Raw genomic sequence first — 56,702 nt, 5'->3', positions numbered from 1 at the left:
GCGAAAGATGATCGAGCGCGAGGATTTCGGCACCGGGCCGCTGCCCGACCCGCCGCCGAAAGGTGTAGCTCAATCCTCAGCATCCGTGGAGGCGGTTCGATGACCGACGTCGTTGGTGCCGCGTCGAAACGGCTCGAGGAAAAGCCGCAACGGCGTGTGCCCGGACAGCCCGACATGTGGCTGTTCGTGTTGTTCGAGGCCATGCTGTTCACCGGCTACTTCTCCGTCTATCTGGCACTGCGCACGCAGAACGCCGATCTCTTCCTGCAGTCTCAGGCGGATCTGGACCTGCGGATCGGCGTCTTCAACACCGTTGTGCTGTTGACGAGTTCATGGGCGATCGCCGGGTGTGTCCGCGCCGCGCGCGACGGTTCGTACCGGTCGGCGATGACGTACGCGTATGTGACCGTCGCTCTCGGTGTGACGTTCGTGATCTCGAAAGTGTTCGAATGGATCCTCGAGATCCGGATGGGAAACACGTTCACCAGCGACGAGTTCTTCCAGCACTACTTCTTCCTCACGTCGCTGCACTGCATCCACGTGTTGATCGGCTTCATCGTCTTGGGCGTGATCGTCTACCAGCTGCGCAGCCCTGCGCGACGCTCGCAGGAACTCGTCGAAACCGGGGCAACGTACTGGCATACGGTCGATTTCCTGTGGGTGCTGATTTTCGCAATGCTCTACGTCGTGAGGTGATCGGTGACCAACGCCTTCAACAAGAGACTCGTGATCGCCTGGGCGATCCTGACCCTGCTGACACTGGTCTACGTCTGGATGGACGAAGCGGTCGACCAGAACGGCACGCTGAAGGCCAGCACCGTGGTCACCGTCAGCGCGATCGTGATCGCACTCGTCAAGGTGCGCATCATCTTCCGAGAGTTCATGGAGGTACGCCATGCCCCCGCCTGGCTGTGTCGCCTCACCGACGGCTGGCTAATTCTCGTCGCCGCGTGTCTGTTGGGCAGCTATTTCATCGGAATGGCGGTCGCCTGAGCGGCGGCACACGATGCCGAGTGTGCTGTTTCATACGCGACACGCCGCGATGGGCGTATCAGCTTGCACAGTCGAGCACTGGCGCGCGATCGAACCGCGGGTTACACGGACGCAGAAGCCGCAAGCCCCGCGCGGTAACCGAACACCATTGCGGGACCGATCGTTCCGCCGGCTCCGCCGTACGCCTTGCCGGTGGCGCCCGCCATCGCATTGCCCGCGGCGAACAATCCGGGGATCGTCGACCCGTTGACGTGCATCACGCGACCGTCGGCGTCGGTACGGGGTCCGCCCTTGGTGCCCATCGCGCCGATCGACACCGGCACCGCGTAGTACGGCGGCGTATCGATCGGGCCGAGGGTGCGCCCGGCAGGAGTCGGAGCCTTGTCGTCGCCCCAGTAGCCGTCGTAGGCGCTCGAACCACGCCCGAAATCCGGATCGCGGTCATGGGCGACGCCCTCGTTCCAAGCATGCAGCGTGCGTGCCAGCCCTTCGGGATCGATGCCGGTCTTCTCGCCGAGCTCGGCCAAGTCTTTCGAGGGCGAGAACCATTCCGGGGCAGGGCCTTCCGGCTCGATACCGAGGAAACCGTACTTCTTCAGGTGCAGCGAGTCGAAGACGATCCACGCCGGGTCGTTGGCATAGCCGAGCTTCGGATCAAGGTAGTGGAACGGCCCCGCCATCGAGTTGTATTCGCCGGCCTCGTTGAGGAATCGTTTGCCCGCCCGGTTGACGATGATGCTGCGCGGTCGGGTCCGTTCCAAGCGGACGCTGCGGCTGCGCGGCTGACCCTGGAACGTGTCGCTGGGAAGTTGAACGATCGGCACCCACCACGCCTCGCCCATGTTGGCCAGGTCGGCGCCGTGCGCCATCGCCATCCGCAGTCCGTCGCCGGTGTTGTTGGGCGGAGATACGGGTCCGCGCATCGGGCCGCGCAGGTACGCCTCGACCAGCTTGCGGTCCCACTCGAACCCGCCGGTTCCGAGGATCACGCCTCGACGGGCCCGCACGGTGAAGTCCTTGCCGTCCTGCGAGATTCGCACGCCGGTGATGCCGAGCGGATCGGCCAGCAGTTCGACGGCGCGCGCGTTGGTTCGCGGTGCCACACCGAGGTCCAGCAACCCCTTCAGCAGTCCGGCGATCAGGGCGGTGCCCGCGACGCAGTAGTCGCCGGATTCGTCGTCGACCGAGGCGTGAATGCGCGCACGGGTCTCGGCGTCAATGCCGACGTTGCTGAAATCGGCGGGAAACGACGTGATGCGGTCGCGCCACTCCCCGAGCCGGCCAAGATCGAACGGCTTGGCGTTGAGCGAACGACCTCCCGACGGTCGTCCGCCGGGCAGCTCGGGCTTGTAGTCGGGGAATCCCTCGGCAACCTCGAAACGCAGATCGCTGTGTGCCTCAACGAAATCGAGCATCTCGGGACCGGTGCGCACGAATGTCTCGACGAGGTGGTCGTCCATGTAACCCAGAGACTGAGCGCGCAGGTAGGCCATCGCGTCCTCGACGGTCAGTTCGCCGCCGGCGGCCCGCTTGTGCGCCGGGATCCAGATGATGCCCCCCGACACCGCTGTCGTGCCGCCCACCGTGGCCGCCTTCTCGTACACCTCCACCGAAGCGCCGTTGGCGGCCGCGGTCAGGGCCGAGGTGAGACCGGCCCCGCCGCTACCGAGTACGACCACGTCGACGTCATGATCCCAAGCGGTCACGTGCTGCTCCTTCCGGCTGGAGTGACCCTCTAGTTGAGGATCGCGGACAACTCGTCGGCCGCCCTGATGACCGCGTCTCTGCCGCGTGTCAGGACGTCTTCGCGATGCGAGATGAGATTGATACATGTCGGCGGCGCCGGTGGTCGTCGGCGCACTGGGACCGCGAGGCCGTAGGTGTCCGGCTCGATCTCGCCGTGGGTGATCACCCAGCCCTGCTCCCGCGTCAGCGGCACCAGATCACGTTCACCCGGTCGCGGCGGCATGCTCGCCAGCAACGCGATCCCGGCGGCGCCCCGGTCGAGCGGATAGCGGCTGCCCTCGTGGAACGACAATTGGTAGAAGACATTGGTCGGCACGACGACGGCGATGGCGACCTGCTGATCGCCCTCGGCGACGAGAAGGGACACCGTGCTCGCCAGTTCGTCGGCGAGCGCCCGCAGGGTGGGCAGGCTCAGCTGGCGCACGTTGTTGTCGAACGATGCCCCGAGCACCGCCAGCGCCGCGGCCGAGCGGTAGCGGCCGTCCTCGCCCTTGGCCACCAACCGGAACTGCGACAGCGTCGACAACACCCGGTAGGCGATGGTCCGGTGGACACCGATGTCGTCGGCGACCTGCTGGGCGGTGAGGCCGGTGCGGGAGCTGGCCACCAGTTGCAAGGCGGCCAAGCCTCTGGCCAGCGTCTGGGAGCCCGGTGCCCCATTGGGCACGGCGATAGGCTCCGTTCCCTGCCGGGCTCCGCCCTCTGAAGGCATGGCGTCCCTTTCCTCGACTTCCCTTGACATCAAGCTGCCGCGAGAGTGATGCTCTGACTATAGTGCACGTGGGTGTGCGATAAATGAGCAGAGTGCTTACAAAATACGAGAATTCGATTCTCGCGGTCAAGAGAGGGTAGGCGTGTCTGAGTCGGATTCGCTGGTGGCGTCCGCGGCGGCCGATTGGCGTTCGGAGGCAACCGAATTCGAAAGCGTCTGGAGCGATCTGCAGGGCTTCCCGTTCTCTCAGGGCTACCTCGACGCCGGGGGAATTCGCACGCGCTATCTGCACGCCGGTGACCCCGACAAGCCGGTGCTCGTCTTCCTGCACGGCTCCGGCGGGCATGCGGAAGCCTACGTGCGCAACCTGGAATCGCACGCCGAACACTTCTCGGTCTGGTCGATCGACATGCTCGGCCACGGCTATACCGAGAAACCCGGCCACCCGCTGGAAGTCCGCCACTACGTGAACCACCTGCTGGCGTTCCTCGACGCCGTCGGCGCCGACCGCGCCCACATCAGCGGCGAGTCGCTCGGCGGCTGGGTCGCGGCCCGATTCGCGGTCGACCACCCCGATCGGTTGGACCGGCTGGTGCTCAACACCGCCGGCGGTTCGCAGGCCGATCCCGAGGTGATGAAGCGGATCGTCACCTTGTCCATGGCCGCCGCCGAGAACCCGACGTGGGAGACGGTGCAGGCGCGCATCAAGTGGTTGATGGCCGACAAGACCAAGGATTACGACGACATCGTCGCCAGCAGGCAGCGGGTGTACCGCCAGCCCGACTTCGTGTCGGCGATGCGCGACATCATGGCGCTGCAGGACCCGGAGATCCGTGCACGCAATCTCCTCGGGCCGGACGAATACGGATCGATCACCGCGCCCACCTTGGTGGTGTGGACCAGCGACGATCCCACCGCCGACGTCGCCGAGGGGCGGCGCATCGCCTCGATGATCCCCGGCGCCCGCTTCGAGGTGATGCCCGGCTGCGGTCACTGGCCGCAGTACGAGGATCCCAAGACGTTCAATCGCCTGCACGTGGATTTCCTGCTGGGGCGGCTATGACGGCGACGACCGATGTCGACGTCGTCATCGTCGGTGCGGGCCCGTCGGGCCTGACGCTGGCCAACATCCTTGGGCTGCACGAGGTTCGGACGCTGGTCGTCGAGGAGCGCGACACGCTGATCGACTACCCCCGGGGTGTCGGTCTCGACGACGAGGCGCTGCGGACATTTCAGTCGATCGGCCTGGTCGACCGGATCCTGCCGCACACCGTGCCGAACCAGATCCTGCGGTTCTTCGATGCCAACCGGCGGTTGCTCGCCGAGATGGCGCCGCCGGACGCCCGGTTCGGCTGGCCCAAACGCAACGGCTTCGTGCAGCCCATGGTCGACGCCGAATTGTTCGGCGGCCTGGACCGATTCGACCACGTGGAGGTCCGGTTCGGGCACCGCATGGTGTCCTGCGTCGAGACCGACGACGCGGTGACGGTTCAGTTCGCCGACGACAAGCCGGCGGTCACGGCGCGATACGTGGTCGGGTGCGACGGCGGCCGCAGCGCCACCCGCAGGCTGATGGGTGTGTCGTTCGACGGCACGACGTCATCCACCCGCTGGCTGGTGGTCGACGTCGCCAACGACCCGCTGGGTCATCCGAATAGTGAGGTAGGCGCCGACCCGGCGCGTCCCTATGTGTCGATCTCGATCGCCCACGGCATCCGCCGTTTCGAGTTCCTGATCCATCCGCACGAGACCGACGCGGAAGCCGACGATCCGGCGTTCGTCAGAAGGATGTTGGCACAACGTGTTCCGTATCCCGAGCAGGTCGACATGATCCGGCACCGGGTGTACACGCATCACTCGCGCATCGCCGGTTCGTTTCGCGAGGGCCGAATGCTGTTGGCCGGTGACGCCGCTCATCTGATGCCGGTGTGGCAGGGGCAGGGATACAACAGCGGTATCCGCGACGCGGCCAACCTCGGCTGGAAGCTCGCCGCGGTGGTGAACGGGCAGGCCGAGGACGCCCTGCTGGACACCTACGACGTCGAGCGACGCAAACACGCCCGCGCCATGATCGACCTGTCGACGATGGTCGGCCGCGTGATCTCACCGACCAACCGCAGGGTTGCGGCGTTGCGGGACAGACTCATTCACGCCGCGTCCGTGGTGCCGTCGCTGAAGCGCTACGTCCTCGAGATGCGTTTCAAGCCGATGCCGCGCTACCAGCAGGGCGCGGTGTTCCATTCCCCCCCCGGTGCCGGTACGGCGGGTGCGGTGTCCCCGACGGGCACGCTGTTCATCCAGCCGCGCGTGGACACCCGCACCGAGCAGAACCTGTTGCTCGACGACGTGCTCGGACCGGGCTTCGCGGTGCTGTGCTGGAGCAACAACCTGCGAGCCATCCTCGGCGACAACGCGTTCAACCGGTGGAAGGCGTTGGGTGCGGAGTTCATCGAGGCGCGTCCGATGACACAGCTGCACTGGCCGGGCCATGACGACGACGATGTGGTGGTCATCGGCGACAGGACCGGCGCGCTCAAGGCGTGGTTCGACACCTACACCGACTCGGTGCTGTTTGTGCGTCCCGACCGCTGCATCGCCGGTGCATGCATCGCCCAGCGCGCCGTCGAAGTCAGCGAAGCGCTCTTCGACGTTCTTTGTCTGACCCAGGGAGGAGGCTCCGGTTCTCATGGGCACACTGGCCCTGTGCTGCATGTCGCACAGCCCGCTACTGAACCTTCCGGGACCGTCGCGGGAACTCCTTGACGACATCGAGGCGGCGATATCCGATGCCCGCCGGTTCGTCGCGGATTACGCTCCCGAGCTCGTGGTCATCTTCTCCCCGGACCACTACAACGGTTTCTTCTACCGGACGATGCCGCCGTTCTGCATCGGGACGGCCGCCCAGGGCGTCGGCGACTACGGCTCGCACGCCGGACCATTGGACGTGCCCCAGGATGTCGCGACCGATTGCGCGCGAGCGCTTCTCGAGTCGGGGATCGACGTCGCGATCTCGGCGAGCATGGACGTCGACCACGGAACGGTCCAGCCGCTGCAGAACCTATTCGGCGATGCGACGTCAGTGCCGGTGATCCCCGTCTTCATCAACTCGGTGGCCACCCCGCTCGGCCCGGTGCGCCGGGTGCGGGCGCTCGGAGCGGCACTCGGCACACATCTCGCGGCGCTCGACAAACGTGTCCTCGTCGTGGGATCCGGTGGGCTGTCCCATGATCCGCCGGTGCCCACGCTGGCGACCGCGCCACCCGCCGCACTGGAACGGATCGTGCACGGCGTGCCCATGACAGCCGAACAGCGGCAGGCCCGGCAGGTGGCGGTGATGGAGGCCGCGCAGGCGTTCGCCCACGGCGAGAGCCCGTTGCAGCCGCTGAACCCGGACTGGGACGCGGCCTTCCTCGAACTGATCGACACCAATCGTCTCGCCGAGGTCGACGGCTGGTCCAACGAGTGGATCGAACGCGAAGCCGGCCACTCCGCCCACGAAGTTCGCACGTGGATCGCGGCGTTCGCCGCACTCGCCGCACACGGCCCGTACCGAATCGAGCAGCGGTTCTACCAGGCGGCACCGGAATTGATCGCAGGCTTTGCAATCAGGACGGCGGTTCTGGATGTCTGACAAGTTCGACCACACCGTCGATGTGCTCGTCGTCGGCTCCGGCGGCGGCGGGATGACCGCGGCGCTGACCGCCGACGCGTTCGGCCTCGACACGCTCATCGTCGAGAAGTCGTCGCACTTCGGCGGGTCTACCGCGTTGTCCGGTGGCGGCATCTGGGTACCCGGCGCTCCGGCGCAGCGCAAGGCCGGTTACGTGCCGAATCCCGACGGCGTCGTGGAGTATCTGCGCCAGATCACCGGCGGCCTGGTCAGCGACGCCCGGTTGCGCCAGTACGTCGATGCCGCGCCGGAGATGATGGAGTTCCTCGAAAAGCTCAGCCCGTGGTTCGAATTCGTGTGGAAGCCGGGCTACGCGGACTACTATCCGGAACTGCCGGGCGGGTCCGCGCAGGGCAGCACCATCAACGTGCCCGCCATCGACCTGCGCCAGCTGGGCGACGAGGAGCAGAATCTGCTGCAGCCTCTCGCGCTGGCACCGAAGGGAATCTGGTTCGCGCCCAAGGACCTTCGGCTGTTCTACCAAGTGCGCCAGAACTGGCGCGGCAAGGCCGTTCTCGTCAAGTTGATCTGGCGGATGTTCCGTGCCCGCGTCTTCGGCGACCGGATGGCGGCCATCGGCCAGTCGCTGGCGGCCCGCATGCGGCTGGCGCTCAAACAGCAGAACGTCCCGGTCTGGCTCGACACGCCGATGACCGAATTGATCACCGACGTCGACGGAGCGGTGATCGGCGCGGTCGTCGAGCGCGACGGCCGCCCGCACCGGATCAGGGCCCGGCGCGGCGTGATCCTGGCCGCGGGCGGATTCGACCATGACATGGAGTGGCGCCGCCAGCACCTTCCGGTGCTCGAAAAGGACTGGAGCTTCGGTAATCCGGCGTCGATGGGTGATGCCATCCGGGCAGGGGAGAAGGTGGGCGGCTCGACCGATCTGCTCGACGAGGCCTGGTGGTTTCCCGCGATCTGCTGGCCCGACGGGCGGTTGCAGTTCATGCTCAACGAACGCATGATGCCGTCTCAGTTCGTGGTGAACGGCGAAGGTAGGCGGTTCATCAACGAAGCCGCGCCCTACATGGACTTCGCGCACGCGATGATCGAGGGCCACAACAGCGGGGTCACCCACATTCCGTGTTGGCTGATCACAGATATCCGGTCGTTCCACCGGTACGTGGTCGCCGGGCATCTGCCGATTCCCAAGATCCCGTTCGCGCCCGTGCCGACCGGCTGGAAGGTGCCCAGGGCGTGGCTGGAATCCGGTGTCGTCCACGAGGGAAGCAGTTTCGAGGAACTGGCGAGCAAGATCGGCGTTCCGCCCGCACAACTACGGCAGACCGCCGAGCGGTTCAACGAACTGGCGCGCAACGGCCACGACGACGACTTCAACCGCGGCGACTCCGCCTATGACAATTACTACGGCGATCCGACGCTGCCGAACCCGAACCTGCACCCGCTGGGTAAGCCGCCGTATTACGCGTTCCAGATCATCCTCGGCGACCTGGGCACCTCCGGGGGACTGCGCACAGACGAATACGCCAGGGTTCTGCGTGCCGACGATGGCGTCATCGAGGGCCTCTACGCGGTCGGCAACACGTCGGCCGCGGTGATGGGCCGCAGTTACGCGGGCGCCGGCGCCACCATCGGCCCGGCGATGACCTTCGGCTATGTCGCGGCCAAGCACATCGCCGAACAGCTGTCCGGGTCTGGAGTTCGGGCCGGCACTAGTACCGATTCGACACTCGATACACATCGAAAGGTAACGAAATGAAGATCTCGCTGTTCTACGAATTCCCACTGCCGCGGCCGTGGAGCGAAGACGACGAGCACAAGCTCTTCCAGGACGGTCTCGACGAGGTGGAACTCGCGGACAAGGCGGGTTTCTCGACGGTGTGGCTGACCGAGCACCACTTCCTCGAGGAGTACTGCCATTCCACCGCGCCCGAGATCTTCCTGTCCGCGGCCAGTCAGCGGACCCAGAACATCCGTCTGGGCTTCGGCATCATGCATCTGCCGCCGGTCGTCAACCACCCGGCCCGCGTCGCCGAGCGGGTCGCGACCCTGGATTTGATCTCCAACGGGCGGGTCGAGTTCGGTACCGGGGAGTCGTCGTCGGTCGGCGAGTTGGGCGGCTTCGGCGTCGACCCCGCCGACAAGCGCGCGATGTGGGAAGAGGCGCTGGAGGTTTCGATCCGCTGTATGACCGAGGAGCCGTTCACCGGGTTCAAGGGTCAGCACATCGAGATGCCGCCGCGCAACGTCGTGCCCAAACCACTGCAGAAGCCGCACCCGCCCGTGTGGGTGGCATGCACCAGGCCCGCATCGGTGGCCATGGCAGCCCAAAAGGGCCTCGGCGCATTGAGTTTCGCCTACACCGGTCCGGGACCGCTGACCGAGCGGGTGAACGGCTACTACAAGGAGTTCGAGGAGAACGCTGCGCCTGTCACCCCGCAGATGAACCCGAACATCCTCGCCATCGGCGGTGACCTGTCGATGATGGTGGCCCCCACCGACGAACAGGCCATCGAACGGCTCGGCAAGGGCGGCGGCTTCTTCGCGTTCGGCATCATGCACTACTACATGACCGGCATGCACACACCGGGCCGGACCGGCGTGTGGAAGCGGCACCTCGAGGAGATCGAGAAGGATCCGACCATCGTCTACGGACCCGACCGCGGACCGATCGGAAGCCCGGACACGGTTCGCAAGTTTCTGCGCGGCTACGAGGAAAGCGGTGTCGACGAGTTGATCCTGCTGCTGACGCCGCGCAGGCACGAGGAGACGATGGAGTCCATCGAGTTGATGGGCAAGGAGGTCCTGCCGGAGTTCATCGAACGCGACGAAAAGGCGGTGGCGGAGAAGGCCAGACGCCTGGAGCCCATCCTGGAGAAGGCGGAGGCGCGCCGCGCGCCGTCGCAGGCACCCGTCTTCGACGAGAGCTACGCATTCGGCGGACTGCCCACGGGCCGACAGAACTACACCGCCAACGAGGTGTCGTTGGCGATGGACGAGATGAACGCCGGCATCGAGGCGGCGGCCGCGAAACTCAAGTCCGGAGAAGGGTGGGCGAGCCGCAACCCCGAAGCGGATGCCAAGACCGCCAAGTGACGGATGTCGGCCGAAGATGAGCCATGGGCCGATCTGACGATCTATGGCGCTACGACGGGCGCCGTGTGGTGGTCACCGGATGCGCCTCGGGCATCGGTGCCCACGTCGCCCGTCAGGTCGCCGACCTTGGCGCCGAGGTGATCGGGCTCGACATCAAGGCGCCGACCGAATGTGTCGGTGAGTTCGTCGAACTCGATCTGTCGGATCAGGGGTCGATCGACCGGGCCGCCGACGCCGTCGGAGGCCCGGTCGACGCGCTGTTCAACATCGCCGGGGTGTCGTCGGGGATCAAGGACCCGCTTCGGGTCGTGAGGATCAACTTCCTGGGCACCCGGCGCTTCACCGAGGCGCTAATGCCCCGGATGCAGACGGGGTCCGCGATCGCGAACGTGTCATCGCTGGCAGCCTCGGCATACCGGGAGAATGCACCGGTCACCGCCGGCCTGGTCGACACCGACTCGGTCGAGGCGGGCATCGAGTGGTGTGAGCGCCATCCCGAGGCCCTGGCCGACGGCGGCGGTTACCGGTTGTCCAAGGAGGCGATCATCCTCTACGGCATGGCACAGGTGAGCGCATTGGGCGCCAAGGGAATTCGGATCAACTGCACCGCACCCGGGGTGACCGACACGCCGATCCTCGACCAGTTGCGCAGCGCGTACGGCCAAGAGTTCCTCGACTCGTTCCGTACCCCGCTGGGCCGAGCTGCGGAACCGGAGGAGCAGGCCAGCGTGCTGACCTTCCTCAACAGCCGGGCCGCCAGTTACATCACCGGACAGGTGATCTGGGTCGACGGCGGCACCATCGGGGAGACCGACCTCGCCGGATCGGTGCCCCGGCGATGACGACGATGAGAGGCGAGCGATGGCCAGCAGCATGAGCGAGTTCCGCCGCGTCGCCGACGACGTGCGCAACTGGGGCCGCTGGGGTGACGACGACGAGTTGGGCACGCTGAACTTCATCACTCCCGAGAAGGTGGCCGAGGCGGCGTCGCTGGTCAAGAAGGGCAAGGTCATCTCCCTCGGCGGCGACTTCAGCTCGGGTGGCCCGCAGGGGGCGTTCAAATTCCGGCCCAATCCGACTCATGTGATGACCGTCGACGGCGGTGATGCCTCGACGCTGGTGCGGTACGGCCCCGAGTGGTTGCGCAACGCGGTAGCCGCCGACGTCAGCGCGTTCTTCGCCGACAATCCGTTTCGGTTCAACGACGACATGATCGTGATGCCGCTGCAGGCCGCCACGCAGTGGGACGCGATTTCGCACGTCTACTACGAGGACATGCTCTACAACGGCTTCCCCGCGGATTCCGTGACGAGTTTCGGGGCATTTCATCTGGGGATCGAGAAGGTCGACGTCAAGGGCATCACCTCTCGCGGTGTGCTGCTCGACGTGGTCAAGCACCGCGGCGCCGACGTCTTCCTCGAACCCGGAAAGCCGGTCACGCCAGCCGAACTCGACGACATCGCCAGGGACCAGGGCGTGACCGTCTCCTCTGGCGACGTCGTGGTCATACACACCGGCTGGTGGACGAGGTTCCTGTCGACCGGTGACGGTGCCGAGCCGGGGTCCGGGCTTCACTGGACGTGCGCACGGTGGCTGCACGACCACGACGTCGCCGCGGTGGCCGCCGACAATCTCATGGTCGAGGATCCCGATCCGGCCAACGGGGTGGAGGGCACGTTCCTGCCCATGCACATGATCTGCCTGCGCGACATGGGCCTGATGTTCGGCGAGTACTGGGACCTCACCGGTCTGGCGGCCGACTGCGCCGCCGACGGTGTCTACGAATTCCAGTTGGTCGCACCGCCGTTGAAAGTCGTTGGCGCGGTGGGCGCACCCGTCAGCCCGATCGCAATCAAGTAGTAGTGGGTGAGGAAATGACTGCAAGCACCACAACCGGCGGTGCGCCGTTCGTCGTCGGACTCGGCGGCACCCTACGGGCGAATTCGTCGACCGAGCGCGCGCTGCGTTACTGTCTGGCCTCGGTCGAGCAGCAGGGTGGGCGGACGAGGCTGTTCGCGGGGCCCGATCTGGACTTACCGATGTACGCCCCGCATTCGCTGGAGCGCACGCCCCAAGCCCTCGAACTGGTCAGCGCGCTGCGTGATGCGGATGCCGTGGTCGTCGGCTCGCCCGGCTACCACGGGGCGATTTCAGGACTGGTGAAGAACGCGCTGGACTACATCGAGGACCTGCGGGAGGATCCCCGCGTCTACCTGGACAACACGCCGTGGGGCTGCATCAGCTGCGCGTACGGCTGGCAGGCGGCGGTCAACACGCTTGGGCAGTTGCGGTCCATCGGGCACGCGCTGCGGGCGTGGCCGACTCCGCTCGGCGTGGCCATCAACTCGGCCGACGAGATCTGGGACGCGGCAGGGGAGTTGATGCATGACGCCACCCAGAACCAGCTGGACATGCTCGCCACGCAGGTGCTGTTCTTCGCCAAGACCGCCCGGGAGACGGCGTGACACAGCCCCAACGCAGATCGGTGCTGGTCGACGGGCTCGTGACCGGCTATCTCGAAGCCGGACAGGGCGATCCGGTCGTCCTGCTGCACGGCGGGGAGTTCGGCGCCGGCGCCGAGATCGGTTGGGAACACAACATCGCCGCGCTGGCCACACGCCACCGCGTGCTCGCGCTCGACATGCTCGGGTTCGGCGAATCGGCGAAGGTCATCGACTTCAACGACGGCCGCGGTATGCGGATCCGCCACATCGCGCGGTTCTGCGAGGTGGTCGGTGTCGAAACCGCCCATTTCGTGGGCAATTCGATGGGCGCGGTGAACCTCTTCGTCGACGCCACCTCCGAGGCGCCGGTGCTGCCCGTGCGCAGCCTGGTGGCCATCTGCGGCGGCGGGGAGATCCAGCGCAACGAGCATTCGGCCGCGCTGTACGACTACGACGCGACACTTGCGGGGATGCGCCGGATCGTGAGGGCCCTCTTCTACGACGCGTCGTATCCCGCCGACGAGGCTTACGTCCGCCGCCGCTACGAGGCGAGCATCGCACCCGGTGCCTGGGAAGCGTTGGCGGCGGCGCGGTTTCGGCGACCCGGCCTGGAGCCGCCGCCGCTGCCGTCGAGCGCCCGCGCGTACGACCGGATCACGATGCCGACTCTGGTCATCGAGGGTGGCGGCGACAAGCTGCTGCCACCGGGATGGGCGGCCGAGATCGCGGGGCAGATCCGCGGCGGCCGCTCCGCGGTGATCGACGCGGCCGGGCACTGCCCGCAGATCGAGCAACCGGACGCGATCAACGAACTACTGCTCGGCTTCCTGGCCGACTTACACGAAGGGGCAGCATGACCGGCGAACTCGAGGGCAAGGTCGCGGTTGTGACCGGTGGCTCTTCCGGGCTCGGTGAAGGGCTGGTGCGGCGGTTCTGCGCCGAAGGCGCCAAGGTGGTCGTCGGCGACGTCGACCGCGAGGGTGGCGCTCAACTCGTGTCCGATCTCGGCGACTCGGTCCTCTTCCTCGAAACCGATGTGGCCGAGATCGATCAGGTGACCCGATTGGTGACGACGGCGGTCGAGCAGTTCGGCGGCCTGCATGTGATGGTCAACAATGCCGGCGTGTCGGGCAAGATGTTCCCCAAGTTCCTCGACGACGACCTGGCCGACTTCCACCGGGTGATGGCCATCAATGTGCTTGCCGTCATGGCCGGTACGCGCGACGCGGCCCGGCACATGTCGAAACACGGCGGCGGGTCGATCATCAACCTGACGTCGATCGGCGGCATCCAGGCCGGCGGCGGGGTGATGACGTACCGAGCGTCGAAGGCGGCGGTCATCCAGTTCACCAAGTCGGCGGCGATCGACCTGGCGCATTACGAGATCCGCGTCAATGCGCTCGCCCCGGGCAACATCCGGACCGCGATCGTGCGCAAGTCGGCGGCGGGGGAGGATCTCGAGCGCCTCGAGGAGTTCGAGGCCAAGATCCGTGAACAGATGCGCAACGACCGGCCCTTGAAGCGGGAGGGCACCGTCGACGACGTCGCCGAGGCCGCGCTGTACCTCGCCGGGGAACGTTCGCGGTACGTCACCGGAACCGTCCTGCCCATCGACGGCGGCACCACCGCGGGGAAGGTGATCGTCCGCAAACCCAAACCATGACGACTTTAAATCAGTCACTTGACTTAACGGCTCCACGGCGGTTGACTGTGACGGTGACCACTGCCAGAAGCGTGCGCACCGAACGGGCCAGCACCACGCGCGAAGCGATATTGGCCGCCGCCGAGCGGCTGTTCGCCGAACACGGTGTCTATGCGGTGTCGAACCGCCAGGTCAGCGAGGCCGCGGGTCAGGGCAATAACGCCGCCGTCGGTTACCACTTCGGCACGAAGGCCGATTTGGTCCGGGCCATCGAGCAGAAGCACCGCGTGTCGACCGAGCGCCTGCTGTCACGGATGGTCGCCGAGATCGGCGACTCGGCAGACCTGCGCGACTGGGTCGGGTGCCTGGTGCGCTCGCTCACCGAACACCTGGCCCAGATCGGGACCCCGACGTGGTACGCGCGCTTCGCCGCCCAGGCGCTGGCCGACCCCGAGTACCACAAGATCGTGGTCAAGGGCGCGCTCGAGTCGCCGTCGGTGCAGCGCGTCGTCGACGGCATCACCCGATGCCTGCCGGACCTTCCGCCCGCGGTGGTCACCGAGCGCAACATCATGGCCCGCAACCTGATGATGCACACCTGCGCCGACTTCGAGCGCGGCTTCGCCGAGGGGGCCGACTTGCCGCGCACCAGCTGGAACTCGGCGGCGTCCGGGCTCATCGACGCCATCGTCGGGCTGTGGCAGGCGCCGATCACGGAGCACCCGGCATCATGAAATTGAGTGTCGACCAAGACAAGTGCGTGTCGTCGGGTCAGTGCGTGCTCAACGCGGGCGACATCTTCGACCAGCGCGATGACGATGGTGTCGTGGTCCTGCTCAACGACAGCCCGCCCGACGACCAGGTCGAGAACGCCCGCAAGGCCGCCGCCGCCTGTCCCGCACTCGCCATCCACATCGAGGAATGAGAACGACTGTATGTCCGAAACTCTGACCGGAACCCCCGACGTGTCCGCGGATATCCCCGAATACCCGATGGAGCGCGATGTCCGCTGCCCGTTCGCCCCACCCCCGCGGGTGCTCGAGTTGGGGGCAACGAAAACGCTGTCGCGCGTGCGGATTTGGGATGGCAGCACGCCTTGGCTGATCACGGGATATGAGACCGCGAGATCACTCTTCGCGGACGCACGCGTAAGCGTCGACGACCGTCGCCCCGGCTTCCCGCACTGGAACGAGCTGATGCTCTCCACCGTCGAAAGACGGCCACGGTCGGTGTTCACCTCCGACGCCGAGGAGCACACCCGGTTCCGCCGGATGCTGTCCAAGCCGTTCACGTTCAAGCGGGTGGAGGGGTTACGACCGGTGATTCAGAAGATCACCGACGAGCACATCGATGCGATGTTGGCTGGCCCGAAGCCGGCTGACGTCGTCGCAGCACTCGCGCTACCGATCCCGTCCCTGGTGATCAGCGAGATGCTCGGCGTCCCGTACGAAGACCATGAGATGTTCCAACGCAACGCCGCCGTCGCGTTAGGTCGCTATGCCACCGCCGACGATGTCTTCAAGGGCGCCGCCGGCAACGCCAAGTACCTCGCAAACCTGGTCCGCGAGAAGATGGAGAATCCGGCCGAGGACGCCATCTCCGACCTTGCCGAACGCGTTAAAGCGGGCGAGCTGGATATCCGGGAAGCCGCCCAACTGGGCAGCGGATTGCTTAGCGCGGGGCATGAGACGTCGGCGAACATGATCGGACTGGGCGTGCTCGCGCTGCTCGAGCATCCCGATCAGTTGGCCATCCTGCGAAACACCGAGGACCCGAGGGTGATCGCCACCGCCGTCGAGGAATTGATGCGCTACCTGTCGATCATCCAGAACGGACAGCGTCGAATCGCCATCGAGGACATCGAGATCGATGGCCAGGTGATTCGTTCTGGCGAGGGCATCATCATCGACCTTGCACCGGCCAACTGGGACGCCACAGCGTTTCCCGAGCCCGACCACTTGGACCTCACCCGCGAGGGCCAAGCGCATCTCGGATTCGGGTACGGGCGACATCAGTGTGTGGGGCAACAGCTGGCACGGGCAGAATTGCAGATCGTGTTCTCGACGTTGCTGCGGCGAGTACCCACACTGCGACTCGCCGTCCCGATCGACGAAGTTCCCTTCAAGCACGACCATCTCGCCTACGGCGTCTACGAACTTCCGGTGACCTGGTAGTCAGGTCCATTCCCAGCCCGATTGGAGTGTCAACGATGTCAGCACCAAGTACCGCCACCCTGTATCCCCCCGAGGGATTCGGCGCACCCAAACACCGCAAGGGCCACGCCACAGGTGATTTCGGGCTGCCGGCAGGTACCGAGATCTTCTCGGCGGACAACCACATCTCGGTGGCCGACGACATCTTCTACGACCGCTTTCCCGAGGAGCTCAAGGGCGCCGCGCCGCGCATCTGGTACGAGGACGGCGCCTATATGGTCGGCATGAAGGGCAAGGCCTGGACTGGCGGCGATTTCGGCCGGGTGCTCATGCAGTACGACGACCTCGCCGGTGCGGCGTCGAACAACATCGAAGCCCGGGTCCGTGAGCTCAAAGAGGACGGCATCGACAAAGAGCTGGCCTTCCCGAACGCGGTGCTGGCGTTGTTCCACTACCCGGACAAGGCGCTGCGCGAGCGGGTTTTCCGGATCTACAACGAGCACATCGCCGATCTGCAGGAGCGCAGCAAGGGCCACTTCTACGGCGTCGGGCTCATCAACTGGTGGGACCCCAAGGGCACCCGCAGCACGCTCGAAGAGCTGAAGTCGCTGGGGCTGCGGACATTCCTGCTGCCGTTGAACCCCGGCAAGGACGACGACGGCAACATCTACGACTACGGCGCGGCCTCGATGGACGCGGTGTGGGACGAGATCGAGGCCGCCGGTGTGCCGGTCAGCCACCACATCGGTGAGACGCCGCCCAAGACGCCGTGCGAGTTCAACAGCGTCGTGGTCGGCATGATGGTCAACGTCGACTCGTTCCGCGAACAGTTCGCCAAGTACGTGTTCTCCGGCATCCTCGATCGCCACCCGTCGCTGAAGATCGGCTGGTTCGAAGGTGGTATCGCCTGGGTGCCAACGGCTTTGCAGGACGCCGAGCACATGCTCGCGTCGTACCGGCACATGTTCAACCATCAGCTCGAGCATCCGGTCCGGCACTACTGGGACAACCACATGCGCGCGTCGTTCATGGTCGATCCGCTCGGCCTGGAGCTCATCGACAAGATCGGCGTCGACAACATGATGTGGTCGTCGGACTATCCGCACAACGAATCGACGTTCGGATACTCGGAGAAGTCGCTGAAGACGGTCGTCGACGCGGTCGGACCCGAGAACGCGGTGAAGATCGTGAGCACCAACATCAAGAACTTCCTGGGGGTCTCGTGACCACAATCGCACCACAGTCGACGCAGTTCGACATCCCCGAGGTTCCCGATCTCGCCCGGATGTACCGAGAATGCGGTGCCCGGCTCCGTGACTCGATGCGGGACAAGGGTGTCGACGCCCTGGTTCTGCTCGGCAACGGCAACGTCGTCTACGCGACTGGCGTCAGCTGGCCTCTGCTCGACGCCGGGCTCTCGCACGTGGAACGCCCGGTGGCGATCGTGGTCGCCGACGACCCTCATCCGCACCTGTTCATGCCGTGGCGGGAGGGGTCGTCATCGCAGTGCGAGGTGCCCGACGATCATGTGCACGGGCCGTTGTACCTCGAATTCGACGAGGGCGTCGAACAATTCGCCAAGGTGCTGGCCGATCTCGTTCCTGCCGGAGGCAAGGTCGCGGTCGACGAGCTCACCGGTGCCATGCGCCGCGCGTCGGCAACGTTGTTCCCGTCGGGTGCTCCGTCGGACGCCGCGCAGGTCGTCGGACCGGCCAAGCTGGTCAAGACGCCCGACCAGGTTTCGTGCGTCCGCAACGCCTGCCGCATCACCGAAGAGGCGATGGTGGACGTGCAGAAGGCCCTCGCCCCCGGCGTTCGGCAGGTCGACCTCTCGGCAGCCTTCGTCCGGCGCGCGTTCGAACTCGGCGCGACCGCCAACATGCTCGAGGCCATCTGGCAGGTGATGCCCACGTCGAGGACCAGCGGTTCGGTCTGGACCACCACCGGAGACCTGGCGCTGCCCTTGCTGACCACCGAACGCGAACTCGAACGCGGCGACGTGTTGTGGACCGACGTCAGCATCACCTACAAGGGCTACTGCTCCGATTTCGGCCGCACCTGGTTGGTCGGCGATCAACCGAACGACCGCCAGCAGGCGCAGTTCGACAAATGGCGGGAGATTCTGTCCGCCGTGCTGTCGGTCACCAAGGCCGGCGCCACGAGCGGCGACCTCGCTCGCGCGGCGATCGCGGCCAACGGTGGTACCAAACCGTGGCTGCCACACTTCTACCTCGGTCACGGCATCGGCACCAACCCCGCCGAAATGCCGATGATCGGAACCGATCTGGGCGAGGAGTTCGACGACAACTTCGTGTTCCCGGCCGGGATGCTGCTGGTGCTGGAACCCGTGGTGTGGGAGGACGGCACCGGCGGCTACCGAAGTGAGGAGATCGTGGTCATCACCGACGACGGTTGCCAGTCCATCACCGATTACCCCTACGCTCCCTACGGACGGAACTGAACTGAATGGCACTCGAGATTCTGCCTGATGCAGGCGATCTGAGGCGGGGGCGCCGTGAGCGAGCACTGGCCCAGATGGAAGAACGCGACATCGACATCCTGGTGCTGGGTCGCCAGGCCAACGTACGGTACGTGACCGGCGCTCCGCAGTTGTGGGTGGCGGGCACCCGGCCGTTCGGACCGATCTGCGAGGTCATCAGGTCAACCGGCGAGATCCACCTCAACAGCACCTGGGACGAGGGCATCCCCGACGAGATCCCCCACGACCACCTGTATGGGCTGGCCTGGAACCCGATGACGCTCGTCGACGTGCTCAAGGCGCTGCCCGGGGCCGCCACCGCAAAGCGCGTTGGAACCGATTCGCTGACACCGACATTCGCGCAACTGCTGCCGATGGCCTTTCCCAACGCCGAACTCGTCGACGCCGAACCGGCGCTGCGGGCGGCGCACCGGATCAAGACCCCCGACGAGATCGCGGTGCTGCGCGGTGCGCTGGGCGTCGCGGAGACCGCACTGGAAGCGGCGCGGGCCGAGTTGGCGGCCGGGACGACCGAGAAGTCGCTGACCGGCGCGCTGATGGAGGCCATGGCGGCAGGCGGTGTCTGTACCCCCGCCACCCAGGACGGTGCGTGGGTGACCGGCAGGGAACACCCGTGGCGGCGTGCCCGCAGCGACGGCCGCATCGAAGACGGTGACCTGGTGGCGTTCTCCGCCGGCGCGCTGGCCGACGGTTACGTCGGCGAGGTCGGCCGCACATGGCCGGTCGGCGAGGTCGAAGGGGCCGCGGTCCCCGAACTCTACGATCGCTGGAACCGCCTGTGGGACAGACTGTTAGGCGCTTGCCAGCCGGGTCGGCCCGCCAGTGGCCTGCTCGCTGCCTACGAGGCGGCCGGTGAGCCGCTGCCCGCGATGCCCGTCGCGCACGGTCTCGGCCTGGGCTACGACTCGCCCGTCGTCACCCCGGCCCTGCGGGCCACCCTCGCCGACGAGGTGCTCGAACCCGGCATGGTGCTCGCGGTCAGCGGTTACGTCTGGCAACAGGGCGTCGGGGCGGTCTTCAGCCGCGACGCGGTGCACGTCACCGCCGACGGAGCCGAGGTGCTGACCTCCAGCCCGCTCTGGAGTGGTGCGGGCGTCGGAATCGGTTGACATGTCAGACCCCGGGAGTCGGCCCGCCCCTGAGGAAATCGTCCTCTACGAGAAGGATCCGGCGACCAAGATCGCGACCATCACGTTCAACCGGCCGGAGTACCTGAACGCGCCGACGTCGGCTGCGCGGTTGCGTTACGCCGATCTGTTGCGCGGCGCCACCGTCGACGACGACGTGAAGGTCGTGGTGATCCGCGGTGTCGGAGAGAATCTCGGCAGCGGTGCGGACCTACCGGAGTTCATGGACGGCGACGACGCCGCGCGGCTGGCCGAGTTACGCGTCGACGATCCGAGCGTCGTCTATCCGCCGAAAGGGTCGTTTCGGCACGGCGCGACGATGGGGCAGTGGTACGCCAACGTCGCGGCGGGCAACCGCGCGTTGCAGGAACTCAAGAAGATCAGCATCGTCGAGGCCAAGGGATACTGCTACGGCTGGCATTTCTACCAGTGCGCCGACGCGGACCTGGTGATCTCCAGCGACGACGCGCTGTTCGGTCATCCGTCGTTCCGGTACTTCGGCTGGGGACCGCGTATGTGGACATGGGTGATGACCATGGGGCTGCGGCCATTCCAGGAGATGGTGTACACCGGTCGCCCGTTCACCGCCGACGAGATGTTGGCGTGCAACTTCCTCAACAAGGTCGTGCCGCGCGACCAGCTCGAGGCCGAGGTCGCCAAGTATGCCCACGCGTGTGCGCGGAACCGGCCGGTGGACAGCGTCTTTCAGCAGAAGATGTTCTTCGAGGTGGTCAAGCAGTTCCAGGGTGAATACCTCGGCAGCCTGTTGTCGGCGATGTTCGAGTCGATGGGCGGCGCGGCACGACCGGACGGCGACGACTTCATGCTCGCCGATGCGATCGACGTGGGCCTCGCCGACGCCGTCAACGACAACGACGACAAGTTCCCGCCCGAGTTCCGGTTGAGCAAGGCCAACCGCAGAAAGAAGGATTAGTGCCGGCGCTGGAGGAGTACACCGTCGTTGACCTGTCGAGCGGCATCGCGGGCGGCTACGCCACCAAGCTGCTCGCCGACGGCGGCGCCACGGTGATCAAGGTCGAGCCGCCGCAGGGCGATCCACTGCGGACCTGGTCCGCCTCGTGTGCCCGCATCGAGCCCGGCAGTGACGGGGCCCTGTTCAGCTTCCTGGCCTGCTCGAAACACAGCGTCGTCGTCGATCCGCAGAACGCCGACGACCTGGACCTGCTGCGCGGGCTGATGCAGTCGGCCGATGCGGTGGTGTGGTCCCGCGGATCGGCGCTCGCCGAGCTCGAGGAGTTCGCGCCGGCAGCGTTGGTGGACGCCTACGGTCATCTGACCGTCACCGCAATCACCCCGTTCGGCCTCGAGGGACTGTGGGCGGACAAACCCGCCACCGAGTTCACCCTGCAGGCGTGGTCGGGCGGCGTGATCGGGCTGGGCCGGGGCGCGCCGGATCGCGCGCCGGTGTTCGTCGCGGGCCAGATCGGGGAGTGGCTCACGGGCGCGTACGCGGCTGCGGGCACCATGGCGACGGCGTCGGGTCTGGTCGATGTGTCGATGCTCGAAGCCCAGATACTCTGCCTGACTTACTATTCGGTGTCGTTTCACGATGCGCTCGGGCGCCCGTTCCGGGACCGCCGCCGGTTGACCGTCCCCGGTGTCGCCTCCGCGGCCGACGGGCTGGTCGCGCTGGGATGCGGCACCGCGCAACAGTGGTTCGACCTGTGCGCCATGGTCGGCCACGACGAGTGGATCGACGAGGGGGGCGACCTGTCGATCACCGAACAGGCCAACATCCACGCCGAGCAGATCTACGGGTGGGTGCGGGAGAACCGCGTCGAGGACATCGTCGAGCTGTCCAGCGCGTTCCGGATTCCGAACGCACCGGTCGGAAACGGCGCCACCGTTACGGGTTTCGACCAGTTCGTCGAACGCGGCACGTTCGTCACCAATCCGCGCGACGGGTTCACCCAGCCCGGGCCGCCGTACCGCACCACCCCGTCGCTGCTGCGCCTGCCCGAACCGGCGCCGACGCTCGGCGAGCACACCGGCCTGTATCGTTCGCGAACGGTACAACAGGGTCGCGATTCCGCCGAGGATACGACCCTGGGGTTAGTTTCGCGAACGGTACAACAGGGTCGCGATTCCGCCGAGGACGCGACCCTGGGGTTAGTTTCGCGAACACCGTTCGAGGGGCTACGGGTGCTCGATATGACGAGTTTCTGGGCCGGCCCGTCGTGCACCCATATGCTGGCGTTACTTGGCGCCGAGGTGATCCACGTCGAGTCGACGGCGCGTCCCGATGGCACGCGGCTCATCGCCGGGGTGCCGATCACCGAGGAGCAGTGGTGGGAACGCTCGCCGATCTTCTCTGGCCTGAACACCAACAAGAAGAGTGTCACGCTCGACATCCGTTCCGAGCGCGGCGTCGAATTGCTGCGTGAGTTGATCACGACCTGCGACGTCGTCGTCGAGAACTACACGCCGCGGGTGCTCGATCAGATCGGTCTGAACTTCGATGCCGTGCACCGGCTGCGCCCGGACGCGATCGTGATGCGCATGCCGGGTTTCGGGCTCGACGGCCCGTGGCGCGACAAGCCGGCGTTCGCCTACGTGATCGAGGACTGTTCCGGAATCACCTGGCTCACCGGTCATCCCGATCAGAACCCGGTGGAGCCGTATTCGGTCGGTGATCCCAACGCGGGTGTGCACGGACTCAACGCGTTGCTGCTCGCGCTGGCGCACCGCAGGCGAACGGGGGAGGGTGTTCGGATCGAGGCCGCGATGGTCGACGCCGCGCTCAACGTTGCCGCCGAGCAGGTCATCGAATACTCGGCCTATGGGAATCTGCTGCAGCGGCAGGGGAACCGGGGGCCGGCCGCCGCACCGCAGAACCTGTACCGCACCAGTGAACTCGACGAGTTCGGTCGCCCGGACGACTGGGTGGCAATCGCAGTGGCCACCGACGAGCAGTGGGCCGGCCTGGTCGACGCCCTCGGGTGCCCGGCGTGGGCAACCGGCGAACTGGCCACGGTCGACGGGCGGCGCCGCAACCACGACACCATCGACGAGCATCTGAGCGCATGGTGCGCCGACCGCACCGGCGACGAGATTGTCGAAACCCTCTGGGCGGCAGGCGTTCCGGTGGCCAAGGTGATGCAACCGCACCGTGTCGGCGACCTTCCGCAGCTGGTGCACCGCGGCTTCTACGAAGAGGTCGACCATCCGGTCAACCCGCCGGCGCGGCACAGCACGCTGCCCATGCGCCTCGCGTCGGTGCGCAGCTTCCACCACAGCCCCGCACCGCTGCTGGGGCAGCACAACCGTGAGGTGTTGTCCGGTCTCGGGCTCAGCGAGGACGAGATCGCGGAACTGGAGGAGCAGGGGGTCATCGGATCGGCTCCCGCGGGTCTCACCATTCGCACGACCAAAACTGGTTGACTCGACCCGTGGCAATCGATCCGTCGGACATCCTGCTGACCGGGCGCGTCGCGGTCGTCACGGGCGGCGGCGCCGGTATCGGCAAGGGAATCGCCGAAGGGCTCGCCGCCTTCGGGGCGTCCGTCGCGATCTGGGAGCGTGACCCCGACACCTGCGCCGCGAGCGCCGAAAGCCTTGGCAGAATTGCCGGCTCGGCCAGCGGGAGCGCGCTGAGCATAGTCACCGATGTGCGTGACAGCGCGCAGGTCGACGCCGCGCTCGACGCCACGGTCAGCGACCTGGGCGAGGTCTCGATCCTGGTCAACAACGTCGGCGGCGTGTTCTTCTCCTCGATGCTCGAGACGACGGAGAACGGCTGGGATGCGCTGTACCGGGCCAACCTGCGGCATGTGCTGTTGTGCACCCAGCGGGTGGCGCGCCGGCTCGTAGACGCGGGCAGGCCGGGCAGTGTCATCAACGTGACGTCGATCGAGGGTGTGCGCGCCGCACCCGGATACGCCGCGTACGCCGCGGCCAAGGCCGGCGTCATCAACTACACGCAGACCGCGGCGTTCGAACTGTCACCCCACGGGATAAGGGTCAACGCCATTGCCCCGGACCTCACCCTCACCGAAGGGTTGATGCAGATCTCCGGCGGCACGCTGAGCACCGATGTCGCGCCCGGCATACCGATGGGCAGACCCGGACACGTCGACGAGATTGCTTCGGCCGCAGTCTTTCTCGCCTCCGACATGTCAAGCTACATCACCGGTCAGACGATTCATGTCGACGGAGGCACACAAGCAGCGGGCGGCTGGTATCACCACCCGCAGACCGGCCGCCCGACACTCGGCCCGCAACGGTGATTTGGGCGCGCTACCAGTCGATCAGCGATAGGTAGTGCGCCGAAACCGTGGGGGAGGGGGTCAGTGGGTCCAGCCCGCAGCGGACTGGTCGTCGAAGGTGCGGTCGATGCGCTCGAAGCGGCGCCGAATCGAGCCGCGGGCCGCGCTGTGCGGCAGGACGTAGAGCCGGTTGGCCTCGATCGCGTCGGCGGTCAGGCGGGCCACCTCGTCGACGTCGAGCACGGAGTCGTCGCTCGGGTCCGACGCCAGCTGCTGCACCGTGTCGGCGGCCGACCCGGTGGCCGGACCGTAATCCTCACTGCGCACCCGTTCCGTGTTGGCCAGCAGATTGGTGTCGACGATCATGGGGCACAACACCGTCACACCGATGCCGTGGCCGCGCACCTCGCGCGACAACGTCTCCGCGAGCGCGACGACGCCGTACTTGGCCACGCAATAGGGGCCCAGACCGACGTTGGGGATCAGCCCCGCGAACGACGAGGTGAACGCGATGTGACTGTCGGCCTCCTGCGCGATCAGCCGCGGCAGGAACGCCTCGACGCCGTGGATCGGGCCCCACAGGTCGACGTCGATGACGAACCGCCAGTCGTCATGGCTGGTCTGGGCGATTGGCCCGGCATAGGCAATACCGGCGTTGTTGAACACCAGGTGCACGTCGCCGAACACGCCGAAGGCCGCGTCGGCCAACCGGTTGACGTCGTCGAGCTTGCGCACATCGCACAGCACGCCGTGGGCGTCGACGCCGTCGGCGCGCAGTTCGGCCACCGCCCGATCGAGAGCCGCGGAATCGATGTCGCTGAGCATGATGCGCGCGCCGCGCCTGGCGAATTCGCGTGCGGCGGCGAACCCTATGCCGCTGGCCCCTCCGGTGATGACGGCCGAGCGTCCGTTGAAGTCTTCCACCCGGCGAACATTAGGCCGTCAGTCGAAGTCGCGTGGTCGATCCCACGACGGGTCGCCCAATCGCTTGCGGATGGCACCCCAGGGATCGGCATACTCGCCGGGCGCGTTCCAGTAGACCGAGCGGCGTTTGAGTACTTCGCGCGCAATCGGCGCCAAGGGCCGCAACAGGTACCGCTTCATCCCGAAGTTGGCACGCAGCTCGGCCATCATGTCGGGCCACGAGTAGTGCTGGAATTGCAGCGCTTCCTGCGCTCGGGTTGTGTCCATCCAGTCGGTGACGAACCAGTCGCCGTCGCTGTCCGGGTTGCCGGGCCGGCCCTTTGGTATCGCGCCCGGAATGCCCAGCGCCTCCGACATCGCGGCCCCGATGTCGCCTTGCCGGTGCTGGTGCGAGTCGTCGCCGGCGATCAGCAGGATCTCGCGGGCGGCGTCGGCCGTGGTGGCCGCCGCGCATGCCCACGCGACGTCGCGTACGTCGACGCTGTGCAACCGGCCGTCTGTGGGCAGCGCGCTTTCGAACACCAGCGCATCCGCGGTCAGCGGGAAGGCCGAGATATCGGTGCCGAGTACACCCCCGAAGCGCAGGACCACCCACTCCAGGCTCGACGAGCGCACGATCTCTTCGGCCTCGGCCTTGGTTCCGCTGTACAGATCGCACGGCCGCATCGGATCGTCGGCGCGAAGCGGAGGTGTCGTCCTGTACGGGTTGCGGGGGCCGAAGACCGCATTGCTGGAGGCATGCACAAGTCGTGGCGGGACGGGCTGATCTTCGGCGACGCGCACCAACGTCGCGGTGGCTTCGACATTCACCCGCCGGGCGAGTTTCGGGTTCTGGTAGATCCGCGGGGGGATGACCGCGGCGAGGTGAATGATCGCCTCGGGGGCGACGTCGTCGATCAGACGCCGCACCTGAGGCTCGTCGGTCAGGTCGGTCCATCGCACCGAGGCGCCCCGCGGAAGCTTCGCCTGTGCTTTCCTGTTCGCAGGGGTGTCCAAGTCGGCCACCACCACGGAGCGTCCGAGTTCCGCGAGCCTGCGCACGGTCGCCGACCCCACCAGGCCGAAGCCGCCGGTCACCAATACCGCTGCCACGATACCTCCCACCTGCGAATATGACATTCTCTTTTGACGAAAGTAGCATGTTCAGGTCTAGCGGAGGGGCGGCGCGAGGTATGACAGGTACGGCATGAACAGCAACGGAGCGCAGAAGCCGGAAGTCGCCAAGTGGGACCCCGCATTCACCCGAGGCATCGCGAACACGGTCGGCCCACTCATCCGACGGTACTTTCGCGCTGAGGTACGCGACTTGGACGCCATGCCCGCTGCCGGTGGCGCGCTATTGGTGTCCAATCACTCGGGCGGCATGCTGACCCCCGATGTGCTGATTTTCGCGCCTGCCTTCTACGAGAAATTCGGCTTCGACCGCCCGGTGTACACGCTTGGACACGACGCCATATTCGTCGGGCCGGTCGGCACGTTGCTGCGGCGCGCGGGCGTCATCGGAGCCAATCGGGAGAACGCCGCGAAGGCCCTGCGGGAAGGCGCGGTGGTGTTGGTCTTCCCCGGCGGGGACTACGACTCCTACCGGCCGACGTTCAGCGAGAACGTGATCGACTTCGCCGGCCGTACGGGCTATGTGCGTACCGCTATCGAAACCGGGGTGCCCATCGTGCCCATGGTGTCGATCGGCGCGCAGGAGACACAACTGTTCCTCGCCCGCGGTGACTCGATCGCACGGCGAATCGGTCTCAGGAAGCTGCGCGCCGAAATCCTGCCGATCAGCGTCGGTTTCCCGTTCGGCGTATCGGTCTTCTTCCCGCCGAACCTGCCGTTGCCGTCGAAGATCGTCATGCGGGTACTGCCGCCCATCGATGTGGTCGAGCAGTTTGGGGAGGAACCCGACGTCAAGGAGGTCGACGCCCACGTGCGCAACGTGATGCAGGCAGCGCTCGACGAATTGTCCGCCGAACGCCGATTCCCGGTACTGGGCTGACTGATGGCGGACGTTCTGGGACTCGTGCAGACGCTGTGGCGGGCGGGCCTGATCGCGCCGCTGCGGCCGGACAAATACGTGCGGATGGGGGCGGCGGTGCGCCGCGTGGGAATGACGGCGACGGTCGGTTTCGCCGCGGCCGCGCAGCGCTGTCCCGACCGTCCCGGGCTCGTCGACGAACGCGGCACCCTGACTTGGAAGCAGATCGACGACCGCTGCGACGCCGTGGCCACCGGCCTGCAGAACCTACCCGGCGGCACGCCGAAAACCGTTGCCGTGATGTGCCGCAACCATCGCGGCTTCATCGAATCCCTGGTGGCCTCCAACCGGATCGGCGCCGACGTGCTGCTGCTGAACACCTCGTTCGCGGGTCCGGCGCTGGCCGAGGTCGTCGATCGGGAAGGCGCCGACGTCGTCGTCTACGACGAGGAGTTCTCGGCGATTGTCGAACAGGCCATGGCCGACAAGCCGGACGCGACGCGCATCCTCGCCTGGACCGACGAAGTTACCGACGGCCCAACGCTCGATCGACTCATCGAAGCCAATCTCGGCAAGCGGCCCGCTCCGGCCGAACGCAAGAGCGACATCATCTTGCTGACGTCCGGCACCACCGGGACCCCGAAGGGCGCCAAACGCGGTGAAGGCAGCGGCGGCGCAGGCGATCTCAAGGCGGTTCTGGACAGGACGCCGTGGCGCGCCGAAGAGGCGACCGTCATCGTCGCGCCGATGTTCCACGCGTGGGGCTTTTCGCAGTTGCTGTTCTCCGCGCTGCTGGCCTGCACCATCGTCACGCGGCGCAAATTCGACCCGGAGGCGACGCTGGAGTTGATCGACCGCTACAAGGCGACCGGCCTGGTCGTGGTACCGGTGATGTTCGACCGGATCATGGACCTGCCGGACGATGTGTTGAATCGCTACAGCGGCAAGTCACTTCGCTTCGCAACGGCTTCGGGTTCCCGGATGCGTCCCGATGTGGTGATCAAGTTCATGGACCGGTTCGGCGACGTCATCTACAACAACTACAACGCCACAGAGGCGGGGATGATCGCCACCGCAACGCCGTCGGACCTGCGAGCGGCGCCCGACACGGCCGGAACCGCCGCCGATGGCACCGAGATCCGCATCTACGACGCGGATTTCAACGAGCTTCCCGCCGGGCAGACCGGTCAGATCTTCGTCCGCAGCGGCACACTGTTCGACGGATACACCAGCGGCAAGACCAAGGACTTCCACGACGGGTTCATGGCCTCCGGAGATGTCGGTTACCTCGACGAGGCCGGGCGGTTGTTCGTGGTCGGCCGCGACGACGAAATGATCGTCTCGGGAGGCGAGAACGTCTACCCGATCGAGGTCGAGAAGACGCTGGGCCGACATCCCGACGTCAAGGAGGCGGTGGTGCTGGGCGTCGACGACGAGCAGTACGGTCAGCGCCTCGTCGCTTTCGTCGTGCTCAACGACGGGGGCAGCGCCAACCCCGACGACCTCAAGCAGCACGTCCGCGACAACCTCGCCAACTACAAGGTGCCGCGGCAGATCACCGTCCTCGACGAACTGCCGCGCGGCAGCACCGGCAAGGTGGCGCGAAAAGACCTGCTCGACCTCGTCGACTAGCGGGCCGCCGTGGCCGGGGCCATCGCCGTACTCACCACGGATAGTGCGGAAAGCCCTGCCGCGGAGCGGATCTCGTCGAGCCCGTGCACCATCGCGTCGGTGGCTTCGTGGATGTCGTCGAAAGTTCGGTCGTCGGACAGGATCGAGATGTCGACCTGGTCGACGTAGCTCCACACCGTCATGTTGAACGCGCTACCGGCCGAGAGCACGCCGATCGAGTAGATCTCGCTGACCGGAGCGCCACCGACGTGACCGCGGCGGCGTGGTCCCGGCACACTCGATACCGCGACGTTCATCAGCGGGTTGTGCTTGGCGCGCTGGCTCTGCCACCGGAGCAGTGCCGGTGTCAGCGGGGGAGGAAGGTACTCCATCAGCTGGCCCTGTAGTTTCGGGCCGAGTAGTTCGTAGTTCTCCTTGGCGAGCGTGGTCGCCAAGGAGGTCAGCCGCACTCGTTCGAGCGGATCGTCGATGTGAACGGGCAGAGACACCGACAGGCCGCCGATCTCGTTGCCGGTGATCCGGTCCGGTGACATATCCGTACTGACCGGCACCGACGCCATCAACGGGCGGTCCGCGCGCCCGTCGTAGCGCAGCAGTAGTTCGCGCAGCCCGCCCGCCGCGGTCGCCAGCACGATGTCGTTGAACGTGACCTTGAGCTGCTTGGCGGTCTCCTTGACCTCGGCCAGCGACAGTGACGCCGTCGCGAACGTTCGACCCGGCGAAACCACGTGGTTGAGGAACGTCGGCGGGGTGTGGAACATCTTCGCCAGGTCCGGTTGATCGGCGCGCTCTTTGGCACGTCGCCGCAACTTGGCGAACCCCCGGACGGCGTCGCGGGCGAGCGTAGGCAGTGCGGCGAAGTTCGTGGCGTGGTCGCGTATCGCGAACTTCATCAGTTCGGAGCGACCCGGGGCGTCACAGACGGCGTAGTCCTCGCGCTCGTGTTGTGTGCCGTCCGCGAGATCCATCAGCCGGGCAAGCAGATTCGCCGATGCCACACCGTCGGCCAGTGTGTGGTGCACCTTGCCGATGATCGCGAAACGGTCGTCGGCCATTCCGTCCGCGAAGTGGAACTCCCAGAGCGGTCGGCTACGGTCGAGCGGCGTGCTGGCGATCCGGCCGATGACCTCGTCGAGCTCGCGGCGGCCGCCTGGGCTCGGCACGTGCACACGGCGCAGGTGGTAGTCGAGATCCACCGGGCAGTCCTCGAGCCACATCGGGTGATGCAATTTCCACGGGATGTCGACGAGCCGGTAGCGCAGTGGGTCGAGCAGATGCAGCCTCCGGGCGATGGTCCGCCGGAACAGGTCGAACGTGAACTCACCGTCGAACTCGGCGGCGTCGACGATCGCCACCTTCAACGTGTGCGTGTGCAGGTTGGGCGTCTCGCTGTAGAGCAGCATGGCGTCCATGCCGTTGAGTCGCTTCACATCCCCACCCCCTTCCGGACCTCGGTGCCCAAGGGTCCATCGAACCACTCGAACGGTCATGCCCGGGTGGTTTCGGTCAGCAGGACCAGCGCGGGAGCGAAGCGAGGCTTGCATGGCCCGATGACTAGTGTGAGGTAGTTCAACGATTGGAGTGTGCCGATGAGGGCGATCGTGTGCCGGGAGTACTGCCGACCCGAAGATCTGGTGCTCGACGAACTTCCCGACCCGACACCGCAACCCGGTCAGGTCGTCATCCGGGTGCGTGCCGCCGCGGTGAACTATCCGGACGTGTTGTTGATCGGTGGCAACTATCAGGTCAAGGTGCCGCCGCCGTTCAGCCCCGGCAGCGAGATGGCCGGAGAGGTGATCGCCGTCGGTGACGGGGTCGACTGCCCCGTCGGCTCCCGAGTGACCGCGACGACGTTCGTCGGCGCCTTCGCCGAGCAGGCGGTGGTCGACGCACGCGCGGTGTCGCCGATTGCCGATGGCGTCGACTACGCCGAAGCCGCCGCGTTCGGGGTCACCTATCGCACCGCTTACTACACATTGAGGACGATCGCTCCGGTGCAGGCGGGGGACTGGGTCGTCGTGCTCGGCGCCGCCGGGGGCGTGGGTCTCGCCGCGGTCGACATCGCGCGACTTCTCGGGGGCAGGGTGCTGGCCGCGGCATCCGGTCCGGAGAAGCTCGAGCTGTGCCGCGAGCGCGGCGCCGAAGCATGTGTGGACTACGACCGCGAAGACCTGCGTGACCGGATCAAGGAGATCACCGGCAGGGCCGGCGCGCAGGTCGTCGTCGACCCCGTCGGCGGACCGTACGCCCTGCCCGCGCTGCGCGGCCTGGGGCGGGGCGGAACCTTCGTCACGCTCGGCTACGCGGCCGGCGAGATCCCATCTGTTCCGCTGAATCTGGTTCTGCTGAAGGGCATTACCGTTCGCGGCATGGAGATCCGGACCTTCGCGTCCGACTATCCGGACGAGGTCTCACGCGACGACGAAGAACTGGACGCGCTCTTCGCCGAAGGGAAGCTTCGCCCGTACATCGGTGCCCGTTTTCCGCTCGACGACGCCGCAGTCGCCCTGCGTCACGTCGCCGAGCGAAAGGCGGTCGGCAAGGTCGTCATCGACATCTGATGCCTTCGGCCACAGAGTGTTTCACAATGTGCGGAACAGTCCGCCGTCGACGAGGATCTGTGCACCGTTGATGTAACTGGCCGCGTCGCTGGCCAGGAAAACGCACAAGCCGACCATGTCCTCGGGCACCCCGATCCGCTTCATCGGGTTCATCGCCGCCGCCGCGGCTTGCGCCTCCGCGCCCCACGACTTCGAGATGTCGGTGTCGAACGCGCCCGGCATGACGAGGTTGGCCCGGACTTTGGGAGCCCATGCCCCGGCCAGGGCCAGGGTGAGAGCATTCAGCCCTGCCTTGGCCATGGCGTAGGGCAAATCGGCCGTATCCGGCCGCAGCGTGCCCGCCGTGGTGACGTTGATGATCGACCCGCCGTCCGCCTGTGCCATTCGAGTTCCGAAAAGCGTTGCCAGCCGGAACGGTCCGCGGGCATTGACCGCATGCACCTTGTCGTAGAGCTCCTGGGTGACCGACGTGAGATCGTCGTACACCGGCGACATTCCGGCGTTGTTGATCAGCACGTCGCATCGACCGAACGCATCGTAGACGTTCTCGGCGAGCATGTCGGCGTCGTCCCACCGGCCCACATGGCATCCGACGGGCAGGGCCCGGCGACCCGTGGTGCGCTCGATCTCCGCGGCGACCGACTGACAGTTCTCGAGCTTTCGGCTGGCGATCACCACGTCGGCGCCCGCCTCCGCGAAGCCCTGAGCGACCGCGCGCCCGATACCGCGGCTGCCGCCCGTGATGACCACGACCTTGCCGCTCATGTCGAGCAGCTCCGCGAGACGGGTCACCGACTCTCCGTGCAATCCCTACTTGAGGCAGCTGCCACCGTCGACCGGCAGCGTCACCCCGGTGATGTAGCGGCTCTCGTCGGAGGCCAGGAACAGCACGGCGTTGGCGATGTCTTCGGGCTCCACCCAGCCGATCGGCAGCGTGTGCATCATCTGCGCGACGACCTTCATGTCGTCGGGGCCCGGGTTCTCCAGGTCGGGACGGAACAGCTTCATCGTCCCTTCGTTCATGTACAGCGGCGTGTTGACGTTGGTCGGGTGCACCGAGTTTACGCGTATGTTCTGCGCGCCGAGCTCGACCGCGAACGTCCGCATCAGGCCCACCACACCGTGTTTCGCGGCGACGTAGTGGCCAGTGTGCGGGTAGGCCTTCAGGCCGCCGACCGAGCTGGTGAGGATGATCGAACCGCCGCGCCCACCGGCCAGGATGTGCGGCACTCCGGCCTTGACGGTCTTCCAGACGCCGCCGAGGTTGACGTCGATCATGTCCGTCCAGTCGCCTTCGCTGGTCTTGTCCAGTGTCGCGCCGCCGTTGCCGATGCCGGCGTTGGCGACGATGATGTCCAGTCGGCCGAGCTGTTCGACACCGGTGTCGACGGCGGCCTTGAGTGCATCGAAGTCGCGGACGTCGACCTCGGCGGTGTAGATGCGTCGGTTGAGACCCTTCACCAGATCAGCCGTCTCGGCGAGGTCTTCGGGCGTCGACAGTGGGATCTGCACGCTGTCGATCTGCTTGCAGATGTCGACGGCGATGATGTCGGCGCCTTCCTGGGCCAGTCGTACGGCATGGGCGCGGCCCTGGCCGCGGGCGGCGCCGGTGATGAAAGCGACCTTGCCTTCAACGCGTCCGGTCATCGTTACCTCGATTCGTTGTGGTTACGGGATTTTCGGTGTTATTTCGAGTTGACGAAGGTGGGCATGGATTCCCAGCCGCGGACCGCGGTGGTCTGCGACGGGCGGGCGTTGGGCCAGTCGACCTCCCACGTCGGGAATCTCTTGAGGATTTCCTCGAGCGCGATCCGGCCCTCCAGACGCGCCAATGCATTACCCATGCAGAAGTGCGTCCCGGCTCCGAACGTCATATGAGAGTGCAACTCCCGGTGGATATCGAAGACGTCGCCGTCCGGCGGGAAGCGGCGATGGTCGCGATTGGCGGCGCCCACCAGCATCAGCATCGCCGATCCCTCGGGCACCGTCTGACCGTAGTATTCGACGTCGCGGGTCACGTAACGGGCGATCTGCAACGCCGGCGGCTCCCAGCGCAAGATCTCTTCGATCGCTTGAGGGATCAGGCTTGGGTCCGCCACCAATTCGGCGCGCTGATCCGGGTAATCGGCGAGTGTCTTTCCCGCCCAACCGATCAAGCGCGTCGTGGTCTCGCTGCCCGCCGTGGCGATGACCGTCAGGTACATCAGCAGTTCCTCGCGACGCAGTCTGCGACGGCTGCCGGTCTCGTCTTCGAACTCGGCGTTCAGCAGGTCGGTCATGATGTCGTCGGAGGGGTGATCGGTGCGGTAGTCGATGAATTCGGCGAACACCTCACCGGTTGCCAGTAGATCGACCGAGTCGCTCTGCAGCGTCGCTTCGCCGTGCTCGGTGACGCGGCGCTGGTCGGCTTCCGGTATGCCCAACAGCATTCCGATGACACGCATCGGCATCTGTGCACCGAGGTCGTTGACGAAGTCGAACTTGTCAGCGCCGATCAGCGGGTCCAGGCAGCGGGAGGTGAACTCGCGGATCTGGGGTTCCAGTGCCTGCACCTTGCGCGGGGTGAACACCCGGGACAGCAGGTTGCGGTGGATGTTGTGGATCGGCGGATCCTCGAAAATCAGTGTGCCCGGGGGGATTTCCATGCCCGACTTGATGACCTCGAGCAACGCTCCTCGACCCGAGATGAAGGTCTGATGGTCGATGACGGCCTTGTTGACATCGTCGAATCGGCTCAACGCGTAGAAGTCGTGTTTGGTGTTGTAGTACAGCGGGGCTTCCTCGCGGAGACGCGCGAAGACCGCGTAAGGGTTCATGTTGAGCTCGATGTTGTACGGGTCGTAGTACAACTCGTCCTGCGCCGCATCGTGCACGTCTGAGTTTTCAGCGCTGATCGTCACCGGATCGCCTCTCGCCGGTCAGGTCGCATAAGACATTGGGCTGGCATTTGTCTCACAACTTTGGCATTCGTCCCGAAGGAGTGTCAATAAGAGATTCAAATCGGAATACTTAAGCTCTTCGCTCGGAAGAATATGGTTCTCCGCATGGCCTGTAGGACGTGCGCACGGGGACGCGATGAGGGCGAGAACATGATTCTCGCCACGGATGTGAGAACGGAGTTCTCCGCCTAGACAGCGGCGAATCCGTGCGAGACGAAGTCCCAGACCTCATCGGCCGTGATCGGGTGCGTGGTCCCGTCTTCGGCGCCGTTGGACTGAGCGACGAACATGACCGTCTGCATAGTCATCGCCGCCATCCGCTTCGGGTTGATGCCCTCCCGCAACTGGCCCGCGGCGCCGGCCTCTTCCATCAGCTCGGTCAGCAGCGCGAGCAGCGGTGCGTGCGCGACCTTGACCTCGGCAGGGTGCGAGAGCAGAAGTCGGGGCGCGAAATCGGTGAACAGCGGCCGCTTGGCGGTGGGATCGGGGCGCGAGGATTCGAACAGCAACTGCACGGCGACCTTGAGGCGCTCGATGGGCTCACCGGCGGTGGTGGTGGCGGCGCGGATCTGGTCGGCCGACCGGCTCAGCGCATCCTCGAAGAGCGCCAACAGCAGCTCATGCTTACCGTCGAACTGCAGGTAGAAGCTGCGAAGCGATTGCCGCGAGCGGTCGACGACCTCTTGGACGGTGAAGTCGGTGCTGCCCTTCTCGATGATGATGGCCTGCGCGGCGTCCAGGAAGCGCTGTACGCGCTGCGCGGCGCGCAGCTTAGCGGTCTTGATCGACCGTTCGACCGCGCGCTGTTTCCAAGCGGGCTCTTCGCTGGGGCTTGTCACCGGCGGCTCAGATGCTGGCCGGGAGGGGAGAACATGAACTGACTGTACCGGAGAACGTCTCGCCATTGCGGTCCTCGACCCCCTCGCGGCCAACGTGTCAGAGATTGTAACTTTCTCACGATGAGAATAGTATTCTCATTTTGGAGATAGCAATAGTCCTACCAAAGATTAGATCCGGCGGGAGTCGCGTGCAGCTCACCTTCGATGCCCACGTCGAGGCATTCCGCGCCGAGTTCAACGCCTTCCTCGATGAACATCTTCCCTCTGATGCCGCCGCCCTCGAGCGGTCGCGGTCCAGCAGCGACGTGCCGGGTTGGGCTCGTGACTGGCAGCGGCTGATGTTCGACAACGGCTGGCTGCTGCCCGGATACCCGCCGGAATTCGGCGGGCGCAACGCGACGATCCTTCAGCAGTACGTCCATCAGCAGGAACTGGCACGTCGGGGCGTGTATCTGACCTACAACCCACAGGGCGTCAGCATCATCTCGGCGTCGTTGATCTCGTTCGGCTCGCCCGAACAACAGCGCCGGTGGGCGATTCCGATCCTGCGCGCCGAGATCACCGCGTCGCTCGGGATGAGCGAGCCGGGCGCCGGTTCGGATCTCGCGTCAGTGCGGACCGCCGCGGTGCAGGACGGGGACCACTTCGTCGTCAACGGGCAGAAGGTGTGGACGTCGGGAGCGCACGACGCCGATGTCCTGCTGACTTTCGTTCGTACCGATCCGAATGCCGCCAAACACAAGGGCATCAGTGTGCTGATGATCCCGACGGACCTGCCGGGCGTGGTGCGGCGCCCCTTCGCGTCGCTGTGTGACGCCGACGACCTCGATTTCAACGAGGTCTTCTTCAACGACGTGCGGGTGCCAGCGGAGAATTTGATCGGACCGCTGAACGAGGGTTGGCGGGTCGCCAACGGTTCGCTCGGGCATGAGCGAAACATGTTGTGGCTCAGCTATGCGGACCGCCTGCAGGAGCTGGTCGAGGATTTCCGTCCCGCCTCCGCACTCGATCGTGACCGGTACGCCGGGCTGGTGATGGACAACCAGGCGCTGCGCCTGCTCGGTTCGGTGGCACTCGCGCGTGCCGCCCGCGGCGATGAGGATGTGCCCGCTCTGTCGGTGCTCAAACTCCTCGGCTCGGAGGCGTCGCAGTCGGCGGCCGAGTACGCGGTGGGCGCGGCGGGCGTCGACGCGTTGGCCCATCCGTCGTTCTCGGGGCCCTACAGCGCACACCATCTGGAGTTGTACCGGTGCGGCTGGTTCGAGCGCTACGTTCGCACGTTCGGCGGCACGATTGCCGGCGGCACCTCAGAGATCCAACGCAACATCATCGCCCAGCGACTGCTGGGACTGCCTCGAAACTAGAAGGACCGCACCATGTACATCGAATACGAGGTCGCCGACCGCATCGCGACCATCACCCTGAACCGGCCGGAAGCGGCCAACGCGCAGAACCCGGAGCTGCTCGACGAACTCGACGGCGCATGGACCAGAGCGGCCGGGGACCCCGAGGTCTCGGTGATCGTGTTGCGCGCCAACGGGAAACACTTCTCGGCCGGCCACGACCTACGCGGTGGGGGACCGGTGCCGGACAAGATCACGCTGGAGTTCATCATTCAGCACGAGGCTAAGCGTTATCTGGAGTACACGCTGCGCTGGCGCAACGTGCCCAAGCCGTCGATCGCCGCGGTGCAGGGTCGCTGCATCTCCGGTGGGCTGCTGCTGTGCTGGCCGTGCGATCTGATCATCGCGGCCGACGACGCGCAGTTCTCCGACCCGGTGGTGCTGATGGGCATCGGCGGCGTCGAATACCACGGCCACACATGGGAACTCGGGCCGCGGAAGGCCAAGGAGATCCTGTTCACCGGCCGCGCGATGACGGCCGAGGAGGTCGCTGCCACCGGCATGGTGAACAAAGTGGTGCCGCGCGATCAGCTCGACTCGGAAACCAGGGCGATGGCCGAACAGATCGCGAAGATGTCACCGTTTGCGCTGCGCCAGGCCAAGCGGGCCGTCAATCAGACACTCGACGTGCAGGGGTTTTACGCCGCCATCCAGTCAGTGTTCGACATCCACCAGACCGGCCACGGCAACGCGCTCAGTGTGAGCGGATGGCCGGTGCTGGTGAACCTCGACGAGATGAAGGCCAGCATCCAGTAATCCTTTGCCGCGAGCGTGCGTGTCTGCACGCGACACACCGCCAGATTTCGACACTTTGCGCGCGCTCACGCGGCGCGAGCGTGACGGAGCTGTCGGTCGATCCTGCCTACGAAGTCCGCCGCCCGGTGCCGCACGTCGTCTGAGACGATCGCGATGACGGTCCAGCCGACGTCCTGCAGGGCGAGTTGGCGTCGGCGGTCATTGCGCAGCACGTCGGGATCGGTGTGCCAATCGATGCCGTCGTACTCAACCGCGACATGACAATCCGGCCATGCGAAGTCGAGACGTCGCAGTTGTCCGTTGCCGTCGACGACCTCGTACTGCAGTTCGGGCATCGGCAATCCACCGTCGATCATTGCCAGCCGCGCTTCACTTTCCATCGGGGACTCGGCGCGTCCGTCGGCGAGAGGAAGTAGATCGCGCACCGCGACAATGCCGCGCCGGCCGGCCTGTTGGATTGCCGCACGCCATAATTCGGGTAGCGTGCACGTTCCGGAGCGGAGCGCGGCATCGAGCGTTGCGAGTGCGCGGGGCCGTCGCAAAGCGCGGGCCACTTCGATCGCAGTCCATGCCGGTGACGTCGCGACCCGGTCGCCGGTGTGGACCAGCGGTGCGCCTTTCCGGCGGTGCACCACAAGACCGTCGGCCGGGCGCAGCTGGTGGCCGGGGGGATTGAGAACGTGAAGTGCGGGAGGCCCTTCGGTGTCAAAGCCGAACAGGGCCGCGGCGGTCGACAGGCACACTGGTACCGTCGTGCCGCACGACAGGTCCAGTCCGCGCAGCCGTAGCTCGTCCGTTGGCTCGCCGAGACAGTAGATTCCGTGCCAGATTCGCTCGAGATACTTGGCTTTCAGCACTGATTCGAATGTGTATCTGGGAATGATCGCCAGGATCTGGGCGCTGGTCGCCACGCCACCTTGCTCGTCGAACAACTGCCTCAGGGCGGTATCCATGGCGGCAATCCTCGCGCCGACGCGTCAACAGCTCGGACGCGACGAACACCGTCTGTGGATGAATCAGCCCTTGTGCACAGTCGGTGGCGCCGAACGTGCGCAAAGTGCTGAGATTCCGCGGCGTGTCGGGTGCAAACACGCACGCTCGCGGCTAAAGGGAGCTCGCGGAAATGAACTAGAGGTGGGCGAGGCGGGGGACCGAGCCTCTGGCCCGCAGGCCGGCTCCGGCTCTCTTGGTGAGTTCGCGTGAGCTGCCGAGCAATCCGTCGAGCACCAGGGCCCGCTTGATGTGGCGGTGCAAATCATGTTCGGCGGTGAAGCCGATGCCGCCGAGCACCTGCTGGCAGTGCTTGGCCGCCGTCATCGCCGCCTTGCCCGCAGCGGCTTTCGCGAGCATCGCCGTCAGGTCCGCGCTTTCCGTGCCGGGCAGGCCCAGCGTCGCCTCGGCGCCTTCGATCGCCACGAGCGTCTCGGCCAACCGGTGCCGGATGGCCTGGAACGACGCGATCGGCTTACCGAACTGGACGCGGTCCAACGCGTGCTGACGGGCCAGTGCGAGCATTCCGCGTGCCGATCCGACCAGCCACCAGCCCACCGCGCGACGCGCCTCGCCCATTCGCATCAACTCGCCGTCGGGCACCCGGCGCAACGGCAGGTCACCCAGCGTCGGCTCGGTGTTGGCCGCGCGCTCCCAGACCACCCAGCTGCCACCGGTATACGGCATCGGCGGCGTACCGCCGGGCAGCCCGCCGATGGTCTCGAGCAGCACATCGTTGAGAACCGAAGCGTGCGAACCGGTTTCGCCCAGCAGGCGGAACACCAGCGGGATCGCCTGATCGGGTGTGTCCGCCAGCATTTCAGCCCAACCGAGCTCCGCCAGCGCCGCGTCCAGCTCCGCTCCGGAGGCGGACAGCATCGTCTTGCGCAGGGTGTCTTCGAGCATCGCCAGCGATTCGGCGTCCAAACCGGATTCCACTCCTCACTCCTTACCGAGGTCGAGCAGGCGACGGGCGATGATGTTGCGTTGCACCTCAGCGGTGCCGCCGTAGATGCTCGCGGCCCGCGAATACAGGTACTCGGTCCGCCAGACGTTGTCTTCGAGCTCGATGCGTCCCGGCAACAGGTCGCGCACGGTGTCGTAGAGCCGCTGCTCGGCGCCCGCCAGCAACACCTTGTCGATCGAGGTGTCCGCACCCAGTTTCTGTCCCTCGCCCAGCCGGTGCTGGGTCGCGCGCGAACGGCAGCGCAACGTGTGCAGCGCCAGGTATACCTCGCCGAGATCCGAATCTGAGGCGGTGCCAAGCCCTTTGACTTCGTTGACGAGGTCGTCGAATCGCGAGTACAGGTAGGCGATGCGCTGCCAGAAGCAGGTGGAACGCTCGTAGGGGAGCAGGTCCATCGCCAGCTTCCAACCGTCTCCGGGGTTGCCCAGCATCCGGTCCGCGGGCACCACGACGTCGTCGAAATACACCTCGCAGAACTCGTCGACATCGTGCATCGTGCGCAGCGGTCGCACCGAGACACCCGGCGAATCGAGGTCGACGAAGAAGGCGGTGATCGCCTCGTGGTTGGGCGTGTTCGCGTCACCGGTGCGGGTGAGCAGGATGCAGCGGGTGGCGTACTGGGCGAAGCTGGTCCACACCTTCTGGCCGTTGACCACCCAGTTGTCGCCTTGTGGCACAGCGCGGGTCGTCAACGACGCCAGGTCGCTGCCCGAACCGGGTTCGGAAAAACCCTGACACCACGACTCTTCACCCGAGAGCAGCCGCGGCACCATCTCCGCGGCCAGTTCCGGCCGGGCGTAGTCGATCATGGTCGGCGTGAGCACGTCGAGCATCGAGTACGGGCCCGGATGGTCGAGACCGCGTCCCACGACCTCCTCGCCGACGATGGCGCGCAGGATGTCGGGACCGCCGAGCCCACCGGCGGACTCCGGCCAGCCGTAGCGCATCCAGTCGGCGTCGTACAGCGCCTTGAGCACTCGCAGGTGCTGGGCTTGATGCGCGTCGAGCGAGTCGTCGTCGGGAGAGGTCAGGTCGTTCGCGTCGAGCCATTCCCGCAGTGCAGCGCGAAATGTGGCGGGGTCGTAGAGATCGTTACTCATCCGGCCTCCGGAGCCGCTCCGGCGGCGACATCCGGGTCGGGCCTTCCGATGGCGTGCGGGCGACCGGAGTCGTGGTCACCGCTGCGCCGAATGAACGTCATGGCACGGGTTTTCAGCCGCCAGCCGTCGTCGGTGCGGACGTAGGTGTCGTTGTAGTAGCCGATGCGCATGTCATGTTTGGAGTGCTCGATGAAGCACAGCGGCTGCGTACCCGACGCCTTGTCGGGGTCGTTCTCGTCGAGGTGGACCAGTGACGTGCCGGTCATGAACAAGCCCTTGGGCGCGGCGTCGACGAGCTCGGGGAATCGGTTCAGCGTGTAGGTGGAGCCGAACGCGCTGTACGTTCCGTCCGGGGTGAACACCGAGATCAGGCCGTCGATGTCGCCCTGGGTGATGGTGACGGCGTACTTGGCCAGCAGCTGCTGGATCTCGACGAGATCGTCAGTTCGAGTCATGTCGGAAGACCTTACCGCCCTTCATTACAAAGCTGACATCCCGTGTAACGGTGATATCGGCGAGGGGATCACCGGGCACCGCGATGATGTCCGCGAGGTACCCCTCGGCGATGCGGCCCAGGTCGGGTTTGTCGATCAGATCCGCGGCAACGACGGTGGCCGCGCGCAGTACGGCGTCGGGCGGCATGCCCCAGTCCACCAACGTGACGAGCTCGTCGGCGTTCTTGCCGTGCGGAATGGCCGGAGCGTCGGTGCCGACGGCGATCTTCACGCCCGCCTCGTAAGCGGCCTTGATCGACGTACGAGCCTTGGGGAACATCTCGGCAGCCTTGTCCTGCAAGGCTTTCGGTGCCCGGGACACATCCATCGCCTCGGCCAGGCGACGCGTGGTCACCAGCCACCGGTCGCTGTCGACGAGCATCTGGATGGCCTCGTCGTCCATCAGGAAGCCGTGCTCGATGCAGTCGATGCCGCACGCGACGGCGTGCTTGACCGCCTCAGCTCCGTGGGTGTGAGCGGCCACCTTCAGCCCACGCCGGTGCGCCTCGTCGACGATGGCCCGCAACTCCTCGTCCGAATAGTGTTGTGCGCCGGCCTCTCCGGTCAGCGACATCACGCCACCGGAGACGCAGACCTTGATCAGCTGCGCGCCGTGCTTGATCTGGTAACGCACGGCCTTGCGGATCTCGTCGACGCCGTTGGCGATGCCCTCCTCGATCGTCAGCTCCAGCGCGCCGGGCATGAAGGCGGCGAACATCGTCGGATCCAGATGGCCACCGGTCGGGGTGATCGCGTGGCCGGCCGGAATCACCCGCGGACCGTCGATCCAGCCCGCGTCGATCGCCTTGCCCAGCGCGACGTCGAGCAGGTATCCGCCGGTCTTGACGAACAGCCCGAGGTTGCGAACCGTTGTGAAACCCGCCCGCAAGGTGCGTCGGGCGTTGCCCACCGCTCTCAGCACCCGCGTGGCGGGGTCGTCCTGCACCTGGGACAGGCCGGGGTTCTCGCCCCGGCCCCCCATCAGAAGGTTGACCTCCATGTCCATCAGGCCGGGCAGCAGGATGGCGTCACCGAGATCGATGACGTCACCCTCGCCGTCCGTCGCACCGCCGACGCCGGCGATCCGGTCGCCGTCAATCCGCACGATGCCCGGCCGGACGATCTCGCCGGCATCGACGTCGAGTAGACCCGCCGCTTTGAGGGTCACTGCGCTCGGCGATGTGGGGGCACCGCCCGCTTGCGGGGGACCGCTTGCGCGAAGAGCAGACAACGTCAGACCACCGGCTCCTTGATACAGGTGATATAGGTCGCGCCGCTGTCGAGCACCCGCGGCTGCTTCCACACCTCGATCGGGAACGACACGTTGACCAGCGATTGCATCATGTGGATGAGAGCCTTTGCGTCATCGGGCATTCCGTCCAGGGGAAAGCGCGCATCGCAGTACTCCATGACGGCCTCGAGGCGCGCCATGCCGGCATCGTAGAACTCCTGCATCTCTTCCATCGTCGAAGACAGCCGCTTCTGGTAGCGCTCCTCCTCGGTGGGCAGGCACCAGTCGGTGAACCGCTCCAGGTCGGCGAATTCTTCGGGCAACTTAGGCATTGATCGCGTCCTTCTCGCTCGTTGCGGTGGTCTGGCCGTTGGTGAGGCCCTTCTCCTTCTTGTACGCGTTCACGTGGTCCCACGCGGTCTTGTGCAAGTGGCGCAGCAGGACCTCTTGGTCACACAGCGGGAAGTCCTTCACGACGCGGGTATTGATCATCGTCTGGGTGGCCTCGAGAGTGTTCGCGTCCTGGAACGCGTACTCCTTGAACGTCACGGCCGCGAGCTCGTGAGCAAGCCGCTCGCGGGTGTTCGTGGCGGGCACGAAGTACAGGGTGCATTCGAAGATGTGCTTGTCCACGTCGGTGGGCCAGTAGTGGTACGTCAGGTACCAGCCGGGCGCCCACAGCAGCAGCGTGAAGTTGGGGAAGAACTCAAAGGAGTCCTGACCCCAGGCGTGATGCCGCGACGGGTTGACAGCCGGCGGCAGCTCGTCGGGCAGGATGCCCTTGATCTTGGGCCGGTCCCACGGTCCGAACAGCCCGCTGTGCAGGATGCGCTCGATGGGCTTGACCATGTTGATGTCTTTCGGCGGGCTCATGCCACCCCACGAGGACACCATGGAATGCCTGCCCTTGATGTCGTAGGCCAGGGCCTCGAAGCCGTAGCTCGCCAGCTTCTCGGCCTCCTCCTTGACCGCCTGCTTCATGTGCAGGATCGGCGCGTGGTAGAACTCGACGAACGCGTCGATGAACAGCTTCCAGTTCGAGTTCACCTCGGCGCGATACGAATACGTCTCGGTCATCTCGTGGAACGGATAACCCTCCAGGCCCTTCGCGAAGTCGCCGAGGTAGTCGACCAGCGGCTCGGCGTCGTTGTCGAAGTTGATGAAGATGAAGCCTTCCCACACTTCGCACCGAACCGGCACCAGGCCGTAGTCGGCCTTGTCGACGTCGAAGAACTCACCCTCCTGCTGGATGAAGGTCAGATCACCCTTGAGGTTGTAGCGCCAGGCGTGGTACTTGCACGTGAACTGCCGGCACGTGCCCGAGACCTCTTCGCCGGGGTAGTCGTTCCACACCAGCTTGTTTCCGCGATGGCGGCACATGTTGTGGAACGCGCGCACCTCGTTGTCGCCGTCCTTGACGATGATCACCGAGGTGCCCGCACCGGCCGACGGCATCTCGCGCGTGAAGTAGCTGCCCTTCTTGGGAAGCCGCTCCACACGTCCCACATTGAGCCAGCACTTGCGGAAGATCGCCTGCTGCTCGAGCTTCCACTGCTCCGGGTCGATCGAGTCGGTGTAATCGACCGGCGCGGTGCCGAGTTCGGGCCAGTGCTCCGTCCAGCTGCCCTCTTCTGGTTTCGGGAAAAATGCCACGGTGTCTTACCTCTCTGCGAGATTTTCGGAGTCCGGTTCTACGCCGAAAGTGTTGATGGCCATGGCCAGTGCGCCATAGCAGCCGATGGTGAAGACGAGGTCCATCAGCTGACGTTCCTCGAGGTGTTCGGACAATGCGGCCCACGTTGCGTCGGAAATGGTGGCGTGGGCTTGGAGTTCGTCGACCGCACGCAGTACGGCCCGGTCGAGTTCATCTGAAGCCTCGCCGCGCTGGAGGGCGTCGATGACGTCGTCCGTAAGGCCTTCGTCGCGGCCCATCTCGACGTGGTGGCGCCACTCGTACTCACACTTGGTCAGATGCGCGACGCGCAGCACCGCCAACTCCCGCAACCGCGGCGGCAGCGTCGACCCGTAGAGCAGATGGAAGTTGAACCGCAGGAAGGCGCGGGTCAGCTTCGGATGGCGGACCATCGTCGCCAGCAGGTTGCCCGCCAACTCGGGATTGCGCCGTTCGGGAGACATGCTCGACAGGGCCTGCTCGACGGCTTCGTCCCACTCTGCTGCGGGCAGCGGCGGCACGCGCAAGGTGCTTCCTTCCTGTGTGCTCTCGGTGATGAGAATCAGGTTCTCATATTTCGCCAATAGATTTCCACCTTTCTCGCCGATGGTCAACGCTGGAGGTCATCGACGGTGGTCACGAGGGTGCCTCGCGGAACCTAACTGCCCTGACAGGAGGCCCTAGGGTGGTTTTCGGACATTGATTCTCGTAGGGTGAGAAGATAGTTTCCTCACATCGAGCACAGTCCTGATAGCCAGCCTCGGGGGACGCAACGAAAGGAACGGGCATGAACAAGGACGACATGATCTTGATCAGCGTTGATGATCACATCGTCGAACCGCCCGATATGTTCAAGAACCATCTGCCGAAGAAGTACATCGACGAGGCGCCGCGGTTGGTGCACAACCCGGACGGGTCGGACACCTGGCAGTTCCGCGACACGGTGATCCCGAACGTGGCGCTCAACGCGGTGGCCGGTCGGCCGAAGGAGGAGTACGGGCTGGAGCCCCAGGGTCTCGACGAGATCCGGCCCGGGTGCTGGCAGGTCGACGAGCGGGTCAAGGACATGAACGCCGGCGGCATCCTGGGCTCGATGTGCTTCCCGTCATTTCCCGGCTTCGCGGGCCGGTTGTTCGCCACCGAGGATCAGGAGTTCTCCTTGGCCCTGGTGAAGGCCTACAACGATTGGCACGTCGAGGAGTGGTGCGGGGCCTATCCGGCCCGGTTCATCCCGATGACGCTGCCGGTGATCTGGGATCCGGTGGAGTGCGCCAAGGAAATCCGGCGCAACGCCGAGCGCGGGGTGCATTCGCTGACGTTCACCGAGAACCCGGCGGCCATGGGGTATCCGAGCTTCCACGATTTCGACCACTGGAAGCCGATGTGGGATGCGCTCGTCGACACCGAGACCGTGCTCAACGTGCACATCGGCTCCTCGGGCCGGTTGGCGATCACCGCCCCGGATGCGCCGATGGACGTGATGATCACCCTGCAACCGATGAACATCGTGCAAGCGGCGGCGGATCTGTTGTGGTCGCGGCCGATCAAGGAGTACCCGACGCTCAAGATTGCACTGTCCGAAGGCGGTACGGGCTGGATTCCCTACTTCCTGGAGCGGGTGGACCGCACCTATGAGATGCACTCGACGTGGACAGGCCAAGACTTCGGCGGCAAGTTGCCCAGCGAGGTGTTCCGCGAGCACTTCTTGACCTGCTTCATCGCCGATCCGGTCGGGGTGGCCACCCGCAACGCGATCGGGATCGACAACATTTGTTGGGAGGCCGACTACCCGCACAGCGACTCGATGTGGCCCGGCGCACCCGAGCAACTCGACGAGGTGCTCAAGGCCAACAACGTGCCCGACGACGAGGTCAACAAGATGACCCACGAGAACGCGATGCGCTGGTATCACTGGGATCCGTTCACCCACATCAGCCGCGAACAGGCCACCGTCGGCGCGCTGCGCAAAGCCGCCGAAGGCCACGACGTCTCCATCCAAGCCCTGTCGAAGAAGGAGAAGACGGGCGCGTCGTTCGCGGACTTCGCGGCGAGAGCCAAGGAGTTGACCGGCAACAAGGACTGAGAGGTCTGCAAGTATCCGGAGTCCCGGCCACCGGGTCGGGAGTAGCGTCTTCGAGTGCGCCGGTGCGGAAGCTGCGTTCACGCGCCGGCGCACTGCTCTGCGGGACCATGACAAGAGGAGAACCACCGTGCCTGGCGGGATGAGTTTCGAGCTGACCGAGGACCAGGAGCTGATCCGCAAGTCCGTTCGTGAGTTGGCGAGCAAGTTCGACGACCACTACTGGATGGAAAAGGACCTCGCGCACGAGTTTCCGCAGGAGTTCTACGACGCGATCGCCAAGGGCGGCTGGCTCGGCATGACCATCCCGGAGGAGTACGGGGGGCACGGTCTGGGCATCACCGAGGCGACGCTGTTGCTGGAGGAGGTGTCGCGCTCCGGGGCCGCGATGAACGGCGCCAGTGCCATTCACCTGTCGATCTTCGGGATGCAACCCGTCGTCAAGCACGGCTCCGACGAGCTCAAGGCCGCGACGCTGCCGCGGATCGTCAACGGTGACCTTCATGTGTGCTTCGGCGTCACCGAACCAGGTGCGGGACTGGACACCTCGCGTATCACCACCTTCGCCAAGCGCGAAGGGGACAAGTACCGGGTCAACGGCCGCAAGGTGTGGATCTCCAAAGCGTTGGAGTCGGAGAAGATCCTGCTGCTGACCAGGACTGAGCCTTTTGAAGCCGTCACCAAGAAGACCGACGGGATGACGCTGTTTCTCACCGACCTCGACCCCGAGCACGTCGACATCCGGCCCATCAAGAAGATGGGACGCAACGCGGTCAGCTCCAACGAGGTGTTCATCGACGACCTGATGGTTCCCGTCGAGCACCGAGTCGGTGAGGAGGGTAAGGGTTTCAAGTACATCCTGGACGGCCTCAACCCCGAGCGGATGCTGATCGCGGCCGAGGCGCTGGGCATCGGCCGGGTGGCGTTGGAGAAGGCCGTCAAGTACGGCAACGAGCGCCACGTGTTCAACCGGCCGATCGGCATGAACCAGGGATTGCAGTTCCCGCTGGCCGACTCCCTGGCCCGGCTCGACGCGGCCGAGCTGGTGTTGCGCAAGGCCACATGGCTCTACGACAACGGCAAACCGTGTGGGCGCGAGGCCAATACGGCCAAGTACCTGTGTGCCGACGCCGGTTTCGGGGCCGCCGACCGGGCCCTGCAGTTGCACGGCGGCATGGGGTATTCCGAGGAGTATCACGTCTCCCGCTACTTCCGCGAGTCGCGGCTGATGAAGATCGCGCCCGTGAGCCAGGAGATGATCCTCAACTTCCTCGGTGAGCATGTCCTCGGACTGCCGCGTAGCTACTGACGGAGGAGCACGACCACCGATGGTGAACTATTTCGACCTGTCCGGCCGTTCTGCGCTGGTGACCGGCGCCGCGGGCGGTATCGGCTCGGCGGTCGCGCAGGCTCTCGCCGACGCGGGCGCCGCCGTGCTCGTCACCGACCTGGACAAGGACGCCGCCGCCGCAGTCGCAGAACGGATTTCGGCAAGCGGCGGTCGTGCGGATTCCGCCGCTCTGGATGTCTCCGATCGTGACTCGGCCGACGCGGCGGCCGCACAGGCGGCCGCACTGACCGACGGCGCCCTGCACATCGTGGTCAACAATGCGGGCGTCACCAAGCCCGCGATGTTCGAGAAGACGACGCAGGAGTCGTTCCGGCTGTTGTTCGACATCCATGTGATGGGCGCATTCAACGTCACCCAGGCCGCGCTGCCCCACATCCCGACCGATGGCACGGGCCGCATCGTGAACGTCACCTCGGCGGCCGGTCTGACGGGCACGCTCGGTCAGGTCAACTACTCGGCGGCGAAAGCGGGGATCATCGGATTCACCAAATCCCTTGCCCGCGAACTCGCCACGAAGAAGATCATGGTCAATGCGCTGGCCCCGCTGGCCGCCACGCCGATGACCGAGACCATCCGCACCAATGAGAAATTCTCGGCGAACATGATGAACCGGATCCCGATGAAGCGGTGGGCGGACCCGGAGGAGGTCGCAGGCGCGTTCGTGTTCATGGCGTCCGATGCCGCGTCCTACATCACCGGACAGGTGCTGCCGGTCGACGGCGGCATGGTCATGTGAGCGCCCCAGCGCCGCTGAGCGGCGTCACGGTCGTCGCGATGGAACAGGCCGTGGCAGCGCCGATGTGCACCCGGGTGCTCGCCGACTTCGGCGCCCGCGTGATCAAGGTGGAAAACCCCGACGGCGGCGACTTCGCCCGCCACTACGACGACGTGGTCAACGGGCCCGGTGGGCTGGCCGCGCACTTCGTCTGGGCCAACCGCGGCAAGGAATCGGTGACGCTGAACACCAAGGCGCCCGAGGGTATCGACCTTCTGCACCGCCTGCTCGATCGCGCGGACGCGTTCGTGTCCAACCTCGCGCCGGGTGCGACCGCGCGGATGGGTCTCGCCCCGGCCGACCTGGCCACCCGGCACCCCGACGTGATCCCGGTCGAGATCGACGGTTACGGGCCAGGCGGCCCGATCTCCCACAAGCGTGCCTATGACCTTCTAGTGCAGGCGGAGTCGGGATCGTGCGCGGTCACCGGCTACCCGGGCATGCCGGCCAAACCGGGCCCCGCGATGGCCGACTTCTCGACCGGCCTGTATGCGGCGATCTCCATCCTGGCGCTCCTGGTCGGACGAGGCAGGGGCAATGCCGAGGCCGCGAGCCAGTCGGTTGCGCTGAGCCTGTTCGACGTGATGACCGACGTGATGGGTTATCAGTTGACCTACACCCAGCATTCGGGCATCGACCAGGAACCGCTCGGCGTCGGCTCACCCGCCGTCGCACCCTACGGCGCGTTCCCGACGCGGGACGGTCAGACGGTGGTGCTCGGCACCACCAACGACCGGGAGTGGCAGCGGGTGGCCCGCGAAATCATCGACCGCCCCGACCTCGCCGTCGACCCCCGGTTCGCCACCAACCCCGACCGGTGCGCCCACCGCGAGATCCTCGAGGAGGCGATCGGATCCTGGTGTGCGCAGCACGATCTCGCCGAGATCCAGAAGATCGCCGACGACGCCGGAATCGGCAACTCGCGGTACAACCTGCCCAGCGAGGTCGTCGCGCATCCCCACCTCACCGCTCGGGACCGGTGGCGCACGGTTGCCACCCCCAAGGGTGACATCCGCGCGCTGCGCCCACCGCCGGTGATCAGCGATTTCGAACAGCCTATGGGCGCGGTGCCCGGTTTGGGCGAGCACACCGACGCCGTCCTGGGTGAATTGGGGCTCACCGCAGGGGATGTTGCGCGGTTGCGCGCCGACGGAGTGATCGGGCCCGCGTACCAGTGAGCGATGACGTGCTGCTGAGTTCCGACAGCGACGGGGTGCGGACCCTGACGCTGAACCGGCCGGACCGCAAGAACGCCATCAACGCGCAGTTGTGGGGGGACCTGGCCGATGCCCTGCGGGCGGCCGCCCGCGACACCGAACTTCGCGCATTGGTGATCACCGGCGCGGGTGGGGCGTTCTGCTCGGGCGCCGACATCGGCACACCCGAGGACATCCACCCGCGACACAAGTTACGGCGGCTCACCGACGTCGCGCTCGCGCTGCACGAACTGTCCGTACCCACCATTGCCAAGGTGACCGGGATCGCGGTCGGGGCCGGCTGGAACCTGGCGCTCGGTTGTGACTTCGTGGTGGCGACGCCGGAAGCCCGGTTCTGCCAGATCTTTTCGAAGCGCGGCCTGTCGGTCGACCTCGGCGGTTCGTGGCTGCTGCCCAAGCTGGTCGGCCTGCAACAAGCGAAGCGACTGGTGCTGCTGGCCGACATGATCGACGCCGAGGAAGCCCGCACGCTCGGGTTGGTCACCTGGCTGATACCCGCCGACGAGATCGACGGCTTCGTCGCGGATCTGGCGGCCCGGCTCGCGGCGGGCCCACCGGTCGCCTTGGCGCAGAGCAAGGCGCTGCTCAACGACGGGGCCAGCGCGACGCTGTGTGAGGCGTTGGCCAACGAGGCCCGCGCACAGCCGGCGAATTTCGCCACCGCTGATTCGACGGAGGCCTATGCGGCGTTCGCGGAGAAACGCGCCGCCGTATTTACTGGGCGATGGGCGCTACGGCCCGGATCGGAGAAGGACAATGCGTGAAACCGTGATCGTGGAGGCGGTGCGCACGCCGGTCGGCAAGCGTAACGGTGGACTGTCGGACATGCATGCCGCCGACCTGTCGGCGATCGTGCTCAACGCCCTCATGGAGCGTGCGGGCATCGATCCCGAGATCGTCGACGACGTCGTGTGGGGTTGCGTGTCGCAGGTCGGCGACCAGTCGAGCAACATCGGCCGCTACGCGGTGCTCGCCGCCGGCTGGCCCGAGACCATTCCGGGCACCACCGTCAACCGCGCCTGCGGGTCGAGCCAGCAGGCGCTGGATTTCGCTGTGCACGCGGTGATGTCCGGCCAGCAGGACGTCGTCGTCGCCGGAGGGGTGGAGGTGATGAGCCGGGTGCCGCTCGGCTCGGCGAGGGCCACCGGAATGCCTTACGGGCCCAAGGTCCTCGAACGCTACGGTGATTTCTCGTTCAATCAGGGCATCTCGGCGGAGTTGATCGCCCAGAAGTGGGGCTTCTCCCGCACCCGGCTCGACGAGTACTCCGTACGGTCACATGAGCTCGCTGCCGCCGCGCAGGACAACGGCGCGTTCGAGTCGCAGCTCATGCCGGTGTTCACCGACGGTGATCCCGTGGTGGCCGACGAAGGGGTGCGCCGGGGGAGCACGGTCGAGAAGCTCGCGGGACTCAAACCGGCGTTCAAAGACGACGGGGTCATCCACGCCGGGAACTCGTCGCAAATCTCCGATGGTGCCGCGGCGCTGTTGGTGATGGCCGCCGACAACGCGGTGGCGCTGGGCCTGAGCCCGATCGCCCGCTACCGCGCGGGCGCGGTCACCGGCGCCGACCCTGTGCTGATGTTGACGGGACCGATCCCGGCGACGGAGAAGGTTCTGCACAAGGCCGGAGTGGCCCTCGACGAGGTGGGTGTGTTCGAGGTGAACGAGGCGTTCGCACCGGTGCCGCTGGCCTGGCTCGCCGAGACCGGCGCCGACGAAAGCAAACTCAACCCGCTGGGCGGGGCGATCGCACTGGGGCATCCACTCGGCGCATCGGGTGCGGTCCTGATGACGCGGATGCTCAACCACATGCGCGACAACGGAATTCGGTTCGGTTTGCAGACTATGTGTGAGGGCGGCGGAACCGCCAACGCCACATTGGTAGAACTCATCGCCTGACGTTCGGGGCCTTCAGCGATTTTGATGCACCACCAGTCGATGAGCGACGGGTGGTGCACCGAATCACTATTTCAGCATGCTGCCGGCGTCGATGGTGACGGGAAGGCCGGTGACGTACCGCGATTCGTCCGAGGCGAGAAACAGGACGGCGTTGCTCACATCTTCCGGTTCCACCCAGCCGACGGGGAGCACGTGCATGAACTGTGCGGCGACGGCGAGATCGTCGGGTCCGGGATTCTCGAGGTCGGGACGGAAGAGCTTCATGGTGCCCTCGTTCATGAACAGCGGCGTGTTCACATTGGTGGGACACACGGCGTTGACCCTGATCGAGTGCTGACCCAGTTCGACGGCGAACGTGCGCATCAGGCCGATCACGCCGTGCTTGGCGGCGATGTAATGACCGGTATGGGGGTAGGGCTTGAGGCCACCGACCGAGCTGGTGAGGATGATCGAACCGCCGCGACCGGCGGAAAGAAGGTGGGGGACAGCGGCTTTCACGGTCTTCCAGACGCCCGAGAGGTTGACGTCGATCATGTCGCGCCAGTCGTCTTCGCTCGTCTTGTCCAGCGTTGCCCCACCGTTGCCGATGCCGGCGTTGGCGACGACGATGTCCAGGCGGCCCAACTGTTCGACGCCGCCGTCCACCACCGACTTGAGCGCGTCGTAGTCGCGCACGTCGACCTCGGCGGTGACGATTCGGCGGTTCAGGTTCTTGACGAGGTCGGCTGTTTCGGCGAGGTCGTCGGGTGTCGACCACGGGATGTCGTCGTTGCTGGAGATCTGCTTGCAGACGTCGACGGCGATGATGTCGGCGCCCTCCTCCGCGAGGCGCACCGCGTGGCTGCGGCCCTGACCGCGCGCGGCACCGGTCACGAACGCGACTTTGCCCTCGACTCGTCCACCCATGTGTCCACCTTCTGGCCGGTTCGATTTGTTTGATCGATCGATCAGGAGCGTGGCACTGATCGACCCACGTGTCAACTGTCGGGTGGCGCAGGGCGGGCGAGAGGCGTCATTGAACCGCCGTGCAGGCACTCCGTCGTGCCTACGCCGACTCAGTCCGACGGACGGTGTGTCGGCCCCGCGCTGAGCGATTCCTTCAGCGATTGCATCCAGCGCTGCATGAAGTCGCGCATCTCGTCGTGTCCGAGCGTGAGGCCGACCGCGTCCTCGTTGCACAGGCTGCGCGCGATCTGGACGATCAACATCGAAACGGCGACCGGGGGATAGTCGTCGAGATCGATGCCGCTGGCGCGCAGGGCCACGGTGACCGCGGCGGTCTCGATGTCGCGCACGCGTTCCGCGTAGGCCTTCAGCTCCGTGCGAATCACCTTGCGATGGTTGGCCAGTGCCATGAACTCGGTGTTCAGGCTCGTCCTTCGCAAATCGCTGTTGATCAGCCACAGCGTGTGCAACGGGTCGTCATCGGTGAGCGCGGCGCGCATGTTCTCCAGCGACGCCTCCGCACCGGCCCGCAACACCTCGACGAACAGGTCGTCCATCGTCGGGAAGTAGTAGTAGACCAGCGCTTGTTTGACCCCCGCCTCGGCGGCCACGCGCCGCGAGGTCGCGGCGGCATAGCCCTCGTCGCGCATGATCTTGGCGGTGGCCTCGATGAGTCGTTGGCGCGCCCCGGCTTCGGCCCGCTTGGCGCTCGCGGCTCGTGGCATCAGCGACCCTCCGCCCGAATGCTTGACCCTGTGTCGCGGCCCGTGGTAGGCATGGCGCATCCTAACAGTTTGATCGATCGATCAGATTGGCTGCGGGCGCCAGAACCGAAAGGACGGCCGTCGATGACCGATCTCGCCTCGGTGGACTACTTCTCCGACCATGCGATCAGTCAGAATCCCTATGACTATTGGGACCACCTTCGCGAGCTGGGACCGGTGTTTCGGGAACCGAACTACGGCGTCGTCGCGGTCACCGGTTACGCCGAAGTGGTGGCGGCGTTCAAGGACCACGATTCCTTCTCGGCGGTGAACGCGATCGGCGGGCCGTTCCCGCCGCTGCCGTTCGTCCCCGAGGGCGACGACATCACCGAGCAGATCGAGACACACCGCCACCTGTTTCCGATCTACGAACACATGGTGGTGATGGACCCGCCGGCCCACGAACGGGCTCGCTCGCTGTTGACCAAGCTCCTGACGCCGCGCCGGCTCAAGGAGAACGAGGACTACATGTGGCAACTGGTCGACGGTCAGATCGACCAGATCATCGGTAACGGGCGTTGCGAGTTCCTGTCGGAGTACGCCAAACCGTTTGCCACATCGGCGATCATCGACCTGCTCGGCGTGCCCGAAGAGGACCGGCCGGAGTTCCTGGCCGCGCTCGGAGTCGAGGAGCGCTACGGCACCCGCGTCGGCGCGCTCGACGGCGCCCCGGTGGGGCGGGACCCGCTGCAGTATCTCGACGACAAGTTCGCCGGTTACCTGGCCGAGCGTCGCCGCGAACCGCGCGGCGACGTGCTGTCGGGGATGGCGACGGCGGTGTACCCCGACGGTTCGACGCCGGAGCTGATCGAGGTCGTCAAGCCGGCGACCTTCCTGTTCGCCGCGGGGCAGGAGACCGTCACCAAGCTGCTCAGCGCCGCGGTCCAGACGCTCGGAGACCGGCCGGACATCCAGCAGATGCTGCGTGAGCACCCCGAGCGGATCCCGGCGTTCATCGAAGAAGCTCTGCGCATGCACTCGCCGACCAAGGTCGACTTCCGGCTCGTCCGCAAGAGCACCACGCTCGGCGGGGTGCCGCTGAAGGCGGGCACGATCGTGATGCTGTGCCTCGGCGCGGCCAATCGAGACCCGCGCCAGTTCGACGATCCCCACGAGTTCCGCCCGGACCGCAAGAACGTGCGCGAGCACATCGCGTTCGGACGCGGGATTCACTCCTGCGCGGGCGCACCCCTGGCCCGGGTGGAGGGTCGCATCACCGTGCAGAGGTTGCTCGAGCGCATGTGCGACATCCGGATCAGCGAGTCGGCGCACGGCCCGGCCGGTGAGCGCCGGTACGCCTACGAGCCGACGTTTCTGCTCCGCGGGCTCACCGAGCTGCACATCGAGTTCGCTCCGGCGGCCGCCTGACGATGTGCAGGCATCGATCGCATGCCGAAAGCGTCGCTGACCTGGCCATGTGACGGCCGTCTAAACCGAATTCGGCTGAGATGCTTGTCACAGCGCCAAAACCTACCTACTGTGTGTTCACTAGGTTGGTTGAACGGAGGAGTTCGGTGTCCGCCACGGAGTCCGCGCGGCCCTATGCCGCGCTCCTCGCCAAGGGCGAGGACCGCCGGCAGCGCATCCTCGCGGTGGCCGAACGCCTGCTCGCGCGCAACGGGTGGCGCAACACCTCGCTTGCCCAGATCGCCAAGGAAGCCGGGGTCACGCCCGCCGGTCTGCTGCATCACTTCGAGTCCAAAGAGCAGCTCCTCAACGCGGTGCTCGACGCCCGTGACGCCGACGACGCGATCCACGCCGATTACCGCTCCGGCGACCTCGTCACCGAGCTCGGCCGGGTCCCTGAACGCTTCGACCGCGCGCCCGAACTCGTCGGGACCTTCACCGTGCTGCTGGTCGAGAACATCGCGCCCGACGCGCCACTGCACGACCGTCTGGTCAAGCGATACCGCGACGCGGTCGACATCGTCACCGCGATCATCGAGCGCGGTCAGCAAAGCGGCAAGTACCGCCGAGACTTGGACGCGGCCACCAAGGCCGTGGAAATCCTCGCCTTCACCTATGGAATGGAGACCCTATGGTTACTCGACCCATCGATTCAATTGGCCGAGGTGTTCAAGGGATACGCCCAGTCGCTGGGGCGCGAGCTGGCGCCGCGGAGCTCGATATGAGGTACCGGCTCGACGTCGTCGCACCGACGGTGTCGGACGCGGTGAAGAATGCCGGCGGCTGGATCTACGACCGGGTGATGGCCGGATGGGACGTCACAGTTCTCGTCGGCGGTGACGAAGACGTTCGCCCGCTGACGATCCTGGGCGCCCGGACACTCGACCTGGAGTCGATCCTCGCGAATTGGGAGGACCGGCCCCACCCGCAGACCGTCGCCGTCGCCGCGAACATGATCGACCGCGACACGCGTGTTCTCCAGCATGTGCGCAACGCGCTCGATCAGGGCGCGACCGAGGTGACGCTGTGGGGTGAGCGGGTGCCCGCCGAACTCGACAGCAGCGTCGAATCCGTCGAGCACCGCCTGAGCGCGGCGGCCCGCGCGTTCAAGACCAAGGCGCTGGCCGCCACCGGCGACCCCGACGACGTCGAGGTCAGCGGCTGTGAGATGTTCCGCTGCGGGATGATGGTCTCGGTCGCTGCTGATCTGGTGCCCGCCAGCTGATTTCGGCGGGCGCTCGACGCGCTATCGGTAGTCGCTGCTTTCGGCCAACTCGGCGGCCGAACGCATCAGCTCGACGATGACGGGGCCGTAGGCGAGCAGCTTCGGGTTGTCGCCGGCACGCTGGAAGCCCTGTTCGAGCACGATCGCCAGCTTCCACTTCGCCAGCACCAGGTAGTAGTCGAGGTCGTCGACCTGGCGTCCCGATACCTTCGCATAATGTTCGACAACGTCTGCGCGCGAGGGCATTCCCCGCATGTCGACGTAACCCATCTCCGAATCCATCGGTGCTGCGGTGTCCTCGGGCCAGCTCTGCACCATCCAGCCCAAGTCCAGCTTCGGGTCCCCGACGGTGCCCATCTCCCAGTCGACGATCGCCGCCAGTCGCGCGGGCGCCCCGTGTCGGTACATCACGTTGGCGAACTGGTAGTCGCCGTGCATCAGGCCGGGGATGTAGTCCAGCGGCCGATGTGTACGCAGCCAGTCGGTGGCGACGTCGAGGCCCTCGATCTCGCGGCCCTTGATGCGCTCGAAGAACGCAATCCAGCGGTCGACCTGCCGCTCGTGGAAACCGTCGGGACGGCCCAAATCGTGTAACCCCTTGGCCTTCCAGTCGACTTTGGACAACAGCGCGATGCCTTCGGCGAGCTGATAGGCCAATTCCCCGCGCGCGGAAAGGTCGGAGTCGAACGGTTCGGGCCACCTCCGATCGTCGAGATCCATCGGCGACCACCCGTCGACGAAACCCATCAGGTAGAACGGGCGGCCGAGCACCGCCGCGTCCTCACAGACCGCGACGGCCTCGGTGTGCGGAACCTCGGTGCCGTCGAGCGCCTCGATGATGCGCCACTCCCGCAGGATGCCCTTGTCGCGGTCGGGGGGAGCGCCGGGTGGTGGCATCCGCAGTACACATCTGCGTTCTCCACGGCGCAGCTCGTAGATGACGTTCTGGGTGCCGCCGGACAGAAACCGCGTCTGCAGCGGCTCACCCTTGCCGGGCAGTTCGGCCGCATCCATCCAATCCGTCAGGCGCGCAACGTCGATCGCGGTCTCGCTCACAGATTCCCCACCTCATTCTCTATGGCGGTTCCCAGATATCTGGCGAACTTCTCCCTGGCCTTGTCCCGCTTGGCCGGAATCCACTCACTCGGCCACGTGTCGGTGTTCGGCGCGTAGTCGCGCAGCACCTGCTTGGCCACGGTCATCTTGTGGACCTCGGTCGGCCCGTCGGCCAGCCCCATCACCGCGGCGCCGGTGACCATGCCCAGGAACGGCATCTCATTGGT

At 66.1% G+C, this 56,702-nt stretch carries 57 protein-coding genes (2 of these 57 running past the window's edge); 36 read left to right on the top strand and 21 right to left on the bottom strand.

Translation table 11 applies throughout. The annotated features are described in order from the left end of the window. The 3 genes in view from AU193_RS22220 to AU193_RS22210 are tightly spaced (at most 3 nt apart) and all read left to right on the top strand, a layout consistent with a single transcriptional unit that may run on beyond the window. Positions 1–103 carry the end of a hypothetical protein gene (locus tag AU193_RS22220; protein WP_064424542.1) on the top strand. It extends 737 nt beyond the left edge of the window, so only the last 103 of its 840 coding nucleotides appear in the window; the start codon falls outside the window, past its left edge; its stop codon occupies positions 101–103. Then, entirely contained in the window at positions 100–696 is a 597-nt protein-coding gene (locus AU193_RS22215; protein ID WP_064424541.1) for a cytochrome c oxidase subunit 3, read from the top strand. Before AU193_RS22220 ends, AU193_RS22215 begins: the two co-directional genes overlap by 4 nt. A gap of 3 nt (positions 697–699) precedes the next feature. After that, a complete protein-coding gene (locus tag AU193_RS22210) occupies positions 700–993 on the top strand; it encodes a cytochrome C oxidase subunit IV family protein (protein WP_064424540.1) in 294 nt (97 codons plus the stop codon). 101 nt (positions 994–1,094) lie between these two features. Here AU193_RS22210 and AU193_RS22205 read toward each other — a convergent pair whose 3' ends face one another. Together AU193_RS22205 and AU193_RS22200 are read right to left on the bottom strand one after the other, a co-directional pair. Further along, positions 1,095–2,699, bottom strand: a complete 1,605-nt coding sequence (locus AU193_RS22205) for an FAD-dependent oxidoreductase (protein WP_064424539.1) — start codon at positions 2,697–2,699, stop codon at positions 1,095–1,097. A 29-nt stretch (positions 2,700–2,728) separates the two neighbouring features. Further along, the gene (locus AU193_RS22200; protein ID WP_064424538.1) at positions 2,729–3,451 is read right to left on the bottom strand and encodes an IclR family transcriptional regulator; all 723 of its coding nucleotides are present in this window, start codon (positions 3,449–3,451) and stop codon (positions 2,729–2,731) included. Positions 3,452–3,593: 142 nt separating this feature from the next. Here AU193_RS22200 and AU193_RS22195 point away from each other — a divergent pair, with 142 nt between their 5' ends. The 19 genes from AU193_RS22195 to AU193_RS22105 are packed head-to-tail and all read left to right on the top strand — an operon-like array spanning position 3,594 to position 24,294. Next, positions 3,594–4,514 carry an alpha/beta fold hydrolase gene (locus AU193_RS22195; protein ID WP_371259271.1) on the top strand — a complete coding sequence of 307 codons (921 nt, stop codon included), beginning with the start codon at positions 3,594–3,596 and terminating at the stop codon, positions 4,512–4,514. Beyond that, on the top strand, positions 4,511–6,214 hold the full coding sequence (locus AU193_RS22190; RefSeq protein WP_064424537.1) for a bifunctional 3-(3-hydroxy-phenyl)propionate/3-hydroxycinnamic acid hydroxylase: 1,704 nt from the start codon (positions 4,511–4,513) through the stop codon (positions 6,212–6,214). Before AU193_RS22195 ends, AU193_RS22190 begins: the two co-directional genes overlap by 4 nt. After that, the gene (locus tag AU193_RS22185) at positions 6,162–7,082 is read left to right on the top strand and encodes a 3-carboxyethylcatechol 2,3-dioxygenase (protein WP_064424536.1); all 921 of its coding nucleotides are present in this window, start codon (positions 6,162–6,164) and stop codon (positions 7,080–7,082) included. Before AU193_RS22190 ends, AU193_RS22185 begins: the two co-directional genes overlap by 53 nt. Beyond that, the gene (locus tag AU193_RS22180; RefSeq protein ID WP_064424535.1) at positions 7,075–8,844 is read left to right on the top strand and encodes an FAD-binding protein; all 1,770 of its coding nucleotides are present in this window, start codon (positions 7,075–7,077) and stop codon (positions 8,842–8,844) included. Before AU193_RS22185 ends, AU193_RS22180 begins: the two co-directional genes overlap by 8 nt. After that, positions 8,841–10,181 (top strand): LLM class flavin-dependent oxidoreductase, encoded by a 1,341-nt coding sequence (locus AU193_RS22175; RefSeq protein ID WP_064424534.1) that lies wholly within the window; start codon positions 8,841–8,843, stop codon positions 10,179–10,181. Before AU193_RS22180 ends, AU193_RS22175 begins: the two co-directional genes overlap by 4 nt. A gap of 23 nt (positions 10,182–10,204) precedes the next feature. Then, on the top strand, positions 10,205–11,023 hold the full coding sequence (locus AU193_RS22170; RefSeq protein ID WP_064424533.1) for a coniferyl-alcohol dehydrogenase: 819 nt from the start codon (positions 10,205–10,207) through the stop codon (positions 11,021–11,023). Between the two features lie 19 nt (positions 11,024–11,042). Then, a complete protein-coding gene (locus AU193_RS22165; protein WP_064424532.1) occupies positions 11,043–12,041 on the top strand; it encodes a cyclase family protein in 999 nt (332 codons plus the stop codon). Positions 12,042–12,055: 14 nt separating this feature from the next. Further along, complete coding sequence (locus tag AU193_RS22160) at positions 12,056–12,646, top strand: NADPH-dependent FMN reductase (protein WP_064424623.1); 591 nt, start codon at positions 12,056–12,058, stop codon at positions 12,644–12,646. Further along, positions 12,643–13,482 carry an alpha/beta fold hydrolase gene (locus AU193_RS22155; RefSeq protein WP_064424531.1) on the top strand — a complete coding sequence of 280 codons (840 nt, stop codon included), beginning with the start codon at positions 12,643–12,645 and terminating at the stop codon, positions 13,480–13,482. The genes AU193_RS22160 and AU193_RS22155 overlap by 4 nt, the downstream gene beginning before the upstream one ends. After that, entirely contained in the window at positions 13,479–14,288 is an 810-nt protein-coding gene (locus tag AU193_RS22150) for an SDR family NAD(P)-dependent oxidoreductase (RefSeq protein ID WP_064424530.1), read from the top strand. Before AU193_RS22155 ends, AU193_RS22150 begins: the two co-directional genes overlap by 4 nt. Next, positions 14,285–15,001, top strand: coding sequence for a TetR family transcriptional regulator (locus AU193_RS22145; RefSeq protein ID WP_064424529.1), 717 nt, complete (start codon positions 14,285–14,287; stop codon positions 14,999–15,001). Before AU193_RS22150 ends, AU193_RS22145 begins: the two co-directional genes overlap by 4 nt. Beyond that, positions 14,998–15,192, top strand: a complete 195-nt coding sequence (locus AU193_RS22140) for a ferredoxin (RefSeq protein WP_064424622.1) — start codon at positions 14,998–15,000, stop codon at positions 15,190–15,192. Before AU193_RS22145 ends, AU193_RS22140 begins: the two co-directional genes overlap by 4 nt. 10 nt (positions 15,193–15,202) lie before the next feature. Then, positions 15,203–16,441 carry a cytochrome P450 gene (locus AU193_RS22135; protein WP_064424528.1) on the top strand — a complete coding sequence of 413 codons (1,239 nt, stop codon included), beginning with the start codon at positions 15,203–15,205 and terminating at the stop codon, positions 16,439–16,441. 35 nt (positions 16,442–16,476) lie between these two features. Next, a complete protein-coding gene (locus AU193_RS22130; RefSeq protein ID WP_064424527.1) occupies positions 16,477–17,646 on the top strand; it encodes an amidohydrolase family protein in 1,170 nt (389 codons plus the stop codon). A gap of 59 nt (positions 17,647–17,705) precedes the next feature. Continuing rightward, positions 17,706–18,881, top strand: a complete 1,176-nt coding sequence (locus AU193_RS22125) for a Xaa-Pro peptidase family protein (protein ID WP_172798394.1) — start codon at positions 17,706–17,708, stop codon at positions 18,879–18,881. A 5-nt stretch (positions 18,882–18,886) separates the two neighbouring features. Beyond that, complete coding sequence (locus tag AU193_RS22120; protein ID WP_064424525.1) at positions 18,887–20,029, top strand: Xaa-Pro peptidase family protein; 1,143 nt, start codon at positions 18,887–18,889, stop codon at positions 20,027–20,029. A gap of 1 nt (position 20,030) precedes the next feature. After that, a complete protein-coding gene (locus tag AU193_RS22115) occupies positions 20,031–20,981 on the top strand; it encodes an enoyl-CoA hydratase/isomerase family protein (protein WP_064424524.1) in 951 nt (316 codons plus the stop codon). Then, positions 20,981–23,449: a CoA transferase gene (locus tag AU193_RS22110; RefSeq protein WP_064424523.1), complete on the top strand. Its 2,469-nt coding sequence runs from the start codon at positions 20,981–20,983 to the stop codon at positions 23,447–23,449. The genes AU193_RS22115 and AU193_RS22110 overlap by 1 nt, the downstream gene beginning before the upstream one ends. An 8-nt stretch (positions 23,450–23,457) precedes the next feature. After that, the gene (locus AU193_RS22105) at positions 23,458–24,294 is read left to right on the top strand and encodes an SDR family NAD(P)-dependent oxidoreductase (RefSeq protein ID WP_064424522.1); all 837 of its coding nucleotides are present in this window, start codon (positions 23,458–23,460) and stop codon (positions 24,292–24,294) included. Positions 24,295–24,354: 60 nt separating this feature from the next. Here the strand turns inward: AU193_RS22105 and AU193_RS22100 are convergent, their stop codons facing one another. Next, entirely contained in the window at positions 24,355–25,197 is an 843-nt protein-coding gene (locus tag AU193_RS22100; RefSeq protein ID WP_064424521.1) for an SDR family NAD(P)-dependent oxidoreductase, read from the bottom strand. Between the two features lie 18 nt (positions 25,198–25,215). Next, positions 25,216–26,292, bottom strand: coding sequence for an NAD(P)-dependent oxidoreductase (locus AU193_RS22095; protein WP_156425334.1), 1,077 nt, complete (start codon positions 26,290–26,292; stop codon positions 25,216–25,218). Positions 26,293–26,383: 91 nt separating this feature from the next. Here AU193_RS22095 and AU193_RS22090 point away from each other — a divergent pair, with 91 nt between their 5' ends. Together AU193_RS22090 and fadD12 are read left to right on the top strand one after the other, a co-directional pair. Continuing rightward, positions 26,384–27,190, top strand: coding sequence for a lysophospholipid acyltransferase family protein (locus tag AU193_RS22090; protein ID WP_064424519.1), 807 nt, complete (start codon positions 26,384–26,386; stop codon positions 27,188–27,190). Between the two features lie 3 nt (positions 27,191–27,193). Further along, a complete protein-coding gene (gene fadD12, locus AU193_RS22085; RefSeq protein WP_064424518.1) occupies positions 27,194–28,801 on the top strand; it encodes an acyl-CoA ligase FadD12 in 1,608 nt (535 codons plus the stop codon). On the opposite strand, the gene AU193_RS22080 is transcribed toward fadD12, so the two are convergent. Next, entirely contained in the window at positions 28,798–30,231 is a 1,434-nt protein-coding gene (locus tag AU193_RS22080; RefSeq protein WP_064424517.1) for a wax ester/triacylglycerol synthase family O-acyltransferase, read from the bottom strand. The genes fadD12 and AU193_RS22080 overlap by 4 nt on opposite strands. 159 nt (positions 30,232–30,390) lie before the next feature. Here AU193_RS22080 and AU193_RS22075 point away from each other — a divergent pair, with 159 nt between their 5' ends. Beyond that, positions 30,391–31,362, top strand: coding sequence for an NADPH:quinone oxidoreductase family protein (locus AU193_RS22075; RefSeq protein ID WP_064424516.1), 972 nt, complete (start codon positions 30,391–30,393; stop codon positions 31,360–31,362). Between the two features lie 21 nt (positions 31,363–31,383). Here the strand turns inward: AU193_RS22075 and AU193_RS22070 are convergent, their stop codons facing one another. The 4 genes from AU193_RS22070 to AU193_RS22055 form a co-directional block, all read right to left on the bottom strand. Beyond that, positions 31,384–32,127 carry an SDR family NAD(P)-dependent oxidoreductase gene (locus tag AU193_RS22070; RefSeq protein ID WP_064424621.1) on the bottom strand — a complete coding sequence of 248 codons (744 nt, stop codon included), beginning with the start codon at positions 32,125–32,127 and terminating at the stop codon, positions 31,384–31,386. Positions 32,128–32,172: 45 nt separating this feature from the next. Then, entirely contained in the window at positions 32,173–33,009 is an 837-nt protein-coding gene (locus AU193_RS22065) for a mycofactocin-coupled SDR family oxidoreductase (RefSeq protein ID WP_064424515.1), read from the bottom strand. A gap of 38 nt (positions 33,010–33,047) precedes the next feature. Next, entirely contained in the window at positions 33,048–34,178 is a 1,131-nt protein-coding gene (locus AU193_RS22060) for a cytochrome P450 (protein WP_371259273.1), read from the bottom strand. A gap of 311 nt (positions 34,179–34,489) precedes the next feature. Next, the gene (locus tag AU193_RS22055; protein ID WP_082683105.1) at positions 34,490–35,206 is read right to left on the bottom strand and encodes a TetR/AcrR family transcriptional regulator; all 717 of its coding nucleotides are present in this window, start codon (positions 35,204–35,206) and stop codon (positions 34,490–34,492) included. A gap of 122 nt (positions 35,207–35,328) precedes the next feature. Between AU193_RS22055 and AU193_RS22050 the strand changes: the two genes are divergently transcribed. Beyond that, positions 35,329–36,504, top strand: coding sequence for an acyl-CoA dehydrogenase family protein (locus tag AU193_RS22050; RefSeq protein ID WP_064424512.1), 1,176 nt, complete (start codon positions 35,329–35,331; stop codon positions 36,502–36,504). A 12-nt stretch (positions 36,505–36,516) separates the two neighbouring features. Next, complete coding sequence (locus AU193_RS22045) at positions 36,517–37,299, top strand: enoyl-CoA hydratase (protein WP_064424511.1); 783 nt, start codon at positions 36,517–36,519, stop codon at positions 37,297–37,299. A 65-nt stretch (positions 37,300–37,364) separates the two neighbouring features. On the opposite strand, the gene AU193_RS22040 is transcribed toward AU193_RS22045, so the two are convergent. The 8 genes from AU193_RS22040 to AU193_RS22005 form a co-directional block, all read right to left on the bottom strand. Next, entirely contained in the window at positions 37,365–38,252 is an 888-nt protein-coding gene (locus AU193_RS22040) for a type IV toxin-antitoxin system AbiEi family antitoxin domain-containing protein (protein ID WP_064424510.1), read from the bottom strand. Positions 38,253–38,427: 175 nt separating this feature from the next. Further along, positions 38,428–39,195 carry an acyl-CoA dehydrogenase family protein gene (locus AU193_RS22035; protein ID WP_064424620.1) on the bottom strand — a complete coding sequence of 256 codons (768 nt, stop codon included), beginning with the start codon at positions 39,193–39,195 and terminating at the stop codon, positions 38,428–38,430. Positions 39,196–39,231: 36 nt separating this feature from the next. Further along, positions 39,232–40,356 (bottom strand): acyl-CoA dehydrogenase family protein, encoded by a 1,125-nt coding sequence (locus tag AU193_RS22030; RefSeq protein ID WP_064424509.1) that lies wholly within the window; start codon positions 40,354–40,356, stop codon positions 39,232–39,234. Beyond that, positions 40,353–40,811: a nuclear transport factor 2 family protein gene (locus AU193_RS22025; protein WP_064424508.1), complete on the bottom strand. Its 459-nt coding sequence runs from the start codon at positions 40,809–40,811 to the stop codon at positions 40,353–40,355. Before AU193_RS22025 ends, AU193_RS22030 begins: the two co-directional genes overlap by 4 nt. Beyond that, positions 40,798–42,018 (bottom strand): amidohydrolase family protein, encoded by a 1,221-nt coding sequence (locus AU193_RS22020; RefSeq protein WP_064424507.1) that lies wholly within the window; start codon positions 42,016–42,018, stop codon positions 40,798–40,800. Before AU193_RS22020 ends, AU193_RS22025 begins: the two co-directional genes overlap by 14 nt. 65 nt (positions 42,019–42,083) lie before the next feature. After that, a complete protein-coding gene (locus AU193_RS22015) occupies positions 42,084–42,413 on the bottom strand; it encodes a hypothetical protein (protein ID WP_064424506.1) in 330 nt (109 codons plus the stop codon). Continuing rightward, positions 42,406–43,734: an aromatic ring-hydroxylating dioxygenase subunit alpha gene (locus tag AU193_RS22010; RefSeq protein ID WP_064424505.1), complete on the bottom strand. Its 1,329-nt coding sequence runs from the start codon at positions 43,732–43,734 to the stop codon at positions 42,406–42,408. The genes AU193_RS22015 and AU193_RS22010 overlap by 8 nt, the downstream gene beginning before the upstream one ends. A 6-nt stretch (positions 43,735–43,740) precedes the next feature. Beyond that, on the bottom strand, positions 43,741–44,280 hold the full coding sequence (locus AU193_RS22005) for a carboxymuconolactone decarboxylase family protein (protein WP_064424619.1): 540 nt from the start codon (positions 44,278–44,280) through the stop codon (positions 43,741–43,743). A gap of 260 nt (positions 44,281–44,540) precedes the next feature. Between AU193_RS22005 and AU193_RS22000 the strand changes: the two genes are divergently transcribed. From AU193_RS22000 to AU193_RS21975, 6 genes are all read left to right on the top strand, one after another. Continuing rightward, positions 44,541–45,836 carry an amidohydrolase family protein gene (locus tag AU193_RS22000; RefSeq protein WP_064424504.1) on the top strand — a complete coding sequence of 432 codons (1,296 nt, stop codon included), beginning with the start codon at positions 44,541–44,543 and terminating at the stop codon, positions 45,834–45,836. Positions 45,837–45,975: 139 nt separating this feature from the next. Beyond that, on the top strand, positions 45,976–47,142 hold the full coding sequence (locus AU193_RS21995; RefSeq protein WP_064424503.1) for an acyl-CoA dehydrogenase family protein: 1,167 nt from the start codon (positions 45,976–45,978) through the stop codon (positions 47,140–47,142). A 19-nt stretch (positions 47,143–47,161) separates the two neighbouring features. Continuing rightward, positions 47,162–47,920, top strand: coding sequence for an SDR family NAD(P)-dependent oxidoreductase (locus AU193_RS21990; RefSeq protein WP_064424502.1), 759 nt, complete (start codon positions 47,162–47,164; stop codon positions 47,918–47,920). Next, on the top strand, positions 47,917–49,137 hold the full coding sequence (locus AU193_RS21985; protein ID WP_082683104.1) for a CaiB/BaiF CoA-transferase family protein: 1,221 nt from the start codon (positions 47,917–47,919) through the stop codon (positions 49,135–49,137). Before AU193_RS21990 ends, AU193_RS21985 begins: the two co-directional genes overlap by 4 nt. An 8-nt stretch (positions 49,138–49,145) precedes the next feature. After that, the gene (locus AU193_RS21980; protein ID WP_082683110.1) at positions 49,146–49,940 is read left to right on the top strand and encodes an enoyl-CoA hydratase/isomerase family protein; all 795 of its coding nucleotides are present in this window, start codon (positions 49,146–49,148) and stop codon (positions 49,938–49,940) included. Then, on the top strand, positions 49,933–51,078 hold the full coding sequence (locus AU193_RS21975) for a thiolase family protein (RefSeq protein WP_064424500.1): 1,146 nt from the start codon (positions 49,933–49,935) through the stop codon (positions 51,076–51,078). Before AU193_RS21980 ends, AU193_RS21975 begins: the two co-directional genes overlap by 8 nt. 66 nt (positions 51,079–51,144) lie before the next feature. Here the strand turns inward: AU193_RS21975 and AU193_RS21970 are convergent, their stop codons facing one another. Both AU193_RS21970 and AU193_RS21965 read right to left on the bottom strand, forming a co-directional pair. Further along, positions 51,145–51,984 (bottom strand): mycofactocin-coupled SDR family oxidoreductase, encoded by an 840-nt coding sequence (locus tag AU193_RS21970; RefSeq protein ID WP_064424499.1) that lies wholly within the window; start codon positions 51,982–51,984, stop codon positions 51,145–51,147. A gap of 149 nt (positions 51,985–52,133) precedes the next feature. Next, complete coding sequence (locus tag AU193_RS21965) at positions 52,134–52,748, bottom strand: TetR/AcrR family transcriptional regulator (RefSeq protein WP_064424617.1); 615 nt, start codon at positions 52,746–52,748, stop codon at positions 52,134–52,136. Positions 52,749–52,871: 123 nt separating this feature from the next. Between AU193_RS21965 and AU193_RS21960 the strand changes: the two genes are divergently transcribed. From AU193_RS21960 to AU193_RS21950, 3 genes are all read left to right on the top strand, one after another. Further along, positions 52,872–54,155: a cytochrome P450 gene (locus AU193_RS21960; RefSeq protein WP_064424498.1), complete on the top strand. Its 1,284-nt coding sequence runs from the start codon at positions 52,872–52,874 to the stop codon at positions 54,153–54,155. A 146-nt stretch (positions 54,156–54,301) separates the two neighbouring features. Further along, positions 54,302–54,919 (top strand): TetR/AcrR family transcriptional regulator, encoded by a 618-nt coding sequence (locus AU193_RS21955; protein ID WP_064424497.1) that lies wholly within the window; start codon positions 54,302–54,304, stop codon positions 54,917–54,919. Next, positions 54,916–55,419 (top strand): hypothetical protein, encoded by a 504-nt coding sequence (locus tag AU193_RS21950; RefSeq protein WP_064424496.1) that lies wholly within the window; start codon positions 54,916–54,918, stop codon positions 55,417–55,419. Before AU193_RS21955 ends, AU193_RS21950 begins: the two co-directional genes overlap by 4 nt. A 21-nt stretch (positions 55,420–55,440) precedes the next feature. On the opposite strand, the gene AU193_RS21945 is transcribed toward AU193_RS21950, so the two are convergent. Both AU193_RS21945 and AU193_RS21940 read right to left on the bottom strand, forming a co-directional pair. Then, complete coding sequence (locus AU193_RS21945; RefSeq protein ID WP_371259272.1) at positions 55,441–56,433, bottom strand: phosphotransferase family protein; 993 nt, start codon at positions 56,431–56,433, stop codon at positions 55,441–55,443. Between the two features lie 38 nt (positions 56,434–56,471). Then, positions 56,472–56,702 carry the end of an acyl-CoA dehydrogenase family protein gene (locus tag AU193_RS21940; RefSeq protein WP_064424494.1) on the bottom strand. The gene runs 1,083 nt beyond the window's last position, so the window shows 231 of its 1,314 coding nt (coding positions 1,084–1,314); its start codon lies beyond the right edge, outside the window — the gene reads right to left on this strand; its stop codon occupies positions 56,472–56,474.

The organism is Mycobacterium sp. GA-1285 (assembly GCF_001499905.1).
GTDB lineage: Bacteria > Actinomycetota > Actinomycetes > Mycobacteriales > Mycobacteriaceae > Mycobacterium.
The sequence above is the reverse complement of the archived record's forward strand: the minus strand, read 5'-3'. Positions and strand labels throughout refer to the sequence as shown.

Excerpts from the sequence above, each read along its gene's own strand:
- AU193_RS22215 (WP_064424541.1), top strand. The coding sequence starts at position 100 with ATGACCGACGTCGTTGGTGCCGCGTCGAAACGGCTCGAGGAAAAGCCG.
- AU193_RS22200 (WP_064424538.1), bottom strand. The coding sequence starts at position 3,451 with ATGCCTTCAGAGGGCGGAGCCCGGCAGGGAACGGAGCCTATCGCCGTG.
- AU193_RS22190 (WP_064424537.1), top strand. The coding sequence starts at position 4,511 with ATGACGGCGACGACCGATGTCGACGTCGTCATCGTCGGTGCGGGCCCG.
- AU193_RS22185 (WP_064424536.1), top strand. The coding sequence starts at position 6,162 with ATGTCGCACAGCCCGCTACTGAACCTTCCGGGACCGTCGCGGGAACTC.
- AU193_RS22180 (WP_064424535.1), top strand. The coding sequence starts at position 7,075 with ATGTCTGACAAGTTCGACCACACCGTCGATGTGCTCGTCGTCGGCTCC.
- AU193_RS22175 (WP_064424534.1), top strand. The coding sequence starts at position 8,841 with ATGAAGATCTCGCTGTTCTACGAATTCCCACTGCCGCGGCCGTGGAGC.
- AU193_RS22170 (WP_064424533.1), top strand. The coding sequence starts at position 10,205 with ATGGGCCGATCTGACGATCTATGGCGCTACGACGGGCGCCGTGTGGTG.
- AU193_RS22165 (WP_064424532.1), top strand. The coding sequence starts at position 11,043 with ATGGCCAGCAGCATGAGCGAGTTCCGCCGCGTCGCCGACGACGTGCGC.
- AU193_RS22160 (WP_064424623.1), top strand. The coding sequence starts at position 12,056 with ATGACTGCAAGCACCACAACCGGCGGTGCGCCGTTCGTCGTCGGACTC.
- AU193_RS22150 (WP_064424530.1), top strand. The coding sequence starts at position 13,479 with ATGACCGGCGAACTCGAGGGCAAGGTCGCGGTTGTGACCGGTGGCTCT.
- AU193_RS22145 (WP_064424529.1), top strand. The coding sequence starts at position 14,285 with ATGACGACTTTAAATCAGTCACTTGACTTAACGGCTCCACGGCGGTTG.
- AU193_RS22140 (WP_064424622.1), top strand. The coding sequence starts at position 14,998 with ATGAAATTGAGTGTCGACCAAGACAAGTGCGTGTCGTCGGGTCAGTGC.
- AU193_RS22135 (WP_064424528.1), top strand. The coding sequence starts at position 15,203 with ATGTCCGAAACTCTGACCGGAACCCCCGACGTGTCCGCGGATATCCCC.
- AU193_RS22130 (WP_064424527.1), top strand. The coding sequence starts at position 16,477 with ATGTCAGCACCAAGTACCGCCACCCTGTATCCCCCCGAGGGATTCGGC.
- AU193_RS22125 (WP_172798394.1), top strand. The coding sequence starts at position 17,706 with ATGTACCGAGAATGCGGTGCCCGGCTCCGTGACTCGATGCGGGACAAG.
- AU193_RS22120 (WP_064424525.1), top strand. The coding sequence starts at position 18,887 with ATGGCACTCGAGATTCTGCCTGATGCAGGCGATCTGAGGCGGGGGCGC.
- AU193_RS22115 (WP_064424524.1), top strand. The coding sequence starts at position 20,031 with ATGTCAGACCCCGGGAGTCGGCCCGCCCCTGAGGAAATCGTCCTCTAC.
- AU193_RS22090 (WP_064424519.1), top strand. The coding sequence starts at position 26,384 with ATGAACAGCAACGGAGCGCAGAAGCCGGAAGTCGCCAAGTGGGACCCC.
- fadD12 (WP_064424518.1), top strand. The coding sequence starts at position 27,194 with ATGGCGGACGTTCTGGGACTCGTGCAGACGCTGTGGCGGGCGGGCCTG.
- AU193_RS22075 (WP_064424516.1), top strand. The coding sequence starts at position 30,391 with ATGAGGGCGATCGTGTGCCGGGAGTACTGCCGACCCGAAGATCTGGTG.
- AU193_RS22070 (WP_064424621.1), bottom strand. The coding sequence starts at position 32,127 with ATGAGCGGCAAGGTCGTGGTCATCACGGGCGGCAGCCGCGGTATCGGG.
- AU193_RS22065 (WP_064424515.1), bottom strand. The coding sequence starts at position 33,009 with ATGACCGGACGCGTTGAAGGCAAGGTCGCTTTCATCACCGGCGCCGCC.
- AU193_RS22060 (WP_371259273.1), bottom strand. The coding sequence starts at position 34,178 with ATGAACCCTTACGCGGTCTTCGCGCGTCTCCGCGAGGAAGCCCCGCTG.
- AU193_RS22055 (WP_082683105.1), bottom strand. The coding sequence starts at position 35,206 with ATGGCGAGACGTTCTCCGGTACAGTCAGTTCATGTTCTCCCCTCCCGG.
- AU193_RS22045 (WP_064424511.1), top strand. The coding sequence starts at position 36,517 with ATGTACATCGAATACGAGGTCGCCGACCGCATCGCGACCATCACCCTG.
- AU193_RS22040 (WP_064424510.1), bottom strand. The coding sequence starts at position 38,252 with ATGGATACCGCCCTGAGGCAGTTGTTCGACGAGCAAGGTGGCGTGGCG.
- AU193_RS22035 (WP_064424620.1), bottom strand. The coding sequence starts at position 39,195 with ATGCTCGAAGACACCCTGCGCAAGACGATGCTGTCCGCCTCCGGAGCG.
- AU193_RS22030 (WP_064424509.1), bottom strand. The coding sequence starts at position 40,356 with ATGAGTAACGATCTCTACGACCCCGCCACATTTCGCGCTGCACTGCGG.
- AU193_RS22025 (WP_064424508.1), bottom strand. The coding sequence starts at position 40,811 with ATGACTCGAACTGACGATCTCGTCGAGATCCAGCAGCTGCTGGCCAAG.
- AU193_RS22015 (WP_064424506.1), bottom strand. The coding sequence starts at position 42,413 with ATGCCTAAGTTGCCCGAAGAATTCGCCGACCTGGAGCGGTTCACCGAC.
- AU193_RS22000 (WP_064424504.1), top strand. The coding sequence starts at position 44,541 with ATGAACAAGGACGACATGATCTTGATCAGCGTTGATGATCACATCGTC.
- AU193_RS21995 (WP_064424503.1), top strand. The coding sequence starts at position 45,976 with ATGAGTTTCGAGCTGACCGAGGACCAGGAGCTGATCCGCAAGTCCGTT.
- AU193_RS21990 (WP_064424502.1), top strand. The coding sequence starts at position 47,162 with ATGGTGAACTATTTCGACCTGTCCGGCCGTTCTGCGCTGGTGACCGGC.
- AU193_RS21975 (WP_064424500.1), top strand. The coding sequence starts at position 49,933 with ATGCGTGAAACCGTGATCGTGGAGGCGGTGCGCACGCCGGTCGGCAAG.
- AU193_RS21970 (WP_064424499.1), bottom strand. The coding sequence starts at position 51,984 with ATGGGTGGACGAGTCGAGGGCAAAGTCGCGTTCGTGACCGGTGCCGCG.
- AU193_RS21965 (WP_064424617.1), bottom strand. The coding sequence starts at position 52,748 with ATGCCACGAGCCGCGAGCGCCAAGCGGGCCGAAGCCGGGGCGCGCCAA.
- AU193_RS21960 (WP_064424498.1), top strand. The coding sequence starts at position 52,872 with ATGACCGATCTCGCCTCGGTGGACTACTTCTCCGACCATGCGATCAGT.
- AU193_RS21950 (WP_064424496.1), top strand. The coding sequence starts at position 54,916 with ATGAGGTACCGGCTCGACGTCGTCGCACCGACGGTGTCGGACGCGGTG.
- AU193_RS21945 (WP_371259272.1), bottom strand. The coding sequence starts at position 56,433 with ATGGATGCGGCCGAACTGCCCGGCAAGGGTGAGCCGCTGCAGACGCGG.